Source organism: Variovorax sp. OV084 (assembly GCF_900111625.1).
GTDB lineage: Bacteria > Pseudomonadota > Gammaproteobacteria > Burkholderiales > Burkholderiaceae_C > Variovorax.
In genome coordinates, this window is the sequence record NZ_FOII01000030.1 from 1 (window position 1) to 53,992 (window position 53,992).

Genomic DNA, 53,992 nt, shown 5'->3' on the forward strand with positions numbered 1-53,992 from the left:
CGAGCACCGCAGGTTGCCCGAAGCGAAGCGTAGGGACGCAGACAGCAGGGTCGCCTTTTCTTTGCTTACTTTCTTTTGGCGAAGCAAAAGAAAGTAGCTCGCCCGCCGGGGCGAGACCCGGCCTCCGCCCTCCGCAAGGAGAGCCGCGATGAATCTCTCATTGCCTTTCGTCCGCCGCCCTATAGGCACAGTCCTGCTAACCATCGGTGTAGCACTGGCAGGCATTGCAGCATTCTTTGTGCTGCCAGTTTCGCCACTCCCCCAGGTCGACTACCCAGTAATCTCAGTACGCGCATCGATCCCGGGCGCGAGCCCTGAAACGATGGCAACCAGCGTAGCAACCCCGCTGGAGCGCCACCTGGGCACCATCGCAGGCGTCAACGAAATGACGTCCACCAGCTCGGTAGGCTCCGCCCGAGTCACCCTGCAATTCGACCTGAGCCGCAACATCGACGGCGCCGCCAGAGAAGTGCAGGCCGCCATCAACGCCAGCCGCGTCGATCTGCCCGCCACACTGAGAAGCAACCCGACCTACCGCAAGGCCAACCCCGCCGCCTCGCCGGTCATTATCCTGGCCCTCACGTCCAAGACCAAGACCCCGGGCCAGATCTACGACGCAGTCTCGAACATCGTCAGCCAGCGCCTGTCCCAGGTAGATGGCGTGGGCGACGTCGAAATCGGCGGTGGCTCGCTCCCAGCCGTGCGCATCGAACTGCTGCCGTTCGCGCTCAGCCGCTACGGCATCAGCACCGAAGACGTGCGCGCCGCCATCCAGGCCTCCAACGCCAACCGTCCCAAGGGCATGGTCCAGGGCGAGGGCCGCAAGTTGCAGATCTACACGCAGACACCGGCCCTGCGTGCCAGCGACTACGCCCCGATGGTCATCGCCTGGCGCAACGGCGCGGCCGTGCGCCTGCAGGACGTGGCCGAGGTGGTCGATGGCGTGGAAGACACGCGCACGCTCGGCCTGTTCAACGGCGAGCCCGCGATCATCGTGCTGATCACGCGGCAGCCCTCGGCCAACATCATCGAGACCGTCGACAGCGTGCGCGCGCTGCTGCCCGAACTGCAGGCTCAGCTGCCGCCCGACGTCACGCTGCAGGTGGCGTCGGACAGCACGAACTCCATCCGCGGCTCGCTGCGCGAGGTCGAGCTCACGCTGGTCATCTCCGTCATCCTGGTGGTGCTGGTGGTCAGCCTGTTCCTGCGCAGCGTGCGCGCGACCATCGTGCCCGCGGTGGCCACGGTGGCGGCGCTGCTGGGCACTTTCGGGGTCATGTACCTGCTGGGCTTCAGCCTGAACAACCTGAGCCTGATGGCGCTCACGGTGGCCACCGGCTTCGTGGTGGACGACGCGATCGTGGTGCTCGAAAACACCAGCCGGCACATCGAGTCGGGCATGACGCGCATGAAGGCGGCGCTGCTGGGCGCGAAGGAAGTGGGCTTCACCGTGCTGTCGATCAGCGTGTCGCTGGTGGCGGTGTTCATTCCGCTGCTGTTCATGGGCGGGCAGGTCGGCCGGCTGTTCCGCGAGTTCGCGGTGACGCTGTCGGCGGCGGTGATGATCTCGCTCGTCATCTCGCTGACCACCACGCCCATGATGTGCGCGTGGCTGCTCAAGCCCGGTGGCGAGCACGACAAGAGCAAGCCGCAAGGCCGCTTCGGGCGCATGGCGGCACGCAGCTACGACTGGGTGCTCAAGCGCTACGAGACCAGCCTCGACTGGGCGCTCGACAGCAAGGGGCTGGTCATGCTGATCCTGGTGGCGGTGGTCGGGCTCAATGTGTATCTCTTCAGCGCCGCGCCCAAGGGCTTCTTCCCGCAGCAGGACAGCGGGCAGCTCAACGGCGGCCTGCGTGCCGACCAGAGCATCTCGTCGCAGGCGCTGGCCGCCAAGCTGCGGCAGGTGGTCGACATCATCCGCAAGGACGAGGCGGTCGACACCGTGGTGGGCTTCACCGGCGCAGGCCGGGCAGGGGGCGGCTTCATGTTCGTCAACCTGAAGCCGGCCAACCAGCGCAAGGACAGCGGCCTGGCCGTGATCGCGCGGCTGCGGCCACAGCTCAACGAAGTGACCGGCCTGCGCGTGTTCCTGGGCACGGTGCAGGACGTGCGCTCGGGCGGCCGCGCCAGCAACTCCACCTACCAGTACACGCTCAAGAGCGATTCCCTCGCCGATCTGCGCACCTGGGCCCTGAAGTTGTCCGACGAACTGAAGATGCAGCCGGTGCTGACCGACATCGACACCGACCAGGACGAGAACGGCGTGGAGACGGTGGCCAAGGTCGACCCCGACAGCGCGCGCCGGCTGGGCCTTACGTCCACAGCCGTCGACAACGCGCTCTACAACGCCTTCGGGCAGCGGCAGGTGGCGACCATCTACACCGAGCTGAACCAGTACCACGTGGTGATGGAGTGGGCTCCACGCTACTCGCGCAGTCCCAATGCCTTGAGCGACGTTTACGTGCCGGCCACCAAGACGACGGTGGTGGCGGGGCAGACCGTGACCACGCAGGTGGCGGCGAGCACCACGACGTCGACGAGTTCAAGTTCGTCGTCGTCCTCGAGCACGGCCAGCAGCACCTCCGTGCCGGTGTCGGCCAACGCGGGCCTGCGCAGCGCATCGACCGGCAACGTGCTGAGCAACACGGCCACTGCGCTCGTGCCGCTGTCGGCGGTGGCGAAGTTCGAAGAGCAATCCGTCGCCACCTCGGTGAGCCACGAGGACGGCGAACTGGCGACCACCATCTCGTTCAACCTCGCCGAAGGCGCGAACCTCGGCGATGCGCGCGAGGCCATCGCCAAGGCCGAGGCCAACATCGCGATGCCCACCAACGTGCGCGGCGCCTTCGCCGGCACGGCGGCCAGCGCGCAGCAGTCGCAGGGCCAGCAGGCCATCTTGATCCTGGCCGCGCTGATCGTGATCTACATCGTGCTGGGCATCCTGTACGAGAGCCTGGTGCATCCGATCACCGTGCTGTCGACGCTGCCGTCGGCTGGCGTGGGCGCGGTGCTGGCGCTGCTGATGTTCCGCATGGAGTTCTCGATCATTGCGCTGATCGGCGTGTTCCTGCTGATCGGCATCGTGAAGAAGAATGCCATCCTGATCATCGACTTCGCACTGGAAGCCGAGCGCTCGCGCGGGCTCTCGCCGCTGGAGGCGGTGCGCGAGGCCTGCCTGCTGCGCTTCCGCCCGATCCTGATGACCACGCTGGCGGCCGCACTGGGCGCACTGCCGCTGGCCATCGGCTTCGGGGAGGGTGCCGAGCTGCGTCGGCCGCTGGGCGTGGCCATCATCGGCGGGCTGATCGCCAGCCAGCTGCTGACCCTGCTGACGACGCCGGTCGTCTATCTGCTGCTCGACAAATTGCGCCGCCGCGGCAAGAACGAACACGAACTGAGCCGGGTCGCGCCAGCTTGAGAACAACACCGCCATGAACGCACTGCTTTCCTTTTCCTCCTTCCGCGCGAGCCGCTTCCCGCTCTCGGCGCTCGCTCTGGCTGCTGTGCTCGCCGGCTGCTCCGTCGGCCCGCGCTACGAACAGCCCACCACCGCAGCTTCCGTCAACTGGAAGGAGCAGAAGACCGCCGAAGGCTGGCTGCCCGCCGCGCCGGCCGATGCGCTCGACCGCGGCGAATGGTGGAAGCTGTTCGGCGACGCCACGCTCGACGAACTGGCCGGCCGCGTGCAGGTGTCGAACCAGAACATCGCTGCGGCGGTGGCCAACTATTCGCAGGCCCAGGCGCTGGTGCGCGGCGAGCGGGCGGCGCTGTTCCCGTCGGTGTCGCTGGACGGCAGCGGCAAGCGCTCCGGCACGGTGGGCGGCAGCAGCACGTCGAGTCCGTCGAATGCCTTCTCGGCCACGCTGGGCGCCAGCTGGACGCCGGATGTGTGGGGCCGCCTGCGCGAAGCCGTGAGCAGCGCCCAGGCCAATGCCCAGGCGAGCGAGGCCGACTTGGCCGCGGCGCGCCTGTCGGCCATCGGCGACCTGGCCACCAACTACTTTTCGCTGCGCGAGGCCGACACGGAGATCGTGCTGCTCGACGAAACCATCCAGGGCTACCAGCGCGCCTTCGAGATCACGAGCAACCGCTATCAGGCCGGCATCGCCGCACAGACCGATGTGCTGCAGGCGCAGACGCAGCTTGTCAACGCCAAGGCCGAGCGCGTGGGCCTGCAGCGCACGCGCGCCACCTACGAGCACGCGATTGCCGCGTTGCTGGGCGTGGCGCCGGCCGACTTCAGCCTGCCGGCCGCGCAATGGACGCCCGTGGTGCCCGGCGTGCCGCTCGGCGTGCCCTCGACGCTGCTGCAGCGCCGGCCCGACATCGCGGCCGCCGAGCGCACCGTGGCGGCAGCCAATTCGCAGATCGGCATTGCGCGCGCAGCCTACTTTCCGAACATCGGCCTCACTGCCTCGGTCGGCAGCAGCGCCAGCCGCGTGAAGGACCTGTTCAGCTCGGCCAACTCGCTGTGGTCGCTGGGCTTCTCGGTGGCGCAGGTGGTGTTCGACGCGGGCGCCATCGCGGCTAACGTCGATTCGGCCAAGGCCTCCTACGAGTCGAGCGTGGCGCGCTATCGGCAGACCGTGCTCACGGCTTTCCAGGCCGTGGAAGACCAGCTCACCGCGAGCGCGACGCTCGCCGAGCAGGAGGGCTTTCGCCGCGAGGCCTCGGCTGCGGCAGACAAGACCGAGCAGCAGTTGCTGAACCGCTATCGCGCCGCGCAGGTGAGCTACACCGACGTGGTCACCGCACAGGCCGCCGCGCTGAGCGCGCGGCGCACGCTTGTGCAGCTGCAGGTCAGTCGCCAGACCACGGCCATCGCGCTGATCCAGGCGATGGGCGGAGGCTGGCAGGCTGGGTGGATGGGCGACGGCAACAACGCCAAAGCGGACGCGGCAGCACCGCAACCCGCCGCTTCGCGCACGCAGTAAGCGGCTGATCGATATGAAGGATGGGCACTGGGCCCATCCTCAGGCCCGGCGCTCAGGTCAATGTGCTGGACGGTCGCTGATGTTGCCCAGATAGTCCTTGTCGGTCACCAGCACCCAGAGCGCCAGCACGAGGATCACCGCGGCGACGAGCACCGCATTGACCATCGCCGTCTCGACGCCACGGAAGCCGACCACCCAGGGCGATATCGCGAGCCAGGCCGCCAGCGCGACCTCGGTCCATTCTTCCCACTGTCGGGGCACGAAGGTCGCACCGAGCGCCACCGCGCCGAGCACGATGCCGGTCGCCACCATCGTCCACATGGCGGGCGTCAGGTCCGAAAAGCCCAGGACCCAGGGCGAGACGATCAGCCAGGCGCCGGCGACGGCGTTGACGGGGTCTTGCCAATGCTTCACTTGCTTCATGGTCATTACCTCCTGTCGCGACAAGGCGCCGCGACAAGCGGTTTGACTTGCGCTGGCAGGGGAGGGTTCCGGGCCCTACTAGAGTGGCAACTCCAATGTTTCCCACTTGCGCAGCATGGTCACCTGCCGGCGGAGATAGTCGGTCGGTATGGTCTGGGAGCCCCAGACAGGAACCCGTCCTGCGCACTCTCCCAGCAGCCAGATCTGCCGCACCGCCATGAAGCGTGCGATGGCGGCGAGGTCGGCATCGGCGACAGGCCGGGCCTCGCGATAGGCGGATATGAAGTTCCGCCACTGCCCCGTTGCCTTGTCGCTCAGTACGCCATCGGGCGTGCGCGGATGCAGGCTCCACGGATAGACCGCCAGTTCATAGGCCAGGTAGCCGGGGCCCGCCTCGTCGAAGTCGAAGAACACCGCCTCGTGCTGCTCCTGCGCACCGCGCACGATGAAGTTGTTGCTGCCGTGCGCGTCGCCGTGGCACAGGACGCGGCTGAGCTCGCCCAATGCCAGGACGTCGCTGTGCAGCCGCTGGCCCAGCCTCTCGAATTGCGGGCGCAACTCGGCGGTCATGGTCGGAGCGTGCAACAGGCCCTGCAGCGGGCGCAGCAGCAGGTAGTCCAGGTCCAGGTGATAGCTGCTGGCCGGCCCCTGGTAGCTTTCGCCCGCAATGTGCAAGGCGGCCAGTCCGTGCGCAAAGGCTCCGATGTCATCGGCCGAGTCGCCGGTGAACTCTCCGTCCAGATACTCGAACAGCATCAGCGCCCGGGAGCCCTCGGGTAGCGACACGTGGATGGCGACTTCACCGTCCGCGGTGGGCAGGCAACGGGATACGGGGCATCCGGCCTGCGCCCAATGCTGCAGCGCGGCTGATTCGAACAGCATGTTGGGGCCGCCTCGGGGCCGCTCGGCGCAGAGCCGTGCCACGGCACGTCGCCCGCTGGCAAAGCTCAGCCGATAGACTTGATTGAAGCTGCGCCGCAGGAACTCGCTCTCGACCACTTCGCCCAGGCCGTAGTGCGCCTGAACGAGCTTCGCAATGCTTGCCGCCGTCGGCGTGGATTGCGCGATTTCCAGATTCATCTGGCGTCCCTAGGGAAAAAGGGCGCGATTATGCAGGTCGGCCGGCAAACGGACTCAAAGCTGTACCCCCAGGAGATCGTCGATGCGCAACATTGCCAGGTACTGGATCGCGGGCTTTCTCTTCCTGATCGCACTGGTTTCGCCAGCCCAGGCGCAGACCACGCAGAAGGTGGTCGACATTCCCACCCGGCCAGGCGTAACGCAGCGGATGCTCGTGCTGTCGTCGCCAGCGCCAAGGGCTGCTGTGATCCTGCTCGCAGGCGGGCACGGCGGGCTGCAGATCTTTCCCAATGGTTCGTTCAACTGGGGCGCCGGGAATTTTCTCGTTCGCACGCGGCAGCTGTTTGCGGACCAAGGGCTCATGGTCGCCGTCGTCGATGCTCCGTCCGACCGGCTGAGTCCGCCCTACCTCAGCGGTTTTCGCCAGAAGTCGGAGCATGCGGCCGACCTCAAGGCGGTCATTGCGTGGATGCGAGAGCAATCCAAGGTGCCTGTGTGGCTTGTGGGCACCAGCCGGGGTACGCAGTCCGCGGCATACGTCGCGACCGAGCTCGCGGGCGCTGAAGGGCCGGACGGCATCGTGCTGAGCTCGACCATCCTCACCGACGACAGGGGACGGCCCGTTCCGGCAATGCCGCTGGAAAAGATCCGGGTTCCCGTTCTCGTCGTCCATCACGAGCAGGATGGCTGCGCGCTCTGTGCGTTTGCCAACGTGCCTGTCCTCATGGGAAAGCTCGAGAACTCGCCGAGGAAGGCGCTGCTGAGCTTCAAGGGCGGGGAGAACAGGGGCGACCCGTGCGAGGCCATGGCGTATCACGGCTTCAACGGGCTCGATCGCGAAGTTGTCCCGCAGATCGCCGACTGGATCATTGCCAGATAGGCAGGCTGTCCGAAAGGGCTACCGGGGGCGGGTTAACGCGTACAGCTGAAGAGAAGTTTACAAAAGTTAATAAATTTGAAGTAATCATCGAAAAAGTCCCGGAATAAAATTTTTACGGAAATCGGGGATATGAAGCTTTTGTACGCGGCCGTACCATCCGCGCGACCCGCTTCCGGCGCCCCCTAGTTCCCGACTTTCGATGACCCCCCCAGACCCCTCTCGGACACGAGCGTTGTCCGTGGCCGACACGCTGCGCAATCGCATCTTCGATGGTGTGATCGCCCCTGGCTCCCATTTGATGGAGATTTCGCTCGCCAACGAGCTTGGCGTGTCGCGCACTCCTGTGCGCGGCGCCATGGCGCGGCTGGCCGACGAGGGGCTGCTGTTGTATCTGCCCAACAAGGGCTTCCAGGTGCGCCGCTTCAACGCCAAGGACGTGTTCGACGCCTTCAGCGTGCGCGCCACGCTGGAGGGCATGTGCTGCCGCCTGATCAGCGAGCGCGGTCTCGAAGGCGGAGCCCTGGCGCAATTGACGGCCATGCTCGACGAGCAGTACGAAGTGCTGCACGGCAGAGGCGAATGGACTGACGTTCGGGCCGAGTGCTGGCAGGACCTGAACCAGGCCTTTCACCGCAAGCTGCTGACACTGGCGGACAACCGCTGGCTGACCGAGGCGGTGCAGCGAGCCAGCCAGTTGCCGATCATCTTCGACAGCAAGCTGCGTCCGCACAACCGCGACGCGTCGATGCAGCTGTACCGCCACGAGCAGGCTCTGCAGGCGCTGGAAGAGCACTGCCGCATCGTCGAGGCGCTGGGCCGGCAGGAAGCCTCCGGCGCCGAAACCGCCATGCGCGACCACATCATCGCCAACCGCGACCTGCTGGTGCTTCACCTGAGCCAGCAGGCCGCCGGCCGCACCCGGGCGCTGATCTGAGCTCCTGGCCCTAGCTGCCGCGCGCCGCCGGCGGCGTGAGGTAGGCCCCCGATTCGAACAGCTGCGCCTCGGCCTGGTCGATGCGCCGGATCACCGGCTTGCCCGCGCGGCTGGCCAGCAGCTCGACCAGCGCTTCCGTCACAGCCACCCCGGCCGCGACCGACGGAAAGAACGAGGGGCTGTTGATCGTGAAGAGCAGCGTCTCGTCCGCCAGCAGCGACAGCGGCGAGGTCACGCTGTCGGTGATGGCGACGATGCGGCAACCCGCCGCCTTGGCCGCCTGCGCCACCTGCAGCGCCTCGCGCGAGTAGGGCACGAAGCTCGCCACCACCAGCGCGTCGCCCTTGGCGAAGGCTCGTTGCTGCATTTCCAGCGAGCCGCCCTGGCCATCGACAAGGTGTACGCTGGCGCGGAAGAGCCGGTACACGTAGACGAATGAAAAAGCGATCGGAAAGCACGCCCTGAACCCCGCGGCGTGCACTGCCGGGGCCTTCTCGATCAGCGCGCAGGCCTTTTGCAGCGCCTGCTCGCTCTGCTGGTGCGTGGCTTCGAGATTGCGGCGCTGCACCTCGAACATTTCGCCGGTCAGCGTCTGGTCCTTGGCGCGGCCGACGAGCTGCTTGGCGCGACCGCCGTAGGTTTCGGCGGAGCCCAGGCCCATGTCGGCGGCGAAGGCCTCCTTGAGCTGCGGCCAGCCTTCGAAGCCCAGATGCTGCGCGAAACGCACGAGGGTGGCGGGCGTGCTCTGCGAGCGCGTGCCGACGTTGCGCATCGAGCCCGTGACCACCTCGTTCGGATGGTCGAGCACGTAGCGCGCCACCTGCTGCAGGGCGGGGCTCAGTTCGTTGAAACGCTGGCGGATCTGCTCTCGGGCGCCCATGGCGGTGTCTCTCTTCGGCTGTCGTTGGAACAAATGTACCGGAGGGGTCGAATGGCGGCAGTTGACGGAACAAATGTTCCAAATAATAATCCGGCGGAAACGTTAGTTCCAACCTTCGAATCCAGTTGCCAGCCCCCATGACGCACGTCTTCCACCGCCACCTTCGCCAGACCCCGCCCGTTGCCGCCGGCTCCCACGGCATGTTCATCCGCGACGCCGAAGGCCGCGAATACCTCGACGCCTCTGGCGGTGCGGCGGTGTCGTCGCTCGGCCATGCGCACCCCGAGGTGCTGGCCGCCATGCACGCACAGATCGACAAGCTCGCCTATGCGCACACCAGCTTCTTCACGAGTGAAGTGGCCGAGCAACTGGCCGACGAAATGATCGGCTCCGCCCCCGAGGGCATGAGCCACGTGTACCTGGTGAGCGGTGGCTCGGAAGCGGTGGAGTCGGCGCTGAAGATGGCGCGGCAGTACTTCGTCGAAATCGGCCAGCCGCAGCGCACGCACTTCATTGCGCGCCGCCAGAGCTATCACGGCAACACGCTGGGCGCGCTGGCCGTGGGCGGCAACGCATGGCGTCGCGAGCCCTTCGCACCCATCCTCGTGCCGGCCACGCACGTGTCGCCCTGCTACCCGTACCGCGAGCAACGCGATGACGAAAGCGCCGGGCAGTACGGCCTGCGCCTGGCGGCAGAGCTCGAAGCGGCCATCCTCGCGCAGGGTGCTGACCGCGTGATCGCCTTCGTGGCAGAGACCGTCGGCGGCGCCACGGCCGGCGTGCTCACGCCGGTGCCGGGTTACTTCAAGGCAGTGCGCGCGGTGTGCGACAAGTACGGCGTGCTGCTGATCCTCGACGAGGTGATGTGCGGCATGGGTCGCACCGGCTCGCTGCACGCTTGCGAGCAGGAGGGCGTGGTGCCCGACCTCATGACCGTCGCCAAGGGCCTGGGCGGCGGCTACCAGCCGGTAGGCGCGGTGCTGGCGCAGCGCCGCATCGTCGAGGCCATGTCCAGCGGCAGCGGCTTCTTCCAGCACGGCCACACCTACCTCGGCCACCCGATGGCTTGCGCTGCTGCGCTCGCGGTGCAGCGGGTGATCCGGCGCGACGGGCTGGTCGCCAAGGTGCGCGAAGACGGCATTGCCTTCGGCGCGATGCTGGCCGATGCACTGGGCGCGCACCCGCACGTGGGCGACATCCGCGGCCGCGGCTTTTTCTGGGGCATCGAGCTGGTGGCCGACCGCGCGAGCAAGACGCCCTTCGACCCGGCGCTGAAGGTCAACGCCACCGTCAAGAAGGACGCCATGGCGCGCGGCCTGCTGTGCTACCCCTTCGGCGGCACGGTCGATGGCCGGCTGGGCGACCACGTGCTGCTCGCGCCGCCCTTCATTGCCACGCGGCAAGACCTGCAGGAGATCGCCGCGCGGCTCGCGGCCTCCATCGATGCGGTCACACGCGCCGCCGCGCGCTGAGCGCTACCACTTTCCCGTCCGCTTTTTCTTCAACCATCGTTCCGAGGAGCGTTCCATGCCCAAGCTTCGTCTGCCGTTTCCCTTTGGTGCCGCGCTCGCGGTGATTTTTGCAGCCTTCATGCCGCTCACGGCCGCGCAGGCCCAGGAAAGCGACACGCTCGCCAAGATCAAGGCCAGCGGCGCCATCACCTTCGGCTACCGTGAGTCGTCCTTCGGCTTCTCGTACCTCGACGGCAACCTCAAGCCCGTGGGCTACAGCATCGAGATCTGCAACCGCATCGTCGAGGCGGTGAAGAGCGAGCTGAAGATGCCGGCCATCGAGATCAAGTACCAGGCCGTTACCTCGGCCAACCGCATTCCGCTGGTGCAGAACGGCACGGTCGACATCGAATGCGGCTCCACCACCAACTTGGTCGAGCGGCAGAAGCAGGTGGCGTTTTCGCCGGACATCTTTCGCTACAACGTGCGCATGCTGGTGAAGGCCGATTCGGGCATCAAGAGCATTGCCGACCTGCAGGGCAAGACGGTGGCCACCACCAGCGGCACCACCTCGTTCCGCCTGCTGCGCGAGGCCGACCGCGGCCGCAGCCTCGAAGTGAACAACCTCGCGGGCAAGGACCACAGCGACTCCTTCCTGCTGGTGGAAAGCGGCCGCGCCCAGGCCTTCGTGCTCGACGACATCCTGCTGGCCGGGCAGATCGCGAATGCGCGCAACCCGAAGGACTTCATCATCACCGGCGAGAGCCTGCGCACCGAGAATCAGTCGCTGATGTTCCGCAAGGACGACCCGGCCTTCAAGGCGCTGGTCGACCGCGTGGTGTCGGGCATGATGAAGTCGGGCGAGATGGAAAAGCTCTATGCCAAGTGGTTCATGTCGCCGATTCCGCCGAAGGGCATCAACATCAACTACCCGCTGAATGCCGAGACGAAGGAAGCGTTCGCCAATCCTTCTTCGAAGGGCATCTGAGCTTTTGAAGAGCCTCTGAATTCATGACCCGCATTGCCCTGATCCACGCGCTCTCGCACTCCGTCGCGCCCATCAACGAAGCCTTCGCGCGCGACTGGCCCGAGGCCGTGCGCATGAACCTGCTCGACGACAGTCTCTCGGCCGACCTGGCGCGCAACGGCAAGGGGCTCGACGCCGCGATGCACGAGCGCTTCCAGCGCCTGGCGCAATACGCGGTCGATACGGGCGCGCAGGGCATTCTCTTCACCTGCTCGGCCTTCGGGCCGTGCATCGAGGCGGTGGCGCGGCGGCACGCCGGCATTCCGGTGCTCAAGCCCAACGAGGCCATGGTCGACGAGGCGGCGCAAGGGCAGGGGCGGTTGGGGCTGATCGCGACCTTCGCGCCCACGCTGGCTTCGATGCCGCCGGAGTTTCCGCAAGGCACAGCACTCGAACTCGCGCTGGCCGAGGGTGCACTCGACGCCCTGAATGCCGGCGATGTGCAGCGACACGATGCCTTGATCGCCGCGCAGGCTGTGGCGCTGCGAGAGCGCGGCTGCACGCGCATTGCACTGGCGCAGTTCAGCATGGCCAGGGCGCGTGCTGCCTGCGAAACCGCCAGCGGCTTGCCGGTGCTGACCACGGTCGACAGCGCGGTGCGCGCGCTGCGCCGGCGCACGGCTCAGTAGCGTGAGCGCGAGCCTTCGATGACCGAAAACAGCGCCGTGATCGCGATCTGGGCCGCGTCGCTGCGCCCCAGGTTGCGGGTAAGGCCGGTTTCGCGATCAGTCGCCTCCAGCCCCTGCGACAGGCGTCGGTAGATGTCCGCCGAGGGCATGCTCGCCGAGGTGCCCAGCGCGTCGCAGTAGGTGTCGGTGAGAACGCCCGCAAGCTGTTCGCTCTGCGCGTTCGACAGCTTCATCGGGTCGCCCGCGAACATGGCGGCGATGCAGTGCATCAGGTAGGCCTGTGTTTCGAGCGAGAACGACTGTTGCCGCACGTAGCATTCCACGGCCGCCCAGAAGAGCGGTTCCGAAGTGCGGCGCCAGGCCTCCAGCACCTTGCGCGCCTTGGCCACCAGGTCCGCGTGCGTGTCGCCGGGCTCGGTGGGGCGCAGCGCCAGGCCCTGCAGGGTGAGTGCGGCTTCGGAACCGGACACGCCGAGGATGAAGCTCCAGAACTTCCAGCGGGCGTACCACTTCTTGTCGTGCGCCGGGTCGAGCGGCTCGAGCAGCCAGAAGTCGATGCTCTGCGCGGCATCGCCGTGCTGTTCGGCCAGGTGGCCGTCGCCGAGGTCGAGTGCCTGCATGCCCGACTGCATGCGGTCGGCCGCGATGTGGCCCTGCGCGACGATGCCGGCGCTCGAGCCCGAGCGGTCGATGTCGAGCAGCCGCTGCATCAGCTGCTGCAGTTCGTGGGCCGACGCGCCGGTGGCCTCGGTAACGCGCCGCATCGAGGCGCACTGCTCGCGCTCGAGGTCCTGTGCATTCTTGCGACGGTCTTCGCCGTGGTCGTCGACGGTCGAGTTATGTTCTTCGTGCCCGTTGGCGGGCATTGGCGTTCGCATTTGGCGCAAGCTCCTTCGGACATCACACATGCCCGGTAATGCACTACTTTGTGTTAACGCACTGCATCTGAACATCACCGGAACTGGGGATCCTGAATTCCTCCTGACCGACCCATCGTGATAATGGCTGCTCTTAAAAGGAGTACGCGTGGATATTGTTTTGCTGGCCAAGGCCGCCGTCATGGGCATCGTCGAGGGGCTGACCGAATTCCTTCCGATCTCATCGACCGGCCATCTGATTCTTGCGGGCTCGCTGCTCGGCGGCTTCGGCGACAACCGGGGCAAGGTTTTCGAGATCGCCATCCAGACCGGCGCGATCTTCGCGGTGATCCTGGTCTATTGGCAGAAGATCAAATCGACCGTTGTCGCATTGCCGCGGCAACCGAAGGCACAGCGCCTGGCGCTGAACATCTTCATCGGCTTTCTTCCCGCGGTGGTGCTGGGCCTGCTGTTCGGCAAGGTCATCAAGGAGCACCTGTTCATTCCGACCGTGGTGGCAAGCACCTTCATCATCGGCGGCTTCATCATCTTGTGGGCAGAGAAGCGGCCGCCGGGCTCGGTGCGCGTCGAGCACGTGGACGACCTGACGCCGTGGGATGCGCTGAAGGTCGGCCTGGTGCAATGCTTCGCGATGATCCCGGGCACGAGCCGCAGCGGCTCGACCATCATCGGCGGCATGCTGCTGGGCCTGTCGCGCCAGGCGGCGACCGATTTCTCGTTCTTCCTTGCCATTCCGACGCTGATCGGCGCGGGGCTCTACAGCATCTACAAGGAGCGCGCGGCGCTGTCGATGGCCGACATCCCGCTGTTCGCCGTGGGGCTGGTGTTCTCGTTCATCAGCGCCTGGCTGTGCGTGCGTTGGCTGCTGAAGTTCATCAGCACCCACAACTTCATTCCGTTCGCCTGGTACCGCATTGCCTTCGGCATCCTGGTGCTGGCCACGGCGTGGACCGGCACGGTGGTCTGGGCCGACTGATCCAGTCCTGAAGCTTCAGGCTGCAGCGCCCAGCAGGGCGCTCGCGGCCCGGGCCTCCTGCCGCACCGCCGTGGCAATGGGCCCGTCGATGGCCGGATCGAAGCCCCCCGTGGCGCCCAGTGCGGTGATCACGGCGCACACCCGGCCCGCATAGTCGTACACCGGCGCCGCCACGGCGCTGATGCCGCGCAGGTAGGTGTCTTTCACGCTGGCGCAGTGCGCCTGCCGCACCTCGCGGCGCAGATGCCCGATCGGGTCTTTCGCGTCGAGCTGCGCCCGCATTTCGGGCGTGGCCTCGCCCAGCTCCTGCTCGGCCAGCGCCAGCACGCGCGATTCGTCGAGCAGACCCAGGAAGGCGCGGCCGGTGGCCGACCACAGCATCGACATCACCGAGCCGGCGCGCACGTTCACCGTCACCGGCAGGCCCGGCTCCTCGAAACGCACGATGGTCGGGCCCTTGTTGCCCATGACCGCGACGAAGCACGTCACCTCCAGCGACTCGCGCAGGCGGATCAGGCAGGGCTCGGCCGCGCGGATCGGGTCGGCCTGCCGCATGGCAGCCAGGCCGATCTGGATGGCTTCGGTGCCCAGGTAGTAGTGCTGCGAAGCGGCGTCCTGCAGCACGAGGCCCGCTTCCATCAGGCTGGCGAGGTAGCGGTGAACCTTGGCCGGGCTCTCGGCGACGTGCGTCGACAACGCCGTGAGGCTGCTGCGGCCGCCCAGGTGCGCCAGCCCCTTGAGCACGGCCATGCCGGTTTCGGCGGATTGCACGCGCTGGCGGCGCTCGCGGGCAGGGGGGGAGCTGGGTTCCGGAGATGAGGTCATGTCGCCTTCATGTTAGGTGCTCGGCCCGCATGGCCGGGTAAACCCGCGATTTTGTGATTACGCTATGCGTATGATAATTACGCAATACACAATATCCAATAAGGAGACACCCCCATGAAGAAGTGCATTGCCGTGATCCTTTCGCTGGCAGCTGCTGCCAGCGCAAACGCCCAGACATTTCCCGCCAAGCCGATCCGCTGGATCGTTCCGTACGCGGCCGGCGGCGGTTCCGACTTTCTCGCGCGCACGGTCGCCCAGACGCTGTCCACCCAGGTCGCGCAGCCGGTGCTGGTGGACAACAAGCCCGGCGGCAACACCGCGCTGGCCGCCGCCGAAACCGCGCGTGCCCCGGCCGACGGCTACACCATCCTCTCGGCCGACAACGGCACGCTGGTCTTCAACCCCGCGCTCTACAAGTCGCTGAGCTACAGCCCGACGAAAGACCTCGCGCCCGTCACGCTGATGGGCAAGTTCCCGATGATCCTGGTGGTCGGCGCGAACTCGGGCTTCGCCTCGGCCAAGGACTTCATCGCCCAGGCCAGGGCCAAGCCCGGCGGCATCAACTACGCCTCGGCCGGCGCGGGCAGCCCGCACCACCTCGCGATGGAGCTGCTGAAGGTGGAGGCGAAGCTCTTCATGGTCCACGTGCCGTACCGCGGCGCCGCGCCGGCGCTGGCCGACGTGGTCGGCGGGCAACTGCCGGCCATGATGGTCGATCTGGCCGCGGGCTCCGGCTTCATCAAGGGCGGCAAGGTGCGCGCGCTGGCCGTGGCCAACCCCACCCGCCTGCCGCAGTTGCCCGACGTGCCCACCTTCGCCGAGCTCGGCTACAAGAACGTCGAGGCTGCCGCGCTGGTCGGCGTGGTGGTGCCCTCGGCCACGTCGCCGGAGGTAGTGAACACGCTCAACCGCCAGATCGTCGCGGCCATCAACGAGCCCTCGGTGCGCACGCGCATGGTCGATTTCGGCGTGGAGCCGGTGGGCAACACGCCAGCCCAGTACACCGAGCTGCTGAAGAACGAAACCGTGCGCTGGCACAAGCTGATCCGCGACCTGAAGATCACCCTCGACTGAGTCTGCCGCCATGCCCGACACCGCCTTGCCACCACGCGCTTCCGGCTGTCCCGTCGCGCACGGGCCGCTGTCTTCCGAGCGCACGCCCACGGGCTGCCCAGTGAGCCAGCGCGCCGCCGGCTTCGACCCGTTCGAAGACGGCTACCAGCAGGACCCGCCCGAGTACGTGCGCTGGGCGCGCGAGCAGGAGCCCATCTTCTACAGCCCCAAGCTGGGCTACTGGGTGCTCACGCGCTATGCGGACATCAAGGCGGTGTTCCGCGACAACATCACCTTCAGCCCGTCGAACGCGCTGGAAAAGATCACGCCCACCGGCGAGGAAGCCAACGCGGTGCTCGCCTCGTACGGCTTCGCGCTGAACCGCACGCTGGTCAACGAGGACGAGCCCGCCCACATGCCGCGCCGCCGCGCGTTGATGGACCCGTTCACTCCCGAGGCGCTGAAGCACCACGAGCCGATGGTGCGCGAGCTGGCCCGCACGTATGTCGACCGCTTCATCGACGACGGCAAGGCCGATCTCGTCGACCAGATGCTGTGGGAAATTCCGCTCACCGTGGCGCTGCACTTCCTTGGCGTGCCCGAGGAAGACATGGACACGCTGCGCACATATTCCATCGCGCACACCGTCAACACCTGGGGCCGCCCGAAGCCCGAGGAGCAGGTGGCCGTGGCGCACGCGGTCGGCAGCTTCTGGCAGTACGCCGGCAAGGTGCTCGAGAAGATGCGGCAAGACCCCGACGCACCCGGCTGGATGCAGTACGGCATCCGCAAGCAGATGCTGCACCCCGAGGTGGTGACCGACTCGTACCTGCACTCGATGATGATGGCCGGCATCGTGGCCGCGCACGAGACCACCGCCAACGCCACGGCCAACGCGATGAAGTTGCTGCTGCAGTACCCCCACGTGTGGCGCGAACTGTGCGAAGACCCGGGGCTCATTCCCAACGCGGTGGAAGAGTGCCTGCGCCACAACGGCTCGGTGGCCGCATGGCGCCGGCTCGTCACGAAAGACACGCAGATCGACGGCGTCGACCTGCCGGCGGGCTCGCGCCTGCTGATCGTCACCTCGTCGGCCAACCACGACGAAGGGCACTTCGCCGATGCCGACCTGTTCGACATCCGCCGCGACAACGCCAGCGACCATCTGACCTTCGGCTACGGCTCGCATCAGTGCATGGGCAAGAACCTGGCGCGCATGGAAATGCAGATCTTCCTGGAGGAGTTCACGCGCCGGCTGCCGCACATGCGGCTGTCGGAGCAGCGCTTCACCTACGTGCCGAACACTTCGTTCCGCGGGCCCGAGCACCTGTGGGTGGAATGGGACCCGGCGGCCAACCCCGAGCGCGCGAACAAGGGCCTGCGCGATGTGCAGGTGCCCGTGCGCATCGGCGAACCTTCGGCGCATTCGATCGCGAGGCCCGTGGTGGTCGAGCGCGTGACGCCGGTGGCCGATGGCATCGTCAAGCTGCGCCTCGTCTCGCCCGACGGCAAGTCGCTGCCGCGCTGGACGCCTGGCTCGCACATCGACGTCGAATGCGGCACGCCCGAGCTGTCGCGCCAGTACTCGCTGTGCGGCGACGCCGACGAGGCGGGCGTGCTGGAAATCGCCGTGCTGCACGAGCCCGATGGGCGCGGGGGCTCGGCATGGGTGCATGCGAACGTGAAGCCGGGCGACCGGCTGCGCATTCGCGGTCCGCGCAACCACTTTCGCCTCGACGAGTCGCTGAAGAAGGCGATCTTCATTGCCGGCGGCATCGGCATCACGCCGGTCAGCGCGATGGCGCGGCGCGCGAAGGCGCTGGGCATGGACTACGAACTGCACTACAGCGGCCGCAGCCGCGCGAGCATGGCCTTCGTCGACGAGCTGGCCGCGCTGCATGGCGAACGCCTGCACGTGCACGCTGCCGACGAAGGGCGCCGCAACGATCTGAAGGCCCTGCTCGCGCAACCCGTGCCCGGCACACAGGTCTATGCCTGCGGCCCGCTGCGAATGCTCGAAGCGCTGGAAAGCTGCTGCGCCGCGTGGCCCGAAGGCGCGCTGCGCGTGGAGCATTTCGAGTCGACACTCGCCACGCTCGATCCGTCGAAGGAGCACGCCTTCGAGGTCGAGCTGAAGGACTCCGGCCTCGTCCTCACCGTGCCGCCCGACCAGACCCTGCTGACCGCGCTGCGCGCCGCGAACGTCGACGTGCAGAGCGATTGCGAAGAAGGCCTGTGTGGCTCGTGCGAAGTGCGCGTGCTCTCCGGCAAGGTCGATCACCGCGACGTGGTGCTCACGCGTACGGAGCGCGACGCCAACACGAAGATGATGGCCTGCTGCTCGCGTGCCTGCGAAGGGCGCCTGGTGCTCGAACTCTAGTCAGCTCGCGAGCGGCATTCGCAGTGCAACCTGCGTCTCGCCGGGGCGCGACTGCAACTGCAGCTCGGCGCCGAGGCGGCGCGCCCGCGTGCGCAGGCTGCGCAACCCCGCGCCGCCGGTTTCGCCAGTGCCTTCGACCGCAAAGCCGCGCCCGTCATCGCGCACGCTGAGCCGGAGCTCGGCGCCCGCGCGCGCCACGGTCACGTCCACGCGCCGGCTCGCGCTGTGCTTGAGCACATTGGTCAGCGCCTCCTGCAGGAAGCGCATCAGGTCGAGGCTCTGCGAAGGCGGCAGTTCGAGCGTGTCGATGCCCGACACCTGCCAGCGGCAGTCGATGCCGTTGGCGTCGAGCAGCTGCGCGCTGCGGTGGCGCAGCGGCGCCAGCAGCTCGCCCAGCGCGCGGGCGCCGTCGTCGCGGCCGGTGGCGTCGATGATCAGCCGCAGGTCGTCGCGCAGGCGCTTGAGCATGGCGAGCAGCTCGGGCGCGCTGAGGTTCTCGGGCGTGCGCTCCAGCGTGGCGATGCTGCCCACCAGCATGCCGCCGAGGCCGTCGTGCAGATCGCTCACCAGGTTCACGCGTTCGCCGATGCGCGCATGCGTCAGCTCCAGCGCGTGCTGCTGCGCCAGCGTGGCGGCGAGGTCGGCCTTGGCCGCGTTCACTTCCTCGATCAGCTCGGTGTTGAAGTTCTCGATGCGCTTGAGGCTCTTCACGAACTGCGCGGCCAGCGTCAGCGCCATGCCCAGCAGCAGGATGTACGAAGACATCGTCGTGTAGTAGGTGTTGCTGTCGATCACCTGCGTGAACACCAGCAGGTCGTGCGCGTCCGTCAGCGCCGACACCGCCATGAACGGCGCGAGCGAGCGCATCGGGCTGTTTCGGTGGCGCAGGGCGTGGACGATCGAGGTGCCGTTCACCGCGATGACGGTGAAGCCGCCCACCAGCGTCCAGATGGCGCGGTGCGCGATCAGGTCTGCGTGGGGCGCCAGCCACAGGTCGAGCACGCCGACCACCGCGACCAGCAGCGCCGCGCCCTCCAGCCGGGGCATGCGCCGCCCGCAGAAGCGCAGCGCGAAGACGACGTAGGAAACGCCGAAGACCAGCAGCGTCGAGATGTTCAGCGCCTGCCAGCTGTGGTTGCTGGCAAAAGGCCAGGGGCTGGTTGCGATCTGGTTGTAGCCGAACAGCAGCCACAGCACGGACATCAGCGCGAACCATCCGTAGGCCGTCTCGCGCCGACGCAGCAGCCACAGGGCGGCGAAGAAGGCCGAGGCCGCCGCGCTCACCGCGAGGCCCAGCACCTGCAGGTCGCGGCGCACGAGGCGCTCCTGCTCGAACTCTGCCTGCATCGCAGCCGGCGCGCCCAGGCTCACCGGCCCAAGTCCCGCCTGATAGGCGAACAGGCCCGATACGCGCACCAGCAGCGTGTTGGTGCCGGGCCTGAGCAGCGGCGGCGCCAGCAGCCAGTGGCGCGGTGTGTTCCAGGCGCGCGTGAGCGGCTCGACCAGGCTGTCGTCGCGCGAGATGGGCGTGCCATTGAGCGACACCTCGCCGGCCATGTTGAGGTAGTGCAGCAGCAGGCCGGTTTCGCGCACCTGTTCGGGCTGCTCCCAGCTAAGGCGGTACCAGACCACGCCGTCGAAGCCGGGCCAGCGCGTGGCCCAGCTGTCGGGCAGGGTGACGGGTGTCCAGCCTTCAGCGGGCGGGGCCGTGTCGTTCCAGCCGGTGCCGCGCACGGCTTCGACGTGCAGCGCGGGCGCGGCGGTTGCCTGGGCGAAGGCCGGGCTGGCCGCAAGAAGCAGGAGGAGCAGCGCGCCCGTCAGCGCAGCAAGCCATGTCTTCGCGCCTGAAAGACGGCTTCGGTGCGCGAATTGACGGCCAGCTTGCGGTAGATGTTCTTGGTGTGGCATTCCACGGTCAGTCTGGAGATCGACAGCGACTCGGCCATGTCGCGATTGCTCAGGCCTTGCGACACGAGCTCGAGGATCTTGCGCTCGCGGCGCGTCAGCGGGGCCAGTCCATCGGCGGCGGGTGCGGCGCCGGAGGCTTGCACCTGCGCGTCGGCCATCGGCTGGTGCGTTGCGAGCCACGCGAGGATGTGGCGCGCGATGCTGGGGTCGATGGGCGCACCGCCCTGTTCGATGCTGCGCAGCGCGATGCCGAGTTCGACGTCGTCACGCTCTTTCAGCAGATAGCCGATGGCGCCCGCGCGCAGTGCCGCGAAGATGATTTCCTCGGTGCGCCAGGCCGATATCACCACCGCCGGAATGCCCGGGTGGTGCGCCTGCAGCCAGCCGATGAGCTCCACGCCGCTGCCGTCGGGCAGGCCGATGTCCACCAGCACCACGCCGTAGCCATGCTCGCCGAGCAGTTGCTGCGCCCCGGCGACGCTGTCGGTCACCGCAATGCGCTCCTCGTCGCAGCCGAGCGTGGAGAGCACGTGGCGCAGGCGAGCCTGCATGGCGGGGTCGTCCTCGACGATGAGGGCGGGGCTCAGCGAGACGGGTTCGGCGTCTTCGATCGGGAGAGGGGACATGCGGCGGATTCTTCGGCCAGCGCGGCGCGACGGGTAACGGTATTTGCTTATTTTCCGTGGTTGTTGCGAAGTATGTCCGCGGCGGGCCGGCACATGATCGCGTACGCCGAGTTCGTGACCGGCTCCAGGTGTTCCGCCGCGCTGCGAAAGCCCAGCCGCTCGTAGAACGCCACGCTGCGCGGCGTGAAGGTTTCCAGGAAGCACGGCGCGCCTGCCGCGTCGGCTTCGACCAGCGTTGGCGCCAGCAGCTGCGCACCCAGCCCGCGCCCCTGTGCGGCGGGCGAGATGCCGAGGATCGACAGGTACCAGGCCCCCGCCGGCACCACGGCCGGCGCACGCGCGGCCATGAATTCGACGATGCGGTGGTAGTTGTCGTAGCCGCGCGGGCCCAGTGTGCTCGCGAAGAATTCGTTCTTTGCCGCCGACTCGGCTGCGTCGACGTCATTCGTGCGCGGCAGCAGCCAGGCCGCCGCGCCGAGCTTGCCGTCTTCCGTCGTCAGGAAGCGCCCGGTTCGCGCTGCCTCGCCCAGCGAGTAGGCGAAGTACCTGGCGAGCACCGCCTTGCGGGTCGGCATGTCGTGCTCGAAGTCGGCGGAGATTGCGAGATAGAACGGATCGACGATGAGTGCGTCGGCCAATGCGGGCGCTGACGGGAGTTCGAGAGACATGCGGAGGTCGGCAAGGTTCAGGATGACCCGCGCGATTCTAGGGAGCCGCCCTCAGTCCAGCGTGACGCCGCCGCTGAGGTTCAGCACCGCGCCTGTCATCGCGCCAGCGCCTTCCGATGCGGCGAACAGCGCGGCGGCTGCCATCTGGTCGAGCGAGGGAAGCCGCTTCACGAGCAGGCCGGCTGGCTTGTCCGCGAGCATCTGCTCGACCGTGATCCCCATGCTCTCCGCGGCCGGGCGGAACACTTCGTAGGAATGCGAGCCGCCGAACGCCGCTTCGGGAATGGCGTGCGAGCGGATGCACACCGTGCGGATGTTGAAGGCTGCCAGCTCGCCGGCCATGTGGCGCGACAACGCCTCCACGCCCGCGCAGGCCACCGCGTGGCCCAGATAGCCCGGGCCGGGCAGGCGCGAAGCCGGTGTCGACACTGAAAGGATTACGCCGCCGCCGCGCTTTGCCATGTGCGGCGCGACGGCCTTGGCCGTGAGAAAGGGGCTGCGGGTATAGGCATGCACGGGCACGAAGAAGTCTTCCAGCGACAGCGCCGACAGCGGCGTGCCCTGCACGTGCAGGATACCGATGGCGTTGAGCGCGATGTCGATGCCGCCGGCGCGTTCGGCCACCTCGCCGGCGTGGCGGACCATGGCCTGCTCGTCTAGTGCGTCGACCACCGCCGCCTCGGCGCGGCCGCCCTCGGCCACGATGGCCTGCACCGCCGCATCGAGCCTGGCGCGGTTGCGCCCCGTGATGAACACCCGGGCGCCTTCGCGGGCAAAGGCGCGGGCCACAGCGCCGCCGATGGCGCCGCTGCCGCCATGAATCACCAAGCACCGGTCGTTGAATGTCTGGGACATCGTCTTCTCCTTGGGTTGCCGCCCGCGACATGCGGGCGTTCCAGCCAAGGACGGACGGCGGCGGCGCGATCCGACAACGCCGCCAAAAAATCTTCCGCAGCTTCAGACCTGCGGAATCCTCGCCGGAATCACGCCCGGGTCGTACCAGGTGATCGGCCTGATCTCGAACACGCCGGTCTCGAAGGCCAACCGGTGCGCGGCATGCGTGGTCTCCTCGACGGTTTCGCACTCCACGATGTAGATGCCCATCAGCTGTTCCTTTGTCTCGGCAAAGGGGCCATCGGTGACCAGCGGGTGCATGTCGCCCGCGCGGCGCACTGTGGTAGCTACGTTCGGCATCAGCCGCAGCACCGTGCCGAGCCGGCCTTGTGCCTGCAGGTCGTCGCGCAGGTCGGTGTGGCGATCGAGCATCTCCTCTTCGACGCCGGGCTCCCAGGCGGCCACCGCGGATTCGGAACCGTAGATGAGGATGGAATAGAGCATGGTCTTCCTTTTTCTGGCTGTGGTTCGTGGTTCGGGAGGATCGATCAATGCGGCGCGCCGAGGCGGTCGAGCATCGTTCGGATGTGCGCCGCCTCCGCCGCCGTGCGGGCCAGGCCGAGGGCGCGCGCGAAGGCGGCATGGGCTTCCTCGCCGTGGCCGAGCTGCATCAGCAGCGTGCCCTGCAGGCCGTGGAAGTGGAAGTAGTCGGCCAGTGCACCGGCCAGCGGTTCCGTCAGCGCCAGCGCCACTTGCGGCCCGTGCAGCTTGTGCACGGCCACTGCGCGGTTCAGCGTGACGACCGGCGAGGGCTGAAGGGTTTCGAGCGCTACGTAGAGACGGTCAATCTCGGCCCAGTTCGTGTCTTCGGCGCGTGTGGCCTGCGCGTGGGTGGCTGCGATGGCCGCCTGCAGCTGGTAGGGGCCGGGCCGGCGTTGCCGCAGCGCGCCTTCGACCAGCGCAAGGCCCTCGCCGATCAGCGTGCGGTTCCAGCGCGCACGGTCCTGGTCTTCGAGCAGCACGACCATGCCGCCGGCATCGAGCCGCGCATCGGCGCGCGCATGCTGCAGCAGGAGCAGGGCAGCAAGGCCCATCAGCTCGGGCTCGTCGGGAAAGATCGCGAGCAGCAGCCGCGCGAGGCGTATCGCCTCTTCGCACAACGCTGCGCGCACGTGCTCGGTGCCGCCGCTGGCCGAGTAGCCTTCGTTGAACAGCAGGTAGACCGTGGTGCACACGGCGGCCAGCCGCCCGTCGCGCTCGCGCCGGCCCGGCGTGTCGAAGGGAATGCCGGCCGACGCCACGCGCTTCTTGGCGCGCGTGATGCGCTGCTCCATCGCGCTTTCGCCGACGAGGAAGGCACGCGCGATCTCCTGCACCGACAGGCCCGAGACGATGCGCAGTGCCAGCGCGATCTGCTGCGTGAGCGGCAGCTCGGGGTGGCAGCAGACGAACAGCAGGCGCAGCACGTCGTCGCGGTAGTGGGCGTGGTCAAGCTGTTCGACGAGCCGGGCCTCGGTGTCTTCGAGATCGGAGATGAGTGGGTCGTCCTCGGGCAGCGCGTCGTGCCGGTTGCGCCGGCGCACCTCGTCGAGCGCCGCATTGCGCCCGACGAAGATCAGCCAGGCCAGCGGATCGGCGGGAGGTCCGCTCGCGGGCCAGTGCTGCAGGGCGCGCAGGCTGGCTTCCTGGAAGGCTTCCTCGGCCGTGTCCAGCTCGCGGAAGTAGCGCAGCAGCGCCGCCACCGCGCGGGGGCGCGAAGCGGTCAGCGTGGTGGCGATCCAGGCGGTGTCGGTCATGCGATGCGCTCGTTGTCCCTCGTTCCTGCTCACCCAAGGACGAGCGAGTATGCGTCGCGCCGACACGCTCGGCAAAATCGGGCGCTCAGTCCTTGAAACGAAATCTCGAAAGAATGGAGCACCGCGGATGACGCTGGCAATGAGCTGGAACGAATGGGCCGATCACGACGGCATCGGGTTGGCGGAACGGGTCCGCAAGGGCGACGTGACGGCGGCGGAGCTGGCGGCCCAGGCCGCGGCGGGCATCGCGAAGCTCAACCCGCAACTCGATGCGGTGGTCGAGGTGTTCGACGACGTGGTGGCCGATCCGCTGAAGGACGGCATGAACCCCGATGGCGTGTTCGCGGGCCTGCCCTACCTGATGAAGGATCTCGGGCCGACGCTGAAGGGCCGGCTGCAGGAATTCGGCTCGATGATGATGCAGGGCCATCGCCCGGCGGCCGACAGCTTTCTCACGCAGCAGCTGCGCAAGGCAGGCCTCAACATCGTGGGCCGCAGCACGACGCCGGAGTTCGGCGTGTGCAGCTCGGCGGAAAACGCGCTGCACACCACGCGCAACCCCTGGGACCTCGAATACACCACCTGCGGCTCGTCGGCCGGTACGGCCGCCGCCGTTGCCGCCGGTGTGCTGCCGCTCTCGCATGCCACCGACGGCGGCGGCTCCATCCGCATTCCGGCGGGCGTGAACGGCAACATTGGCCTGAAGGTGTCGCGTGGCGTGTTCTCGCTGGCGCCGGGCCTGTCGGACCTCTCGGGGCTGGTGTCGATCCAGGGCTGCCACAGCCGCACTGTGCGCGATACGGCGGCCTTCGTCGACCACTGCCGCGGCGGCGCGCCCGGCGAGTTCATGCCCTTCTGGTCGCCAGCAGAGCCGTACAGCGAACTCATCCGGCGCGACCCGGGCCGCCTGCGCATCGCGCTGTCGCACGAGTGGGGCGACTTCCGTGCAACGCCGCATTTCGTGGCCGAGCTGGAGCGCGTCGGCAAGTTTCTCGAAGGGCTGGGCCATCACGTCGAATGGGTGCTGCCCGAGGTCGATTTCAAAGCCGCCTTTGCCGCGCAGACCACCTGCTACATCAGCAACTTCGCGCAGGTCATCGACGGCCACCTGCACCGGCTGGGGCTGGAGCGCCCGCCGGCCGAGCTGCTGGAGCCGATCAACATCAAGATCTGGGAAGCCGGGCTGCACACCTCGTACACCGAGCGCTCGAAGATGCAGGCGGTGTTCAACACCACCTCGCGCGCCTTCGGCGATTTCTTCCAGCGCTGGGACATCATCCTGACGCCGATCACCGCGCTGCCTACGCCCAAGGTCGGCACTAGCGAGTACCTGACGACGAGCACGAACCCGTCCGTCTACGACTGGTTCGCCAACCTCTGGAAGAACTTCGCGTACACGCCGCTGGCCAACCTGTGCGGCATGCCGGGCATCTCGCTGCCGATGGCCACGCAGGAAAACGGCATGCCACTGGGCATCCAGGCACAGGCGGCGCAGGCGAACGACGGGCTGCTGCTGCAGCTGGCCGCGCAGATCGAGCGGGCGCTCGACGGCAAGTGGAATGCGGGCCGGCGGCCCGGGGTGCACGTCACCCAGGGGTGACGGCGCGGTCGCTCAGAGCAGGTTGCGCAGCGCGGCCTCGATGGCCGCGGCTGTTGCCAGCGGCTTTTCCATCGGGAAGAGGTGCGTGCCGTCCATCATGGCGATGCGGCCCCTGGTGACCTGCTCGGTCATCGCCATGCCCACCCGCTTCATCTCGGCCGACTGGCGCCCGCCGATGAAGGCCGCCTTGCACTTGAGCGGGTGCGCGCGCAGAAGCGCTCCGAGGTTGTGGGGCAGGGTGTTGTAGATGGCGGTCTCGACGTCGCGGTCGAAGCTCAGTGAACGGCCGTCCTCGCCAGCTTTGTCGGCATCGAAGGTGCCGTGGTCGATGTAGTCGTGCAGCACCTGCTCGTCCCACTTCGCGAACGCCTTCTTGCTGCGGAAATGCTCGAACACCGCCTCGCGATGCTCCCAGCTGTTCTTGCGCTTGCGGCTGATGGCGCCGGGCGAAATGCTCTTCATGAGCGGTGTGCGCTTGACCACGTTGAGCGTGTTCGCGCGCCAGCCGCCGAGGATGGGCGAGTCGATCAGCACCACGCCGCGCGCCAGCTCCGGGTGCAGCGCCGCGCACATCAGGCTCAGGAACCCGCCAAGCGAATGGCCGATCAGGAACACCGGTCCGCCTGCGCGGTCGGCACGCAGCTTCGCAAAGTCGGCCAGCTGCTGCACCAGGTGCGGCCAGTTGTCGGTGACGGGGTACTTCGGGTCGTGCCCGAATTTCTCGATGGCATCGACCTCGAAGCCGCGGTTGCGCAGGCTGTCGAGGACGACGCGGTAGGTGCTCGCGGGAAAGCTGTTGCCGTGCGAGAAGACGACCGGGGGCACGGGGGTCAGATCAGCTTCTCGTCTGGCGTGGAAATCTTGCGCAGCGGGCTGTGGCGCGTTGCGGGCATCTTCAGCGGATGCTCGGTCTGGCTGTCGTCCCACACTGGGTCTTCGATGCTGTCGAACACCTCGCGCAGCTTCTGGCCCCAGCTGCTGTGCACCATGCGGTAGTAGGGGTTGTCGGCGTCGATGCAGATCACGCGGTCGGTTTCGAGCTTGTTGGCCTCGTACACCACCAGGTCGAGCGGCAGGCCGACCGACAGGTTCGACTTCATGGTCGAGTCCATCGACACCAGCGCGCACTTGGCTGCCTCGTCGAGCGGCGTCTCGGGCGTGAGCACGCGGTCGAGCACGGGCTTGCCGTACTTCGATTCGCCGACCTGGAAGTAGGGCGTCTCGGTGGTGGCTTCGATGAAGTTGCCGGCCGCGTAGACGAGGAAGAGGCGCATGCCTTCGCCCTTGACCTGCCCGCCGAAGATGAAGGACACGTTGAAGTCCAGCCCCGCATGCTTGAGCGCCTCGGCATCGCGGTCGTACACGTGGCGCACCGCCGAGCCGAGCACGCGCGCGGCATCGAACATGCTCTTCGCGTTCCAGATGGTGATGGGCTCGCCCTGCGTGCCGTCTTCGCGGGTTTCGCGCAGCTCCTCGATCTGGAGGATTTCTCGCACCGACTGCGAGATGCTCAGGTTGCCCGACGACAGCAGCACCATGACGCGGTCGCCCGGCTGCTCGTAGACGATCATCTTGCGGAAGGTGCTGATGTGGTCCACGCCCGCGTTGGTGCGCGAGTCGGAGAGAAACACCAGGCCGGCGTTGAGTTTGATGCCTACGCAGTAAGTCATGGGTTCGTCTGGCATGACCGGCGCCGGATCATGCGGCACCGAGTTCACGTTTATTCAGTTTTTGAAGGGCATACAAGGCATCGAGGGCCTCGCGCGGGCTCATGGTGTCGGGGTCGAGCGCGGCCAGCGCGGATTCTACGGCGCTGGCCAGCGGTGTCTCGGCCACCGGAGGCGGTGCAAACAGGTCGACCTGTGCACGAGTTTGCGCATGCTGCGATTCAAGCGCCTCCAGCGCCTGCCGCGCATGGTTGACCACCGCCGCGGGCATGCCCGCGAGCCGCGCCACCTGGATGCCGTAGCTCTTGCTGGCAGGGCCGGGCTGCATTTCGTGCAGGAACACGATGTCGCGGCCCGCCTCGGTCGCGCTCACGTGCATGTTCACGGCGCCGTGGTGTGTGGCCGGAAACTCGGTCAACTCGAAATAGTGCGTGGCGAACAGCGTGAAGGCCTTGCTGCGGTCGTGCAGCTGGGCCGCGATACCGGCGGCCAGCGCCAGCCCGTCGAAGGTGCTGGTGCCGCGGCCGATCTCGTCCATCAGCACCAGCGACTGCGCCGTGGCGCTGTGCAGGATTTGCGCGGCCTCGGTCATTTCGAGCATGAAGGTCGACTGCGCATTGGCCAGGTCGTCCGCCGCGCCGATGCGGGTGTGGATGGCGTCGATCGGCCCGAGCCGGCAGGCTGCCGCCGGCACGTGCGAGCCGATGGAGGCCAGCAGCACGATGATGGCCACCTGCCGCATGTACGTCGACTTACCGCCCATGTTGGGACCGGTGATGACCTGCATGCGCTGCTGCGGCCCGAGCTGCGTGTCGTTGGCGATGAAGCCGCCTGACGACTTCTCGGCCAGCCGCGCTTCCACCACCGGGTGGCGGCCCTGCTGGATCTCGATGCAGGGGTGCGCCACGAAGCTCGGTGCGCGCCAGTGCAGCGTGTGCGAGCGCTCGGCCAGCGCGCACAGCGCGTCGAGCGTGGCGATGCCGCCGGCCAGCTGCGTGAGCGCGGGCACCGAGGGCTGCAGCGCGTCGAGCAGCTGCTCGTACAGCCACTTCTCGCGGGCCAGCGCGCGGTCTTGCGCGCTCAGGGCCTTGTCCTCGAAGGCTTTCAGCTCGGGCGTGATGAAGCGCTCGGCGTTCTTCAGCGTCTGGCGGCGGCGGTAGTTGTCGGGCACCTTCGAGAGCGCGCTCTGCGTCACCTCGATGTAGAAACCGTGCACGCGGTTGAACTGCACCCGCAGGTTGCTGATGCCGGTGCGCTCGCGTTCGCTGATTTCGAGCTTCAGCAAAAAGTCGTCGCAGTTCTCGCTGATGGCGCGCAGTTCGTCGAGCTCGGCGTCGTGGCCGGTAGCGATCACGCCGCCGTCGCGCACCAGCGCGGACGGGTCGGGCTTGATGGCGCTGGTCAGCAGGTCGGCGCAGCCGGGCGGCGGGGCCAGGCGTTCGGTGATCTGGGCCAGGAGGTTTGCAGACGCAGGCAGCAAGGGCGCAAGCTGCTCCGCTTTCGATAGCGCCAGCCGCAGCGCCAGCAGTTCGCGCGGGCGCACCTGCCGCAGCGCGATGCGGGCTGCAATGCGCTCCACGTCACTCGTGTTCTTGAGCTGCTCACGCAGCGTGCGCCACGGTGCGGCAGTGCCACCGAGCACGGTCGACTGCAGGGCGCCGATGGCTTCGAGCCGGGCCTGCGCTTCGGAGCGGTCGCGCCGGGGCGAGAGCAGCCAGCGCTTCAGCAGGCGGCTGCCCATGCCCGTCATGCAGGTGTCGAGCAGCGAGAACATCGTGGGCGAGTCTTCGCCACGCAGCGTCTGCACCAGTTCGAGGTTGCGGCGCGTAGTGGGCGGCAGCTCGATCAGGTCGCCGTCGCGCTCGACCGACAGGCGCTGCACGTGCGAGAGCGCGCGGCCCTGGGTGTGCTCGGCATAGCCCAGCAGCGCGGCGGCTGCGGCATGCGCGTTGGTCAGCGATTCGGCGTTCCAGGCGGCGAGGCTGTTGCTGCCCATCTGCTCGGCCAGCTTGCGCTCGCCCAGGCCGCCGTCGAATTGCCACGCCGGGCGGATCGACAGCGTGAAGGGCGTGGCGCTGCGCGCGGCTTTCAGGCGTTGCTCGAAGGCAGGCGTTACTTCGGCGCTGTACAGCAGTTCGCTGGGCGCGATGCGGGCGATCCAGGCTTCGAGCGCGTCGGCCGGGCACTCGGCCAGCCGCAGTTCGGCGCCGGTCACGCTGAGCCATGCCAGCCCGCAGAAATTGCGCGAACCCGCGTGCACCGCGAGCAGCAGCGACTCGCTCTTGTCGTTGAGCAGTTCGGAGTCGGTCAGCGTGCCGGGCGTAACCACGCGAACCACCTTGCGTTCGACCGGGCCCTTGCTGGCGCCGACTTCGCCCACCTGCTCGCAGATGGCGACCGATTCGCCCAGCTTGATAAGGCGGCCCAGGTAGGTGTCGACCGCATGGAAGGGCACGCCGCACATCACCACCGGCTGGCCGGCCGACTGGCCGCGCTGGGTGAGCGTGATGTCGAGCAGGCGCGCGGCCTTTTCGGCGTCGGCCCAGAAGAGTTCGTAGAAATCGCCCATCCGGTAGAACAGCAGGGTGTCCGGATGGTCCGCCTTGAGGCCTAGATATTGGGCCATCATCGGGGTGTGCCCGAGCGTTGCTTCTGCCCCGCCAGGGGATGCCGTCGATTTATCCTTCGAATTCAATGATTTCGCCTTGTGTCTGTGTCGGGGTATCCGAGCGAGCCTTGGCTCGGATTATCTTGTATGGGACATCCGCAAGGCGCCGGCCGGGCCCGCACCCACCACTCTAAAATCCCCCGACGCGACCCCCGCGTGAAGAACAAACAAGGCGCCCATGGCCCAGCTGGATGATTTCAAAGGCCTTGAAGCGAACGCGGCTGCGCTGCCCGGCAGCGCCACCTTGCCCGCAGAGCTTGCCGCGCTGTATCTGTGCATAACACCGGCCCAGCTTGCGGAGCTGCGAAAGTCGAAACGGCCCGAGGGGCGCGCGGGCCATAGCCCGTCTGTCATCAGGCCGGTGGAAGGCGGCGCAGCGGGGCCCAAGGACCCGGTGCTCTACAACTTGGGTGCCTTGCGCGACTTTGCGAAAGCGCACGCCGCTCCATCCGCGTTCGACACCGCGGCCAGCACCGGCATGCTGGGTTGGGTGTCGGCGAAGCTGCCTTTCTTCGCGGAACTCGAACCCCGCATCAAGCGCGGCAAGCGCGTGATCATCGGCGGTGCCTGGGACCGGACCGACCCCCTGCGCGAGGCGCGCTTCGTCGATCTCGCGAAAGGCCGCATCCGATTCGCATCGCTGACATGCTCCGAAGCCGCGGCCAGCCTGTGGGCCGATGTTGCGAGCCATTCCGCGCTGGCTGAAAAGGGGCTCGCGCTGCTCAGGAGCGAAACGCAAGCCATCGAGGCTTCGCTGGCGGCCACCGCCCAACTGGCCGCAACTTCGAATTCCAACGCGACGACCTGATCGACGTCCAGATTGAACATGGAAGAGTACCGATGCTGATCAATTGCGTCGCTTATGAAAACGGCGCCAAGCTCGCCGACATCTCGGTCGAGGCCATCAGCGACTACATCAGCCGGCCGGGCTGCTTCGTCTGGGTGGCGCTGAGCGACGCCTCACCGGAAGAACTGAGCGTGATGCAGCACGAATTCGGCCTGCATCCACTCGCGGTGGAAGACGCCCGCAACGGCCACCAGCGGCCGAAGATGGAGGAATACGGCGACTCGCTCTTCGTCGTCATGCACATGGTCGAGCCATCGCCCGAGGGCGAGCACTGCACGAACGTGGGCGAGGTCGACGTGTTCGTCGGCAGCAACTACGTGCTGTCGGTGCGCAACCGCAGCAAGCAGGGCTTTCTTGGCGTGCGCGAGCGCTGCGAGCGCGAGCCGGACCTGCTGCGCAACGGCGCGGGCTTCGTGCTGTATGCGTTGATGGACGCGGTGGTCGACCGCTACTTTCCGGTGATCGACGCGCTGGAGGACGAGCTCGAAGCCATCGAGCAGCAGCTTTTCGGCCAGGGCGGCGCAGCGCGCGACAAGATCAAGCAGCTCTACGACCTGAAGCGGCGCAGCATGATCCTCAAGCGTGCGGTGGCGCCGCTGCTGGAGGCATCGGGCAAGATGCACGGAGGGCGCGTGCCGCAGATCTGCATGAGCTCGCAGGAGTACTTTCGTGACGTGGGCGACCACCTGGGGCGCATCAACGGCTCGATCGACGCGATGCGCGACACCATCGGCACGGCGATCCAGGTGAACCTGTCGATGGTCACCATCGAGGAAAGCGAAGTCACCAAGCGGCTCGCGGCCTGGGCCAGCATCTTCGCGGTGTGCACCGCCTTCGCCGGCATCTGGGGCATGAACTTCGAGAACATGCCGGAGCTGAAATTCCGCTATGGCTATGCGGTGGCGCTGGGGTTGATCGTCAGCACCTGCGGCTATCTCTACTACCGGTTCCGGCGCGCCGGCTGGCTTTGACTGTGAGTGTGTGAGTGCGAGGGGGCTTGCTAAGTCCCAACTAATAAACATGTAGATAATCAAGTCCCTTATGAAAAGGGACTTCACCCAGCGCTTCGGCTTCCTCGTCAAGAGCGTGGGCAAGCTCTACAGCGAAGAGTTCGACCGCCTCGCGCGCGAACGCATCGGCCTCACCAGCGCCCAGTGCCGCCTGCTCGGCGCACTGGCCATGCACGGCGATGAAGAGCCCCTCTCTCAGGCCGAACTCGCGCAGCGGCTCGACCTGACCCCGATGGCCGTGGCCGGCCTGTGCGACCGCATGGCTGCGGCCGGCTGGATCCGCCGCGAGCCCAGCGCCACGGACCGCCGCGTCAACAAGATTCATCTGGAGCCGAGCGCCGAGAAAGCGCTCGACAGCGCGCTCAGCCTCAGCGACGGGCTCAATGCCCGCGTGATGGCGGTGCTGTCGCAACCCGAGCGCGCGCAACTGCTGAGCCTGCTCGCCAAGGTGCAAGGCAGCCTCGTGGAAATCACCTCGGGCGAGGGCAAGAAGCCATGAGCGTCGCGCCCGGAACCAAGGTGCCGCACCGCGGCATGATCACCATATCGATCATGCTGGCGACCATCATGCAGGCGCTGGACACCACGATCGCCAACGTCGCACTGCCCCACATGCAGGGCAGCCTGCAGGCCTCGCAGGACCAGATCACCTGGGTGCTCACCTCGTACATCGTGGCCTCGGCCATCGCGCTGCCGCTGACCGGCTGGCTGTGCGGCCACTGGGGGCGGCGGCGCGTGTTCATCATCTCGGTGATCGGCTTCACGGTGGCCTCGGCGCTGTGCGGGCTTGCGACCTCGCTGGTCGGCATCGTGGCCGCGCGGCTGCTGCAGGGCATCTTCGGCGCGGCACTGGTGCCGCTGTCGCAGGCGGTGCTGCTCGACATCAACCCGCGCGAGAAGGTCGGCCAGGCAATGGCGATCTGGGGCGCGGGCATCATGGTCGGACCCATCCTCGGGCCGCTGCTGGGCGGTTGGCTCACCGAGAACTTCGACTGGCGCTGGGTGTTCTTCATCAACCTGCCGGTGGGCATCTTCGCCTTCTGGGGCATCGCGCGCTACCTGCCCGAGAGCCGGCCGCAGGGCGAGAAGCTCGACATCTTCGGCTTCGTGACGCTGAGCCTGGCCATCGGCATGCTGCAGCTGTTTCTCGACCGTGGCGAACAGCTCGACTGGTTCGATTCGTGGGAGATCAAGCTCGAAGCTGCCGCCGCGCTGGTGGCCTTCGGCTTCTTCGTGGTCCACACGTGGACGGTGCAGGGCGTGTCTTTCTTCGACCGCGACTTGCTGAAAGACCGCAACTTCGTCACCGGCCTGCTGTTCGCGTTCATCGTCGGCATGATTTTGTTCGCGACGATGGCGCTGCTGCCCAACTTCCTGCAGGGGCTGATGGGTTATCCGGTGGTCTACACGGGCGAGGTGACGGCGCCGCGCGGCGTCGGCACCATGATCGCGATGATCATCGTGGGCCGGCTGGTGCAGAAGGTGGATGTGCGCGCGATCATGGCCGTGGGCTTCGGCCTCACGGCGTTCTCGCTCTACCAGATGACGCGGCTCACGCTGCAGATGGACAGCACGCTGATCATCGTCTCGGGCTTCATTCAGGGCCTGGGCATCGGCTTCACCTTCGTGCCGCTGTCGACCGCCACCTTCGCCACGCTGGCGCCGCGGCTGCGCAACCAGGGCACACCCATCTTCAGCCTGCTGCGCAACATCGGCAGCAGCGTAGGCATCTCGATCGTGCAGGCGCTGCTGACCGAAGGCTCGAGCAAGGCGCATGCGCAGATCGCGTCGACCGTGGCGCCGGGCAACACCGCGCTGTCGACGCTGCCGCAGATGATGTCGCCCGACACGATGACGGGGCTGGCGCTGCTGAATGCGGAGGTGACGCGGCAGGGCGCGCTGATCGGCTACCTGGACGACTTCGCGATCATGATGATCATCACGGTGCTGGCGATTCCGCTGCTGTTGCTGATCAAAAGCCCGAGGCGCAGTGCGGCCGCCTCAGGCCCGGCCGAAGTGCCGCACTGAAAGACCCGCATCACTCGTCGTGCGTGTCGTGCGTTGCCACCGCACCGCGACGCCAGTAGCCCGAGGCCCGCGTCCACTTCGGGTTCGCGCCGCGCTCGCCCACCAGGTGCGCGCGCAGCGCTTTGGCGATGGCCGATTCGCAGCCTACCCACGCATGGAAATCGCCGGCCGGTAGCTGCATGGCCTTCAGCGCGTCGAGCAGCACGGGGCTCAGGCCCGGCTCGGTGCCGCGGCGGTGCACCCACTTCAACGTGAGTTCGGCCTGCGTGTCGAACGGAATCTCGTCGGCTTCGCTGTCGACTTCCGCCAGCACTACCGCGCGAGAGCCGGCCGGCAGTTCGGCCAGGCGACGCGAGATGGCGGGCAGGGCGGTGTCGTCGCCGATCAGCAGGTGCCAGTCGAACTCGGTCGGCACGATGAACGAGCCGCGCGGGCCGCCCACACCGACGACGTCGCCGGGCTTGGCCTGCTCGGCCCACTGCGTGGCGGGGCCGGCTTCGTGCAGCGCGAAGTCGATTTCGAGCGTGCCGGCCTTGGCGTCGTGGCGGCGCGGCGTGTAGTCGCGCATGGTGGGGCGGCCGCTTGCGGGCCACACCGGGCCTTCGGGTCCGGCCGTGGGCAGCGTGAGCTTGCCGGTGGTGGCATCGGGAAAGAAGATCTTCGCGTGGTCGTCGAAGCCGGGGCTGGTGAAGCCCGCGAGGTCGTCGCCCGTGAGGGTGATGCGAATCAGGTGCGGCGTCACGCGCTGCGCGGATTTCACCGTGAGCTGGCGAAAGCGCAGGTCGTGGCGCACCCGGCGCGGCGTGCGGTCGGGGGCGGTGGAAGCAGATGAAGTACTGAAGTCAGTCATTGCAGAAGTCCTGGGTGAGCAGGGCGGGTTGAGATGGGGTTCAGATCTTTTCGATCTGCTGCGCGGCGCTGTCGAGCACCGCGGCGAAGTCGTGGGCCTGCTGCTCGGTCAGCACGCCCGACAGGCGCATGCGCATTGCGAGCTTGAGGTTCTCGATGGCGCGCGTGACCTGCGGCGGGCGTCCGCCGCGCGGGCCGGCGCCGTCGACGCCGCCGCTCATGCGGGACATCATGGCGTCGGCCATCTCGCGATTGGCCGTGAGGAATTCCTGGCCGCTGGCCGTGATGCTGTAGCGCTTGCGGCCGCTGCCGTCGGCGGTTTCCACGCTGAGGTAGCCCATTTCCTCGAGCAGCGTGAGGGTTGGGTAGACCACGCCGGGGCTCGGCGCATAGCTGCCGCCGAGGCGGTCTTCGATGGCCTTGATCAGTTCGTAGCCGTGGGCCGGCTTGTCGGCGATGAGCTGCAGCAGCACGAAGCGCAGGCCGCCATGGCCGAACACGCGTCCGCCGCCGCGGCCGCCACGGTGTCCGCGACCGCCGGAAAGGCCGTCTTCATGTTCGCCGCGGGCGGTGTGGCAGTGGTGATGGTTGAGATGGAAATGTCTCATGGTGGGCATCCTTTGTGATGTGTATCGGAATTATTTTAGATATATCTAAAATAAAGTCAAATCGATACGCACCGGGATACCCGGCATGGGTGCCACGGGCCTTGTCGAGCGCGACGCAGCGCTCGATTTCTCCCTGAATTTCTCCCTGAAGCCCTTCTCTTTTTTATTTGCCGACTGCTGTCGCCGCCGGCACGGGCAGTCGCAGGCGCAGGCATGTATCTCCGGGCTGAGAGCGCACCGTGAGTGCGCCACCCAGCGCGGCGGCGCGCGTGTGCATGTTCGTCAGTCCCTTGCCCGCGAACTTGGCTTCTGCATCGAAGCCGCGGCCGTTGTCGCGCAACTCGATCTCGATGATTTCGCCGGTGCTGGCGGGCACCAGTCTCGCGCCGAGGCTGGCCCGCGTCGCCTGCGCGTGCGCCATCAGGTTGGCGAACGCCTCGAACAGCAGCATCTGCGTCTGATGAGACTCGCGCGCGCTCCAGCCCGTCATCAGCGGCAGGGGGCCCACGTCCCAGTGCAGTTCGATGCCGGCAGCCTGCAGGCGCGGCCCCAGGCGGTAGCGCACGCTGCCCAGGGCCGAGGCAACGTCGCCCTCGCAGCCATGCATGGCGTCCACCGTGAGCTTGAGCTGGTCCACCGCGTCGCGCAGGTGCAGCGCCACATCGCCGAGGGCCGTTCCTGGTTGCTGGGTCATCTGCAGCAGCCCGACCAGCTGCCCACCGAGACCATCGTGCAGGTCCTGCGTCAGGCGCTGGCGTTCTTCCAGCGCGCCGCGCGCTTTTTCTCCTTCCCGCTCGCGCGCGAAGGAAGCTTCCAGGGCAGCGTTGCGCTCTGCGAGTTCCGCTTCCAGCGAGGCGTTCATTGTCGCCATCGCCCGGGCGTCCTTGCGCATGCGCTCGGCGATGACCCATGCCAGCGTGATGGCGAAGCCAACCCAGGCGAAGCGGATCCACGGCACCATCGCGTAGGCCTCCGGCGATGTGCGCATCACCCAGACGTCGCGCGCGCCGCATAGCACCACCAGCACCACGGCCACGCCCAGCACGCGGTGTTCCAGCACGGCACTGCGCAGCGCTACGCGCACCACGACGACCATCATTGCCAGCGCGGCCAGCAGGCCCAGCGACCGCCACAGCGGCATCAGCCACAGCAAAGGCACCATGATGCCCAGCACGGCCGCAACCGGTGCCAGCCAGGCCATCAGGCCCAGCAGGCGTGCCAGGCGGGTGTTGTCGCGTCCCACCACGGCCAGGGCGAAGCGGCACAGCAGCGGCACCGCCGCCTGGAACGCAGCCAGCGGCAGCACACCCCACCAGGGCCAGGGCAGAGGCACATGCGTGAACAGCACGCGCGCCGTCTGCACGGACCACAACAACTCTCCCAGGCCGTAGTAGAGGTAGATCGGTTCGCGCTGTCGCAGCCACACCAGCAGCGACAGCGCTCCCAGCACGCCACTCACGATGGCAATGAAGCGTCCGCCGCTGACATGCCAGAACAGGGCGTCTTCGTATAACGGAAGAACCTCGGCCTTGCTGCCGACCACCACCGGCGACAGCCCTCCCTGCCTCGCAGCCTGTGCCGCGATGACGACTTCAACGCGATGCGGCGACGTCGAGCCCGAGGCCGGCAGCACGAAGTACTGCGGCGCAACGGAGGCATCGTCGTAGGGGCCCGGCGGGAAGGCGCCGAATCGGGCCAGTTCCTGGCCGTTCACCAGCACACGAAAACTGTTGCCCAGGCGCGGCACGAACAGCGCCAGCGGCGCGGCAGGGTCGGCCACCGGTATGTCGAACGCGAAACGTGCCTCGCCGTCGACTGCACCTTGCCGCTGATCCCAGTCATAAGGCAGTGCGACGGTCTGCGGCTGCGGTGCCTGGGCTGGAGCCTGACCGCGCAAGGCCAGCGTGAGCTGCGCCTGCTCGATGAGCGTGACTGCCCGCGAAGGAGCGCTCCATCCGGCTCCCAGCACCGCGAGCACCAGCAACAGCAGCGCCCTCATGCTTTCGCCCCGATGAGCGGATCCAGCTCCGCGCGCAGCCGCCTGATGGCCACTTCATGCCGCAGCGTTTGCGCTCCGCGCCCGTAGGTGCCGGCCTTGCGGATCAGCCGTAGTTGCTCGCGCTGCAGCTGCGTCTTCAGGCGCCTTGCTTTCCAGCCGAAGGTCCACCCCATCTCCCTGCGGACCTTGTAGCGCTGCATGGGCGCGCCCAGGCGAACCCATTCGTCGTCACGGATCAACTCGCGCTCCGGCACGAACCAGGCTGCGAGGGCATGCAGGTATGTGCCGTTCTCGCGAACGGCAACCCGCCAGAAGAGCCCTGCCGCGATGACAACGGGAATGCCCTTGACGATCAGCAGTACGGCCATCTCGCCGTATCCACCATCGAAGAGGTCTTCCAGAAACGGCGCGTTCCACACGAAGTGCATGGCCCACGCAAGGCCGAAGCACAGCAGCGCGCAGGCAATCCGCATCACCATCGGCCGCTCCGGGTGGAGCAGGAACCATGCAACGCCGAAGGACGCGATCGTCGTGTAGGCCGCGTGGCTCCACAGCCCGCTCAGCAGCCCGCGCGTCAGCAGGTTCAGAAGTACCGGATACACCTGGTTTTCGAGCGGAAAGTGCATGGACGAATTGACGGTGTAGCTCAGGTTCTCGATCACCTGAAAACCCAGCCCCGTCATCGCACCGACGATCAGCACCGAGAGATAAGTCTGAAACTGGTTGCGCGCGACCAGCACCAGCAGGATGACGCCGGCAAGCTTCAGGAATTCTTCCGTGATCGGCCCCGCAATCGCCGCCCCCCAGACCGCGACGAACTCCGGCGACACCAGCTTCGCGCACAGGCTCTGAATCGCGATGTTGGCCGGCGCGGCGAAGTAGACAGCGCCCATGCCGCCCCACGCAAAGGCCAGCACATAAGCCTCTGGCGGATGCTGCTCGAGCAAGTCCAGCGTGCGAAACGCCTGGAAGAAAGCCAGGGAGTAGAGCCCCCACACCAGCAGCCCCAGAAACGCGGTAACGGGCACCACGCGGAACCCCATCGAGAACATGCTGACCGTGTAGAACAGGCCGTTGACGATCAGCGCCGTCAGCACCCAGAACGCGGCGCGCTGCGGCTGGAAGAATGAATCGGTGCCAACCGGCCAGCCTGCGTCGCCCTGCTCGAAGGCGGGCGAACTCATTGCGGCGCCTCCAGGTCCATCGAGTCCAGCATGCGCCGCGCTTCCGTCAGCGCATCGTCCATGCCGTCGTTGGAGCCGTAGAAGTCGATCTGCACCAGCGACTTGCGCCGCAGGTCGACCACCTGCCAGAACCGGCCGGCCAGCTTTGAGCCGTAGTAAGCGAAAGTCTTGCCCTGCAGGCCCCAGGAGGTGACGAAGTCGGACACGTCGCCCTCGATGCTCAGGCGCTGGCCGCGCTCCATCAGCCGCTGCTGCCGTATCAGGGGGCCGTCGGGTCCGCCCACCCACCGGCCCGTGGTCACCAGGAACTTGTGGCCGCCCTTGAACAGCATCAGCGACTTGCCTGCCTTCGAGCGCGACACATCCATCTCCCATCCGTCGGCGGGAATGAACCGGGCCTGGCCGACATCTATCGTCTCCCCCACGGGCAACGGTCTGCTGCCCGAGGTATGGCGGTCCCAGAATGTCAGGCCGCCCACGTAGACGGCAATGGCGAGAAGCACCGCGAGCGCGCCCGGCCAGGTGCGATACGGTATTCGGCGTGAGGGCTCGTTCATCCTTTGATCCTGCCATACGATCGCGGCTGTCCCGGTGGGCGCGGCAAGCGATGCGGCATACTCCCACCCCCCTCAAACTCACCAGAATTCCACTGAATGGACAAGGAAGTCGAACCCCACGTACTCGCCGTCATCGACGAAATGCGGCTCAAAGGACCACGGCTCACGCCGGTCGAGATCGTCGCCAAGATGGGTGTGTTCGACGCGCGGGACAAGCCATTCGACCACGCTTGGCTGGCGACCGGCGACAACGTCATCGCCACCATCTGGGGCGAGTTCGTGAGTGTCGGTTCGGGCGGGCGCTGGTTCTGCATCGAGTCGCTCGATACGCAGCATCGCGTTGGCGGCGGCCCGCGCAACGCGCAGCAGGTGCAGCGTGCCAAGGACCGGCTTGCATTGCTCAAGCGCACCTTCGATGCAGGCCAGGGCTTCCGCGCCGTGCTGCAGACCAACCGCATCGCCATCGCCGAGCTGGAGAGCAACAAGGACGCCAAGGTTTCCACCCGCGTGCGTGACGACGACGAATGGCACGTCGCCACCTGGGAGCCCGAGAAAAAGCTTGCGGTGCTGGTGCGTGGCCCGCGCGGCTGGGTTCCGACCGAGGCCGACCTGCAAGCCGCGAAGGCGCGCGGCAGCGTGCCGAAGGTGGCCGAGCCCGCGGCAGCGGTCGCAACCGGCCAGGCTTCGCCCGAGGAAGTGCACGCAGCCGCCATCGAGTACGTGACGAAGCACTTCACCGGCTACGGCTACAAGGCCGAGAGCGTGATCGCCCAGAACATCGGCTTCGACCTCGAAGTCTCGAACGCCAAGGGGCAGACGCTCCTGCGCGTCGTGGTGAAGGGCACGGCGCCCGGGGTGCCCAGCTTCAAGCTCAGCAGCGAAGAGAGCGCGTGTTCGGTGCGCGAGCCGCTGTGGCGGCTGCTGGTGGTGACGGATGCGGGCAGCGGGGTAGCGCAGCACAAGATCTACAAGCCGACCGAGATCAGCTCGGCGCCGGGTTACGACCCGTCGTAAACAGCGAGCAAGACGGCCTCCTAGGGCGACGGGCCTTTGTTGCCCGCCGCTTCGCCCGCAAGCTGGTGCCACCACCAGCGGCCGGGCACATGCGGCTCGCCAGGGCCGGGAGCGGTGAAGGTGGCCGCATCCGCGCCTTCGAGCACCTTTTTCTCGTCAAGAAACCACACAGTCGTGCCGTCGGTCGCATAGCCGTGGCCCAGGTCGCGGAAGTTTTCCGGCCTGGCACTCTTCAGGCGGGTTCCGTAGAAATAGACAGCTTCACGATCACGAGCGATGTGGCTGATGTCATGCAGCTCATCGCGCGTACCGTCGCGGTAGTTGAGCCGTATCTCCGGCACGATCTCGAAGGCCTCCGGGCTCTTCGTGCGGATCGCCTTGGCGGTGATGTAGCAGGCGCGCTCCCGGTCGTGCGCGTAACGAAGGTTCAGGGCCTTGAAAGTCGCGTGATCCGCGTCTTCGACACGGTGCCGTCGCCTATTCGGAGATCAGATCGCTCGGTCACGGCATTTCCAAAACATGACTGCGTCATTTGCCGCTTGCTGATCCGAGCTTGGGCCGTAGCTGGTGCCCATCAGTTGCATGTTTTCCGACACGGGCTTTGCGGGTGCCGGCGGGGACAGCCCAAGCATGGCGAGAGGCATTGCCATGAGTCTCAAGAACAGGCGTTTCTTGCTGTCAGCCATCCTGCCTCCGTGGTGCTCAGGTCGACTGGTAGGTATCGCGCACACGATCGAACCGGCGTTGCGCGAGGTCTTCGTCGCGGATCATGAGGAAATGGTTGCCGTCGCCACTGGCTACGGAATCCGATCGGCGGGCGCCGGCATGGTATTCACCGCCGTACGAAAACAGGTGCCGCCATGGCGTCTGGCCGGGCACTGCGATGTGCCCGCCCGCCGGGTCCACGTCATCTTCGGCGTGGCCCTGGATGTCGTCGGGCCAGCCGCCTAGCCGATCGCCGAAGTTGCCGCCGTGCGCGGTGTCGCCTGGAGGCAGGTGGGGCGACAGCTGCAGCGGGTCTGCCCCCTGGAACCAGGCCCAGATCGCCTTGCTGCTGTGCTGCGGCAGGGCCGTCTTCCAGTGATGCGGCACGCTGAGGCCGGAATGCGGCAGCAGCCGGTCGGCCATCGGCAGACGGGACCAGGCTTCTTCGGGGCTTGCAGGATGGCCGTAGGAAGACCAGCGGTCGTTCCAGCGCTGGAGCTCGACGGGCCATTCGCGGCGCCGCAGCGCGGCCGGCCGTGCGTCGTGCCAGTACACGTGGTGAAGCGGCGTCTTGACATCGTCGTCGCGCATCGCGTCCATGAAGATGAAGAGCACGCCGCTGCGCGGCAGCTTCGGATCGAAGCCGGGGAGCGCGGACAGTTGGCCCAGGTCGAGCTGCGCGATGAAGGCTAGTGGAAATTCGGTCTGCAGTGCGGCCATGCGAGCCTGCAGCCACGCGATGCGGCTCGCATCGACCTTCGGGTCGCGCCGCTTGGTGCCTCGCAGTGCGTCGCGCATGAGCGCCAGGTCTTTCTCGGTGGCGCCGCTGGCGCGCATCGTTTGCAGCAGCCCTTCGACATCGCTTGCGGACATCGACGGCTTGGGGTGCCGGATGTCCTCGATCTGCTTGCGAAGCTGCGCCAGATGCCGCTCGGGCGCGGCCAGCGCGGGGCGCATGGGCCACGGCGCATCGGGTGGAAGGTCGGGGTTGCCGGCCATCTTGCTGGTGCCGACGGGCAGCGTGTCGTCCTTCTCCTGGCGGCGAACGAACATCACCACGGGCCGCACCGAGGCCCCGATGCGCCGGGCGTAGTCGCTCAGCCCGGCCTTGCGCAGCGATTCGCGCAGGGCCTGGGTATCAGCAAACACGGGCATGCATCAGGACTGCTCGGGCATGCTGGGCCACTTGCTGTACGCAAGCCGCCAGAGCACAGTGCTCCATCGAAAAACTACCCATCTTCATTCGCTCCTTGCGCGCTGGATCGCCAGTGCTGGCAGGAAGGCACCGCCAGTCTCAAAGACCGTTGGCCTCGCCACCGGGAAGATCGAAGGAGTCGGGTCCCGGGAATCTCTTGTCGGGCTTGGGAACTGCGCGCCTGTGAATGGATGCGAAACTTGCGCAGCAGGCCGCCCCGATCACAGGAATCAACCACACCAGAGCCAACTGAAGTCGTCGTTGCAGTGGCGAATAAAAGTCGCTGCGCAACACGACGACCGTTGCGGTCAGGTTGCCTGCGAGCACTGCGATGGCCATGAAGGCGAGTACGAAGTAGACATGTCTGGGCAACGTGGCCTCCCCAAGAGCTTTTGAGGGGAATGTAGCCATGGGCGAATGCAGGCGTCAACCGCTCGCATTGGTCTGATGCATCACCATGCAACGAGCGGTTGTCGAAGCGGTGCGATCCGATGAGCCCCCAGCGCTGCGACGCGTTTGCGTGCGATCGATTGACATCGCGCAAGGTCTCCGCAGCCTACCTCAGATACAAATAGAAGCCTTCATCGGAGCCGGGCGGGCATGGTTTCTTGACTAATGGTTGTTGGAGTGCATCAAAAGGTGTAAACAGACTGTTCGGAGCGTTTCATCAGTGTTACGTTTCCCGAAACTATCGAGGGTGATATGAACGAAGATGGCCAAAAAGCGCCGCGATCAAGGATTTATCTACCGGTATCGGGGAAATTCCTTATTGCATTGATTGGCGCAATTGCCTGGATGGGGTTTTCAATATGGGCCGCCGAACTCTGGCTGGCCGATTTGAAATACCACGTCGGCGCCGCGCTGGCCATTTTTCTGGTCTATGGCATTGCCATTATTCCGGGCTTCATGAATGCATTCATGGCCATAAGCCTGCTTTTGGACAAGAGGCCGTCGCATCCTTCTTTGTCCGCTTATCCTGCGATATCCATGCTGGTCGCCGCGTACAACGAGGAAGCCTCCATCGAGGAAACTCTTATCAGCATCGACCGGCAAAATTACCCTGGCCCGCTGCAGGTCATCGTGATCAATGACGGCTCCACCGACGGCACTTCTCTTGTTGTCCAGCGCGTCCAGAATCGATATCCATGGCTTACCTTCGTCGATCTGAAAAAGAACGGAGGCAAGGCCCGCGCCCTCAACATCGGGTTCAAGGAAGTTCTGCACAATCTGGTCGTCACAGTTGATGCCGATTCTTTCCTGTATCGAGGCGCGCTGGCCAGTATTGTCGAGCGCTATCTGGCTGACCCGCCCAATACGAGGGCCGTCGCGGGAAAAATCCTGGTTCGAAACTCGCGGCAGAACTGGATTACCCGTTGCCAGGAGTGGGACTATTTCCACGGCATTGCTGCAATCAAGCGGGTGCAATCGCTGTTCCAGGGCACCTTGGTTGCGCAAGGTGCATTTTCTGTCTACGACCGGGCCGCGCTGGTGGAGGTTGGCGGGTGGCCTGAGTGCGTGGGAGAAGACATCGTGCTCACGTGGGCCCTGCTGAAAGCCGGCTATAGGGTTGGCCACTGCGAGGACGCGTGCCTGTTCACCAATGTGCCCAGCACCCTCAAGCAACTGGTCAAGCAACGCCAGCGATGGGCGCGCGGCATGACGGAAGCCTTTATCAAGCACCCGGGAATTCTCCTGAAGCCCCGCTTGTCGACATTCTTCATTTACTGGAACCTGCTCTTTCCGTGGCTGGACCTGGCGTTCACCATCGGATTCATACCAGGGCTGGCAATGGCCCTTTTCGGCTACTACTGGATTGTGGGTCCGATGACTCTCGCGCTGATACCGGCTGCATTTGCATTGAGCCTCCTGATGTTCTTGATCGAGCGCCGGACGTTCAAGAAAACGGGGCTGGTCGTGCGCAAGAATGTTCAGGGTTTCTTTTTCTACGTATTGCTATATAGCCTGTTGCTGCAGCCGGCCAGTGTTCTCGGATATCTGGATGAACTGTTCAGAAGGCCTAAATCCTGGGGGACAAAATGATCGACGCGCTGAAATATTTTGCCGCCGTTGCTTCGGGATTTGTTTTTCTGGCTTCCTCCTGCGAAGGGGCGGAGGAAAAAATCCCGGAGAAAACAACCGACATGGCTTTCGGCTCAGAGTTCTATTTGACCAACGACAGCGATAACTTTCAATCGCGGCGAGTGTCGGTCGAGTTTTTTCCTGCTTTTGAAAATGCCGATCGCTTCCTCGGATTTCGGCTTGGCGATTATCAATACCGGCAAAATAACTGGCAAAGAGCCGGAAAGAAAATCTCATTTCTGGCCCGCTCGATCGAAACCAGAACCGGCGATGGAGGGGCAATGGAGGCTGGCCTGTTCGAGCAGGGAGGGCACACGCTGCTGACGCTCGACGGCAGCTACCGCATGTCGCCGACAAAGAGCACGGCAGTGGAGTTTCTTGTGACGCGTGACTGGGTGGAAACCCCGAAATCCCTGGACCGCGGGATCGATTTTTCATTTGTCGGGGTTGCCGTGGATCAAGGGCTTGGAAGCCATGTGACCCTGGTGGGGCTGCTGGGACAGCAGTTTTTTTCCGACAGCAATCGACGCGACCACGCCCGCCTGCGGCTGATTTATCAACCGTCGCTCGATCTGGGGCTGACCTTGCAAGCGCGCTATCGAACGTACCGGAGCAGTCATGAGGACGTGGACAGGGCCTATTTCAATCCGAAGAACTACAGCGAGTCGATGCTGGCGGTCGGCTGGCGGCATCGTTTCCAGGGATGGACTGCCGCTCTGACGGCAGGGCTTGGCAACGAGACGATCAATCACGACTTGAATCAGCCAACAAGACTGCTGGACCTGAGTCTGCAAAGCCCAGTCAGAGGATCGCAGGTCTTTCGCTTTGGCGCCGGCTACAGCCGCAGCACCACCTTCTCGGGCCCCAGCTACACGTATCGGTATCTGCGCGGCGAGTGGGTGATACTTTTCTGAGGTCAAGGCGCCCGCAGGCAAGCGGACACCCCCGCAGCCTCACGCCTTCGACAGGCGCCTCCGAGCCTTCACCGCCGAAGCCAGCCCCTCGAGCACCGGTACCGTCTGGGCAAAGCCGATGCAGGCATCGGTGATCGACACGCCGTGCTTCAGCGCAACGCCAGGCTTCAGGTCCTGCCGTCCTTCCTCGAGATGGCTCTCGATCATGATGCCCGTGATGCGCCGCTCGCCGGCCGCGATTTGCGCCGCCACGTCTTCAGCGACCACGATCTGCCGCTGATGCTGCTTGCTGCTGTTGCCGTGCGAGACGTCGATCATGACCTGCGGCCGCAGGCCGTTCGCCAGCAATGCTTCGCAGCTGGACGCGACATCCGCGGCCGAATAGTTGGGAGCCTTGCCGCCGCGCAGGATCACGTGGCAGTCGTCGTTGCCGCGCGTCTCGAAGATCGCGGCCATGCCCATCTTGGTCATGCCCATGAAGGCGTGCGGCGCGCGCGCCGCAAGAATGGCGTCGGCCGCGACCTTCACGCTGCCGTCCGTGCCGTTCTTGAAGCCGACCGGGCAGCTCAGGCCTGACGCCAGTTGCCGATGGCTCTGGCTCTCGGTGGTGCGCGCTCCAATGGCACCCCAGGCGATCAGGTCGGCAATGAACTGCGGGCTCAACAGGTCGAGAAACTCGGTGCCGGTCGGCAGGCCCAGGGTCGTCAGTTCGAGCAGCAGGCGCCGCGCGCGCTCCAGCCCTTCGTTGATTGCGAAACTGCCGTCCAGGTGCGGGTCGTTGATGTAGCCCTTCCAGCCCACGGTAGTGCGCGGCTTTTCGAAATAGGCACGCATCACGATCAGCAGGTCGTCCTGCAGTGAGTCAGCGACCTTCTTCAAACGCTGTGCGTATTCGATGGCCTGGTCGTGGTCATGAATGGAGCATGGGCCGACCACCACCACCAGCCGGTCGTCGCGATCGTGCAGCACGTCGGCGATGGCCTTGCGGCTGCCTTCGACCAGCGCCAGCGTGTTGTCGCGCACGGGCACGCGCTCCTGCAGCAGGGCAGGGGTGATGAGCGGACGAACTGCGCCGATGCGCACGTCGTCGATCCGGGTGGTGTCGAGCGTGCTGTCGCGGGAGCCGATTTCGGCGTCGTGGAGGGGGTCGTCGAGGCGGGGCATGGTGTGGCTGTGAAGTCGAATTGAGCTTCTTCGATTGTCTGCTCGATCAGGAACCCCGCTAGTCCCTCAACACGGCTGCTCCCGTGCGGGGATTCGTCAAGGTGACGTTCTCGAGCGCCTTGATTCGCCACTCGCCAGCCTGCCGCGTCAGCACGGCAAGGATCAGCGTGTCGACAGCGTGCGGGCCCGCCGGGTGAGCCGCACCGGCCGTGAGGCGGCTCCAGAAGTGAATGATTGCCGCGCCGTCGCTGATGGCGACCACGTCGATCAGCTCGTTCTCGAGCGTGGAATCGCTGTAGATGGTTGCGTGAATGGGCGCATGCAGCTTGACAATTTCCTCGACGCCGCGCACGTAGTGCCCGAACCGATTCACGAATGTCGCATCCTCATGGAACAGCGCTCCGAGGGACTCCATGTCGTGGTTGTTCCAGGCGGTTTGAAACGCCTGGGGCGCGTCTTCGGGTTGTCTCATTTGAATCATGTGAATTCTCACAAGTGTCTATGCGGGGCACCCGGCGTTTGCCTTGGGCGTCTACTGCCAGGCGGCCAGGGCAAATTCTGCCCACCGCGGGGTTGCCGCTCATGCGCGCCCGGATACCGATTGCGTGAGACAGGGCTTCGTTGCGTGCGAAGCTCGCCACGAATAGCAGGTGGTCAGATCGGAGATGAGCTCTGCATCGAGGAGGCCAGAATCGAAGTGCACTTAACGTCGAACACATTGCACCTATCTGGTTCTGGCTGCAAGTTCGTCTAGCCAGGCCAGCACGCGCAGCATGCCCAGCACCCCGACATTTTCTTCGCACCCCAACGGGACCAAAGTGGGCAGGCTTCCGCGGGTGCTTCCGGCGGCGTAGCGGCCGCGTGAACTTGAGAGGTCGAGAGGATCTGCGCCGAGGCAGCACATGCGCTGAAGCGCCGCAGGATGACCAGAACGCCGCCCCTCATCCCGAGACGGGCAATGGCCCGCTTTGCGAACTGCGAACACGAAGCTCCGCCCGTCAGCACCCGATGAGCGCAACTGAAGCCCTTGTATGGCGATATGAACCGTTGGTATCCGTCAATCGCAGCCAGGGCAATGCGTTTCATGGTGGCTCGTTGAGGTTGTGCGCCAGGTGTCTGGTCGTGTTCGTCGGAGACTCACAGAAATTCCGTTACTGAACCGGAGGTCCGATGGTTCTTGTGCTGCCCCGATAGTCATCCACCCCCAAACTTCTGTCGCGAAGGTGATGGGAAAGGGGCCTTCAGCCATTGCAGTGAACGGCTCTTTCCCCTTGTGCCTGACAACGATCTCTCCATTGCGCCATGCATTGAAACCATGGAGAAACATGAAGGCTCCGGTGAAGAGAGCACCTGCGACGCAAAGGAACAGCTTGAGAAATCGCACAAACATACTTCTTCTGGCCGGCAAGATGAATGTTGGGTATTGGCCGATTGGCACTACCAGAACAGGCTCAAGAATTTGATCGTCTTTTCGAAGAGGGCATCCGAAAGCACGGCGCTCACGGCAATACACGCGCAGCCGGCCAGCCCAAGTGTCCAGAGGCCGGCCGGCTCGCCCCAATGCCACATCAAGCCACCGACGATGGCCAGGACTGCGCCAAACGAAAAGAAGAAAATTCGACCTTGCCGGGTAGTCATTCGTGGCGGAATTCTGCTTGTTCCGCTTGATCTCCACCAGAGGCTTCAACTTTACTCGGCTGTGGCCGGGTCGATGACGCTGTACACCCGGTCCACCCGATTGGCCGGAAAGCCGCCGAGCTCGGCATGCCGGCGCACGAGGTCCTCGTCGGTCGCCTGGTAGACGCAATAGATCCGATCGCCCGTCACGTAGCTGTGGATCCATTGGATGTCGGTGCCCATGCTGCTTAGGACGCCGCAGGACTTTTGCGAGATGGCCTTCAGGTCGGATGGCGTGAGTTTGCCGGCGCCGGGGATGTCTCTTTCGATTACGAACTTGGGCATATTAATACTCCTGTTTGTAGAATCGGCCAAAAGCGACCAGGCCCCATGGTGCCGAACCGATAGGCCCGTGGTTTGACCGCCCCTCCGGAGTTATTGACCGAAACCCCGGCCTTGCTGCTCGAGAGGTGACTATGGACGTGCTGTCGGACGTGCTGCGGACCATCCGGCTGGAGGGCGCCCTGTTCCTGAACGGAGACATGCGCGCGCCCTGGTGCTTCAACGTCCCCAAGAGCGCGGACTTGGCCCAGGTGCTCAAGCCCGGCGCTCCACGCCTTGCCATCTGCCATCTGGTGCTGCAGGGGCAGTGCTGGGCGCAACTCCAGGGGGCAGAGCCGATTCGCGTGAACGCCGGCGAAGTCATCGCCGTGCCGCACGGCGATCCGCATGTCCTGGGGAGCCACCTGCGCCACGCAGCCGTGGACGTCGAACATGTCGTGCGCCCGCAGGTGCCCGCGGTACAACGCATTCGCTACGGCGGCGATGGCGATCGCACGGTGCTCGTGTGCAGTTGGCTCACGTACGAAGGCGATGCGCCCAACCCCGTCATGTCCAACCTTCCGGGCCTCTTCATCACGGCGCTGCGCAGCAGGCCGGCGGGGCCGTGGATCGAGCAATCCGTCAGTTTTGTGCTGGGCGACGCAGCCGCGCGAGCGCCCGGCTCGGAGTTGCTGGTCGCCAAGGTGGCCGAGTTGCTGTTTGCGGAAGTGGTGCGGGGCTATATCGAGTCCATGCCCGCCAACAACCCCGGCTGGCTGGCCGGCCTGCGCGACCCCCACGTGGGCCGCTGCCTGGCGCTGATGCACGGCGAGCCCGCACGCGCGTGGACGGTGGAGGCACTTGCGCAGGAATCCCACATCTCGCGCAGCGTGCTGGCGGACCGTTTCACAGAGCTGGTGGGCGCGCCGCCCATGCACTACCTGGCGCACTGGCGCATGATCCTGGCCGCAGGCATGTTGCGCAGAGATCAGGTCAACCTTGCGCGCATCGCCGAGGGCGTCGGCTACGAGTCGGAAGCGGCCTTCAACCGTGCCTTCAAGCGAGAGTACGGCGTGTCACCAGGGGTTTGGCGGCACAACGGTTAGCCCGCCGTATCGCCGCCTGCTTTTGCAGTTGTTGATCGTCCGTCGCCTTGATCTTTGATGTCGTCGAGGTCTCGATCCAATCTTTGGAAACGATTTGGCGGTCATTCCAGCGACCGCCCGCAAGGCCACCCATCGTCTCGCGCGCCTGGAGCACCGCAGCCATTGGGCGGGTCGGCGAACGCTGGTAACCCAACGAGCGAAGCAAGTGCCGTTCCGCCGAGAAATGAAGCAACCTGGCGCCGTCTCATATCCCATCCTTTGCTTCAGCGACCGAACTTGCTCACCACTGCCGCCCAAAGACGAGCAGGCTCGTCGCTCTGATCGATCGAGCTATCGACACCGGTCTGCACCATGATCAGCTTGGCAGTCGGGTCGATGAAGATGCGGTGGCCGTACCCGCCAAGAAGAACAAACTGGCGCCCCGAACCGGGAAGCAGCCACATCAAGTAGCCATAGCCAAGGGCTTGAGGGCCAGATACTCCGGGGGAAAGGTAGCGATCCGACGGGCGCGTTGTCGTTGCCTCGATCATCCATTGGGCCGGAATGATCTGTCTGCCTTCCCACTTTCCGTCATGCGCGAGCAGCCGTCCCAGACGTGCATAGTCCCGCAGAGCCGCGCCGAAGAACGTCCAGGCGACTTCGCTGCCTTGCGCGTTCACGAGCCAGGCGCCGTCGGCCTCGGTGCCTATCTGAGACCAGACTTTCTCGTGCAGGTAGTCAGACAGGGTGCGACCGGTCGCACGCTCCACGACGAGGCCGAGCACCGCGGGCTCCATGCTGGAGTAGTGGAATTCAGTCCCGGCCGGGGCAATGCGCTGGGTGAAGGCAGAGATCGTGGCGATGGTGCTGCGCTGTGCTCCTCCACGGCCGAGCAGCCTGTCGATCCAGGAGCGGTGGCCGAGAACCATCCCACCCCACAATCGATCAAGATCCTGGTCGCCGTTGGCCTGTTCGCCGAACTTCACGCCAGAGGACATGTGCAGGAGGTCACGCAGAGCAGTCTTGCCGTACTCCGTGCCCTGGAGTTCCGGAACATAGCCCTGCACCGCGTCGTCTGCCGACCTGATCGACCCATCCGCGACAGCAAGGCCAACCAGCAGGCCAGTGATGCTCTTTGCCATCGAACCCGAGAACAGGCGATCGCGGTCCGACCGGCCGTACTGATAGCGCTCCTGCAGGATCGTTTGGTCCTTGGCGATCAGCAGACCGGTGACCGGGTGCCGCGCCAGATAGTCCTCGATGGTTTGGTCGGCACCCTTGCAGCGATAGCGAACATCGGTGACCGCATAGGCAAAGCACCATGGGGCTGCTGCGCGAGCAACCCGGCGAGTGCGGTACTGGTCATCGAAGTGACTGAAGGCACCGACGCGGTACTTCATGTCCAGAGGTTCGCCTGGCTGACCACGCAACAAGGGATCAGCGACGGGGAAACCTTCTTTGATACCGAATGCTTCCGCACGAGGCCCCGTCGGCGAGAAGGTGGGGCCGTTGTCTCTGGCAGGCTCGTCACAGAGCGAACGGGCACTGCTTGTCGTCGGCCGCAGTGCCGAGCACGCGGCTAAACCAAGCAGTACCGCGCGGCGCGATGGACCGTATTGCGTCATGAAAGCACTGCTTTGCGCGATGGTGTGGGCATCCAGCTTCAATGGCAGAGGCGGCGATCCAGCGCTTTGCGGCAGCTGGCAATGGTCCGCACTTTCTACCTGAACGTCTGCCCAAGGGCAATTCGCCCGACTCGCTCAAATTCGAGGTCTGCGCTGAGGGGCACCCCGAGTATTCTTGCGCCGTCAAAAGCACAGCGGAGACAGCGCACATGTACACAGAACAAGGCGGCGAAGGCCCAGATCTCCTCCTCATGCTGCACGGCATGGGCGCAACAGGCGCCGTGTGGTCGCCCATGTGCGCAGAGGCCAGTGCCCGCGGGCCCGGCCGCTGGCTCGCTCTTGACCTGCCCGGCCACGGCCAATCTGATAGGCAAGACTCCTACGCCATCGGCCAATACGCAGCAAGCGTCGGACGCGCATTGCTGCCGCACATCCACCCAGAGGGTCGCCTCGTCGTTCTCGGGCACTCGCTCGGCGGAGTGATAGGCCTCGCCCTGGCAACGGGCTGGTTCGGCGTTACACCGCACCGCGTCTTCGCAGCCGGCATCAAGATCGCGTGGAGCGACGAAGAGCTCCGCCGCATGGAGACGCTGGCATCCCAGCCTGCCAAGAGCTTCCCCACGGAAGCAGAAGCATGGGACAGATACCTGAAGGTCTCCGGCCTCGCGGGAATCGCCACCACAGCATCACCCGTCGTCGCACGCGGCATCGCACACAACGACAACAACGACGGCTGGCGCCTCGCAATGGACCCCAGAGCCAACGCCGTAGGCAAGCCACCGCTGTCCGAACTGATAACCCTCGCGCGCTGCCCCATCCATCTGGCCCGCGGAGGCAACGACGCGCTGGTAACGCTGGAGCAGACCCGTTCCCTCGACCCCAACGCCCGCGACCTCGGCCCGCATGGCCACAACGTGATGGTCGAGGCTCCCGGGCAGGTCTGGGATTGGGTGGCCTCCCTCACTTGAGATGAGGGCGCAGGCCGCCTTCAACGAGAGTCTTCAGCCCTTCGATGAAGCGTTACCCGCACTTCGGCTGCACGCGCCCTCAGCTGACCGCAGCCACCGTCGACATCCTGCCCGGCTGAATTGCGCAGCTTCGTCAGAATGCCCCGCTGGTGCAGCGTGCGCGCAATCTCTTCGCAGCGCTCCCATGACGGGCGGCTGAACGCCACGCCATCCACCGCGTTGAACGGAATCATGTTCAGCACGCCGTACTTGCCGGAGAGCAGCTTCACGATGCCGTCGATTTCATCCTGCCCGTCGTTCACGCCTTCCAGCAGCGTCCACTGGTACTGAATGGGGTAGCCGGTGGCTCGCGCATAGCGTTCGCCTGCATCGACCACTTCCTCGGGCGTCAGGTTTGGCGCGCGCGGAAGCAGCTTCTTGCGCAACTCGGCCTTGGTCGTGTGCAGCGAAAGCGCCAGCGCAGGCCTTACGCGTTGCTGCAGCAGCCTCTCGAACGCGCGGGGGTCGCCCACGGTGGAGAACACGATGTTCTTGTGGCCGATGTTGCCCACCGTGCCGAGCAGGTCGATGGCCTCCATCACGTTGTCCAGGTTGTGGGCCGGTTCGCCCATGCCCATGAACACCACTTTGCGCACCGGACGGCGCATGCGCGCGAGGGCGACCTGGGCAATGATCTCGGCGCTTCCTACCTGGCGCAGCAAGCCGTCGCGGCCCGTCATGCAGAACTGGCACCCCACGGCACACCCGACCTGCGAAGACACGCACAGGCCATCGCGAGGCAGCAACACGCTCTCCACCGTCTGGCCGTCCGCGAGGGCCACGAGCAGCCGCTCCGAACCATCCGCGCCGGGGTGCACCGCGTGAATGCGCGCCAGCCCCGCAAGCTCGGCCTCGATGGCGGGCAGGGCCTCCAGCAGCGACGACGGAAAGAAGGTGCCCGGCAGGCGCCTGCCGCTGTTGCGGGGCAGCGCATGCGACCACAGCCGCAAGATGCGCTGCTCGTGGCTGGGGCCCGCGCCGGCTTCGCGGAGTCGTTGTTTCAGTTCGTGGATTCGCATGCACTGCCGCCTGGGGCAAATGGACTCTTGCGCACGTCAGCGGCCCAGCCGTGCTGGCGCCTGAATGTGCAGAGTGATGGTCGACATGCCGCAGATTGTGCCCGGCACGAAAAGCACGCTGCCTTTGCGCCGTGCCGAGCCGCTTTGGCGAGCGACAGCCGCCCGACTGTCATTGCTTTGTGTCTCGCCGCTGCGCCCCGGTAGATATCTCTTCGATTCGAGAAATCCTCGACGAAATCTTTTCCCTTGCGCGGCTTCGCTTCTCTACAGTGAATGCCCCATCGACAAGTCGCCCCTCCCTGTGGGCGACGAACATCCACCGCAAAAGGAACACCCCAAGACGACCGATTGAATGAGTGAATGAACCGCCTTGCCTCACGGCGGGTTGCCGATGCCCTGGTGCATTGGTGCGAACGTGAGGCACAAATGGCGACGGCCAGGGTGCGTGAACACCCTGGCCGTCTGACCACATGACGTGCCAATCTTCTACAAGGAGCACACCAAATGGCTGAGCGAATTATGGCCGGGCGTTCTACGCCCCAATCTTCCCGTCGCCGCACACGCGGCTCGTCGAAACCCGCCACGCGGACAAGCGACGAAGCAAGGGCACTCCTCGAAATCAAACTGGCGCAGCTGAACTCGCTGCTGTGGTGTTGCTATGGCGACGGCAATGGGTGGTTCGAGGAAGCAGGAGAGATGCACCGGGACCGCATGCTCTGGATCGCCGCGGATCTGGCGCGGGAGGCGGAGATGTTGTTGCAGGAGAGTGGGCTGGGGTAGAGGGCGTGGGGATGGGCCGCTGCTGTGTTTTTGGCGAGTGGTTGCCTATCCTGCACGCCTCAGTGTGATCGGAGCGCCAGTGACGACTTGGTAACTAGAGTGCCAGCGTCTGCCCCCGATTGCGCAGCATCAAGTACCGCGCTTGCTGAGTGCGAGGCTGCCTTGCAGTGTGAATCGCCCCGGCTTTCATGGAGGCCGGTTGGTTTAAGTCATGCCGCCATCGTGGCGGTTTGACTGGCGAGTTGCCGGTAATAGTTTGCCTCAG

The 53,992-nt window shown here is 66.0% G+C and carries 50 protein-coding genes and 1 pseudogene; 21 read left to right on the forward strand and 30 right to left on the reverse strand.

The annotated features are described in order from the left end of the window. The first annotated feature begins 148 nt into the window (after window positions 1-148). Window positions 149-3,421 (forward strand): efflux RND transporter permease subunit, encoded by a 3,273-nt coding sequence (locus tag BMW87_RS32740; protein WP_093082351.1) that lies wholly within the window; start codon window positions 149-151, stop codon window positions 3,419-3,421. A gap of 13 nt (window positions 3,422-3,434) precedes the next feature. Then, window positions 3,435-4,937: an efflux transporter outer membrane subunit gene (locus BMW87_RS32745; RefSeq protein WP_093082355.1), complete on the forward strand. Its 1,503-nt coding sequence runs from the start codon at window positions 3,435-3,437 to the stop codon at window positions 4,935-4,937. A 57-nt stretch (window positions 4,938-4,994) separates the two neighbouring features. Here the strand turns inward: BMW87_RS32745 and BMW87_RS32750 are convergent, their stop codons facing one another. Then, window positions 4,995-5,360: an SPW repeat protein gene (locus tag BMW87_RS32750; RefSeq protein WP_093059100.1), complete on the reverse strand. Its 366-nt coding sequence runs from the start codon at window positions 5,358-5,360 to the stop codon at window positions 4,995-4,997. Window positions 5,361-5,438: 78 nt separating this feature from the next. Further along, on the reverse strand, window positions 5,439-6,440 hold the full coding sequence (locus tag BMW87_RS32755) for a phosphotransferase enzyme family protein (protein ID WP_093082357.1): 1,002 nt from the start codon (window positions 6,438-6,440) through the stop codon (window positions 5,439-5,441). 82 nt (window positions 6,441-6,522) lie between these two features. Between BMW87_RS32755 and BMW87_RS32760 the strand changes: the two genes are divergently transcribed. Beyond that, window positions 6,523-7,320, forward strand: coding sequence for an alpha/beta hydrolase (locus BMW87_RS32760; RefSeq protein WP_093082360.1), 798 nt, complete (start codon window positions 6,523-6,525; stop codon window positions 7,318-7,320). Between the two features lie 238 nt (window positions 7,321-7,558). Next, window positions 7,559-8,254, forward strand: a complete 696-nt coding sequence (locus tag BMW87_RS32765) for a GntR family transcriptional regulator (RefSeq protein WP_177192905.1) — start codon at window positions 7,559-7,561, stop codon at window positions 8,252-8,254. Between the two features lie 10 nt (window positions 8,255-8,264). Here BMW87_RS32765 and BMW87_RS32770 read toward each other — a convergent pair whose 3' ends face one another. Then, window positions 8,265-9,134 carry a MurR/RpiR family transcriptional regulator gene (locus BMW87_RS32770; protein ID WP_093082365.1) on the reverse strand — a complete coding sequence of 290 codons (870 nt, stop codon included), beginning with the start codon at window positions 9,132-9,134 and terminating at the stop codon, window positions 8,265-8,267. 137 nt (window positions 9,135-9,271) lie between these two features. Between BMW87_RS32770 and BMW87_RS32775 the strand changes: the two genes are divergently transcribed. The 3 genes from BMW87_RS32775 to BMW87_RS32785 are packed head-to-tail and all read left to right on the forward strand — an operon-like array spanning window position 9,272 to window position 12,241. Then, window positions 9,272-10,606 (forward strand): aspartate aminotransferase family protein, encoded by a 1,335-nt coding sequence (locus BMW87_RS32775; protein ID WP_093082368.1) that lies wholly within the window; start codon window positions 9,272-9,274, stop codon window positions 10,604-10,606. A gap of 55 nt (window positions 10,607-10,661) precedes the next feature. Continuing rightward, window positions 10,662-11,573 (forward strand): transporter substrate-binding domain-containing protein, encoded by a 912-nt coding sequence (locus BMW87_RS32780; RefSeq protein WP_093082453.1) that lies wholly within the window; start codon window positions 10,662-10,664, stop codon window positions 11,571-11,573. Between the two features lie 23 nt (window positions 11,574-11,596). Then, window positions 11,597-12,241, forward strand: a complete 645-nt coding sequence (locus BMW87_RS32785; RefSeq protein ID WP_093082370.1) for an aspartate/glutamate racemase family protein — start codon at window positions 11,597-11,599, stop codon at window positions 12,239-12,241. Here BMW87_RS32785 and BMW87_RS32790 read toward each other — a convergent pair. Then, window positions 12,235-13,119, reverse strand: a complete 885-nt coding sequence (locus BMW87_RS32790; protein WP_093059046.1) for a hypothetical protein — start codon at window positions 13,117-13,119, stop codon at window positions 12,235-12,237. The two genes, BMW87_RS32785 and BMW87_RS32790, sit on opposite strands and share 7 nt — an antisense overlap. 148 nt (window positions 13,120-13,267) lie before the next feature. Between BMW87_RS32790 and BMW87_RS32795 the strand changes: the two genes are divergently transcribed. Then, window positions 13,268-14,095, forward strand: a complete 828-nt coding sequence (locus BMW87_RS32795) for an undecaprenyl-diphosphate phosphatase (RefSeq protein WP_093059047.1) — start codon at window positions 13,268-13,270, stop codon at window positions 14,093-14,095. Between the two features lie 15 nt (window positions 14,096-14,110). Here the strand turns inward: BMW87_RS32795 and BMW87_RS32800 are convergent, their stop codons facing one another. After that, window positions 14,111-14,920 (reverse strand): IclR family transcriptional regulator, encoded by an 810-nt coding sequence (locus BMW87_RS32800; protein WP_093082373.1) that lies wholly within the window; start codon window positions 14,918-14,920, stop codon window positions 14,111-14,113. A gap of 114 nt (window positions 14,921-15,034) precedes the next feature. Here BMW87_RS32800 and BMW87_RS32805 point away from each other — a divergent pair, with 114 nt between their 5' ends. Next, on the forward strand, window positions 15,035-15,994 hold the full coding sequence (locus BMW87_RS32805; protein ID WP_093082375.1) for a Bug family tripartite tricarboxylate transporter substrate binding protein: 960 nt from the start codon (window positions 15,035-15,037) through the stop codon (window positions 15,992-15,994). Between the two features lie 10 nt (window positions 15,995-16,004). Continuing rightward, on the forward strand, window positions 16,005-18,353 hold the full coding sequence (locus tag BMW87_RS32810) for a cytochrome P450/oxidoreductase (RefSeq protein ID WP_093082378.1): 2,349 nt from the start codon (window positions 16,005-16,007) through the stop codon (window positions 18,351-18,353). Here BMW87_RS32810 and BMW87_RS32815 read toward each other — a convergent pair whose 3' ends face one another. From BMW87_RS32815 to BMW87_RS32840, 6 genes are all read right to left on the reverse strand, one after another. Further along, the gene (locus BMW87_RS32815) at window positions 18,354-20,261 is read right to left on the reverse strand and encodes a sensor histidine kinase (RefSeq protein ID WP_093082380.1); all 1,908 of its coding nucleotides are present in this window, start codon (window positions 20,259-20,261) and stop codon (window positions 18,354-18,356) included. Then, window positions 20,171-20,887 carry a response regulator transcription factor gene (locus BMW87_RS32820; RefSeq protein ID WP_093082383.1) on the reverse strand — a complete coding sequence of 239 codons (717 nt, stop codon included), beginning with the start codon at window positions 20,885-20,887 and terminating at the stop codon, window positions 20,171-20,173. The genes BMW87_RS32815 and BMW87_RS32820 overlap by 91 nt, the downstream gene beginning before the upstream one ends. 47 nt (window positions 20,888-20,934) lie before the next feature. Then, window positions 20,935-21,555, reverse strand: coding sequence for a GNAT family N-acetyltransferase (locus BMW87_RS32825; protein ID WP_093082385.1), 621 nt, complete (start codon window positions 21,553-21,555; stop codon window positions 20,935-20,937). Between the two features lie 51 nt (window positions 21,556-21,606). Then, window positions 21,607-22,410, reverse strand: coding sequence for an SDR family NAD(P)-dependent oxidoreductase (locus tag BMW87_RS32830; RefSeq protein WP_093082388.1), 804 nt, complete (start codon window positions 22,408-22,410; stop codon window positions 21,607-21,609). Between the two features lie 102 nt (window positions 22,411-22,512). After that, window positions 22,513-22,893 (reverse strand): YciI family protein, encoded by a 381-nt coding sequence (locus BMW87_RS32835; protein ID WP_093082391.1) that lies wholly within the window; start codon window positions 22,891-22,893, stop codon window positions 22,513-22,515. Between the two features lie 44 nt (window positions 22,894-22,937). Next, the gene (locus BMW87_RS32840) at window positions 22,938-24,185 is read right to left on the reverse strand and encodes an RNA polymerase sigma factor (RefSeq protein ID WP_093082393.1); all 1,248 of its coding nucleotides are present in this window, start codon (window positions 24,183-24,185) and stop codon (window positions 22,938-22,940) included. 127 nt (window positions 24,186-24,312) lie between these two features. On the opposite strand from BMW87_RS32840, the gene BMW87_RS32845 reads away from it, so the two are divergent. Then, window positions 24,313-25,785 carry an amidase gene (locus BMW87_RS32845; RefSeq protein ID WP_093082395.1) on the forward strand — a complete coding sequence of 491 codons (1,473 nt, stop codon included), beginning with the start codon at window positions 24,313-24,315 and terminating at the stop codon, window positions 25,783-25,785. Window positions 25,786-25,797: 12 nt separating this feature from the next. On the opposite strand, the gene BMW87_RS32850 is transcribed toward BMW87_RS32845, so the two are convergent. Genes BMW87_RS32850 through mutS form a run of 3 tightly spaced genes read right to left on the reverse strand, consistent with a single transcriptional unit; the run spans window position 25,798 to window position 30,081 of the window. Continuing rightward, window positions 25,798-26,610 carry an alpha/beta fold hydrolase gene (locus BMW87_RS32850; protein ID WP_093082398.1) on the reverse strand — a complete coding sequence of 271 codons (813 nt, stop codon included), beginning with the start codon at window positions 26,608-26,610 and terminating at the stop codon, window positions 25,798-25,800. A gap of 5 nt (window positions 26,611-26,615) precedes the next feature. Beyond that, a complete protein-coding gene (locus BMW87_RS32855; RefSeq protein ID WP_093059103.1) occupies window positions 26,616-27,455 on the reverse strand; it encodes a proteasome-type protease in 840 nt (279 codons plus the stop codon). A gap of 28 nt (window positions 27,456-27,483) precedes the next feature. Continuing rightward, window positions 27,484-30,081 carry a DNA mismatch repair protein MutS gene (gene mutS / locus BMW87_RS32860; protein ID WP_093082400.1) on the reverse strand — a complete coding sequence of 866 codons (2,598 nt, stop codon included), beginning with the start codon at window positions 30,079-30,081 and terminating at the stop codon, window positions 27,484-27,486. A gap of 217 nt (window positions 30,082-30,298) precedes the next feature. On the opposite strand from mutS, the gene BMW87_RS32865 reads away from it, so the two are divergent. The 4 genes from BMW87_RS32865 to BMW87_RS32880 all read left to right on the forward strand — a co-directional run bounded on the left by BMW87_RS32865 (window position 30,299) and on the right by BMW87_RS32880 (window position 34,005). Next, window positions 30,299-30,928 carry a hypothetical protein gene (locus tag BMW87_RS32865; protein WP_093082402.1) on the forward strand — a complete coding sequence of 210 codons (630 nt, stop codon included), beginning with the start codon at window positions 30,299-30,301 and terminating at the stop codon, window positions 30,926-30,928. Between the two features lie 32 nt (window positions 30,929-30,960). Beyond that, window positions 30,961-31,938 (forward strand): magnesium and cobalt transport protein CorA, encoded by a 978-nt coding sequence (locus tag BMW87_RS32870; RefSeq protein ID WP_093082404.1) that lies wholly within the window; start codon window positions 30,961-30,963, stop codon window positions 31,936-31,938. A 70-nt stretch (window positions 31,939-32,008) separates the two neighbouring features. Next, window positions 32,009-32,476, forward strand: a complete 468-nt coding sequence (locus BMW87_RS32875; protein WP_093082406.1) for a MarR family winged helix-turn-helix transcriptional regulator — start codon at window positions 32,009-32,011, stop codon at window positions 32,474-32,476. Continuing rightward, window positions 32,473-34,005 carry a DHA2 family efflux MFS transporter permease subunit gene (locus BMW87_RS32880; protein WP_093059063.1) on the forward strand — a complete coding sequence of 511 codons (1,533 nt, stop codon included), beginning with the start codon at window positions 32,473-32,475 and terminating at the stop codon, window positions 34,003-34,005. Before BMW87_RS32875 ends, BMW87_RS32880 begins: the two co-directional genes overlap by 4 nt. Before the next feature lie 10 nt (window positions 34,006-34,015). On the opposite strand, the gene BMW87_RS32885 is transcribed toward BMW87_RS32880, so the two are convergent. The 5 genes from BMW87_RS32885 to BMW87_RS32905 all read right to left on the reverse strand — a co-directional run bounded on the left by BMW87_RS32885 (window position 34,016) and on the right by BMW87_RS32905 (window position 39,202). Then, window positions 34,016-34,855: a siderophore-interacting protein gene (locus tag BMW87_RS32885; RefSeq protein WP_093082408.1), complete on the reverse strand. Its 840-nt coding sequence runs from the start codon at window positions 34,853-34,855 to the stop codon at window positions 34,016-34,018. Window positions 34,856-34,895: 40 nt separating this feature from the next. After that, window positions 34,896-35,462, reverse strand: a complete 567-nt coding sequence (locus BMW87_RS32890; protein WP_093059065.1) for a PadR family transcriptional regulator — start codon at window positions 35,460-35,462, stop codon at window positions 34,896-34,898. A gap of 163 nt (window positions 35,463-35,625) precedes the next feature. Next, a complete protein-coding gene (locus tag BMW87_RS32895; protein ID WP_093082410.1) occupies window positions 35,626-37,461 on the reverse strand; it encodes a sensor histidine kinase in 1,836 nt (611 codons plus the stop codon). Continuing rightward, window positions 37,458-38,645 carry a PrsW family intramembrane metalloprotease gene (locus BMW87_RS32900; protein WP_093082413.1) on the reverse strand — a complete coding sequence of 396 codons (1,188 nt, stop codon included), beginning with the start codon at window positions 38,643-38,645 and terminating at the stop codon, window positions 37,458-37,460. The genes BMW87_RS32895 and BMW87_RS32900 overlap by 4 nt, the downstream gene beginning before the upstream one ends. Further along, on the reverse strand, window positions 38,642-39,202 hold the full coding sequence (locus BMW87_RS32905) for a hypothetical protein (RefSeq protein WP_093082416.1): 561 nt from the start codon (window positions 39,200-39,202) through the stop codon (window positions 38,642-38,644). The genes BMW87_RS32900 and BMW87_RS32905 overlap by 4 nt, the downstream gene beginning before the upstream one ends. A gap of 96 nt (window positions 39,203-39,298) precedes the next feature. On the opposite strand from BMW87_RS32905, the gene BMW87_RS32910 reads away from it, so the two are divergent. Further along, window positions 39,299-40,216 (forward strand): DUF3883 domain-containing protein, encoded by a 918-nt coding sequence (locus BMW87_RS32910; protein ID WP_093082420.1) that lies wholly within the window; start codon window positions 39,299-39,301, stop codon window positions 40,214-40,216. A 20-nt stretch (window positions 40,217-40,236) separates the two neighbouring features. Here the strand turns inward: BMW87_RS32910 and BMW87_RS32915 are convergent. The 4 genes and pseudogenes from BMW87_RS32915 to BMW87_RS34905 form a co-directional block, all read right to left on the reverse strand. Next, window positions 40,237-40,674: pseudogene (locus BMW87_RS32915) on the reverse strand (DKNYY domain-containing protein); the annotation flags it as partial. A 30-nt stretch (window positions 40,675-40,704) separates the two neighbouring features. Continuing rightward, a complete protein-coding gene (locus tag BMW87_RS35410; protein ID WP_093082425.1) occupies window positions 40,705-40,902 on the reverse strand; it encodes a hypothetical protein in 198 nt (65 codons plus the stop codon). Between the two features lie 16 nt (window positions 40,903-40,918). Next, on the reverse strand, window positions 40,919-42,076 hold the full coding sequence (locus BMW87_RS32925) for a DUF1963 domain-containing protein (protein ID WP_093082427.1): 1,158 nt from the start codon (window positions 42,074-42,076) through the stop codon (window positions 40,919-40,921). A gap of 139 nt (window positions 42,077-42,215) precedes the next feature. After that, a complete protein-coding gene (locus tag BMW87_RS34905) occupies window positions 42,216-42,527 on the reverse strand; it encodes a hypothetical protein (RefSeq protein WP_143047771.1) in 312 nt (103 codons plus the stop codon). 291 nt (window positions 42,528-42,818) lie between these two features. Here BMW87_RS34905 and BMW87_RS32930 point away from each other — a divergent pair, with 291 nt between their 5' ends. Both BMW87_RS32930 and BMW87_RS32935 read left to right on the forward strand, forming a co-directional pair. Next, window positions 42,819-44,156: a glycosyltransferase family 2 protein gene (locus tag BMW87_RS32930; RefSeq protein ID WP_093082430.1), complete on the forward strand. Its 1,338-nt coding sequence runs from the start codon at window positions 42,819-42,821 to the stop codon at window positions 44,154-44,156. After that, the gene (locus BMW87_RS32935; RefSeq protein ID WP_093082433.1) at window positions 44,153-45,109 is read left to right on the forward strand and encodes a porin family protein; all 957 of its coding nucleotides are present in this window, start codon (window positions 44,153-44,155) and stop codon (window positions 45,107-45,109) included. The genes BMW87_RS32930 and BMW87_RS32935 overlap by 4 nt, the downstream gene beginning before the upstream one ends. Window positions 45,110-45,148: 39 nt before the next feature. Here BMW87_RS32935 and BMW87_RS32940 read toward each other — a convergent pair whose 3' ends face one another. The 5 genes from BMW87_RS32940 to BMW87_RS32960 form a co-directional block, all read right to left on the reverse strand. Beyond that, on the reverse strand, window positions 45,149-46,273 hold the full coding sequence (locus BMW87_RS32940) for a 3-deoxy-7-phosphoheptulonate synthase (protein ID WP_093059079.1): 1,125 nt from the start codon (window positions 46,271-46,273) through the stop codon (window positions 45,149-45,151). A gap of 58 nt (window positions 46,274-46,331) precedes the next feature. Beyond that, on the reverse strand, window positions 46,332-46,745 hold the full coding sequence (locus BMW87_RS32945) for an SgcJ/EcaC family oxidoreductase (RefSeq protein WP_256217012.1): 414 nt from the start codon (window positions 46,743-46,745) through the stop codon (window positions 46,332-46,334). A 278-nt stretch (window positions 46,746-47,023) separates the two neighbouring features. Further along, window positions 47,024-47,359, reverse strand: coding sequence for a membrane protein insertion efficiency factor YidD (gene yidD / locus BMW87_RS35765; protein ID WP_093082435.1), 336 nt, complete (start codon window positions 47,357-47,359; stop codon window positions 47,024-47,026). A gap of 351 nt (window positions 47,360-47,710) precedes the next feature. Beyond that, window positions 47,711-47,911, reverse strand: a complete 201-nt coding sequence (locus BMW87_RS32955) for a hypothetical protein (protein ID WP_093082438.1) — start codon at window positions 47,909-47,911, stop codon at window positions 47,711-47,713. Between the two features lie 51 nt (window positions 47,912-47,962). Next, window positions 47,963-48,235 carry a DUF4242 domain-containing protein gene (locus BMW87_RS32960; RefSeq protein WP_093059083.1) on the reverse strand — a complete coding sequence of 91 codons (273 nt, stop codon included), beginning with the start codon at window positions 48,233-48,235 and terminating at the stop codon, window positions 47,963-47,965. Window positions 48,236-48,366: 131 nt separating this feature from the next. Between BMW87_RS32960 and BMW87_RS32965 the strand changes: the two genes are divergently transcribed. Further along, window positions 48,367-49,317: an AraC family transcriptional regulator gene (locus BMW87_RS32965; RefSeq protein WP_093082440.1), complete on the forward strand. Its 951-nt coding sequence runs from the start codon at window positions 48,367-48,369 to the stop codon at window positions 49,315-49,317. A 263-nt stretch (window positions 49,318-49,580) separates the two neighbouring features. Here BMW87_RS32965 and BMW87_RS32975 read toward each other — a convergent pair whose 3' ends face one another. Continuing rightward, window positions 49,581-50,963: a serine hydrolase domain-containing protein gene (locus tag BMW87_RS32975; RefSeq protein WP_093082445.1), complete on the reverse strand. Its 1,383-nt coding sequence runs from the start codon at window positions 50,961-50,963 to the stop codon at window positions 49,581-49,583. A 167-nt stretch (window positions 50,964-51,130) separates the two neighbouring features. Here BMW87_RS32975 and BMW87_RS32980 point away from each other — a divergent pair, with 167 nt between their 5' ends. After that, window positions 51,131-51,889, forward strand: a complete 759-nt coding sequence (locus tag BMW87_RS32980; RefSeq protein ID WP_093082458.1) for an alpha/beta fold hydrolase — start codon at window positions 51,131-51,133, stop codon at window positions 51,887-51,889. A 20-nt stretch (window positions 51,890-51,909) separates the two neighbouring features. On the opposite strand, the gene BMW87_RS32985 is transcribed toward BMW87_RS32980, so the two are convergent. Then, window positions 51,910-52,947, reverse strand: coding sequence for an RNA methyltransferase (locus BMW87_RS32985; RefSeq protein WP_093082447.1), 1,038 nt, complete (start codon window positions 52,945-52,947; stop codon window positions 51,910-51,912). 504 nt (window positions 52,948-53,451) lie between these two features. Between BMW87_RS32985 and BMW87_RS32990 the strand changes: the two genes are divergently transcribed. Next, window positions 53,452-53,727, forward strand: coding sequence for a hypothetical protein (locus BMW87_RS32990; protein WP_093082450.1), 276 nt, complete (start codon window positions 53,452-53,454; stop codon window positions 53,725-53,727). Window positions 53,728-53,992 lie beyond the last annotated feature (265 nt).

Coding starts and splice junctions, on each gene's coding strand:
- BMW87_RS32845 (WP_093082395.1), top strand. CDS start 24,313: ATGACGCTGGCAATGAGCTGGAACGAATGGGCCGATCACGACGGCATC.
- BMW87_RS32760 (WP_093082360.1), top strand. CDS start 6,523: ATGCGCAACATTGCCAGGTACTGGATCGCGGGCTTTCTCTTCCTGATC.
- BMW87_RS32800 (WP_093082373.1), bottom strand. CDS start 14,920: ATGACCTCATCTCCGGAACCCAGCTCCCCCCCTGCCCGCGAGCGCCGC.
- BMW87_RS32910 (WP_093082420.1), top strand. CDS start 39,299: ATGGACAAGGAAGTCGAACCCCACGTACTCGCCGTCATCGACGAAATG.
- BMW87_RS32935 (WP_093082433.1), top strand. CDS start 44,153: ATGATCGACGCGCTGAAATATTTTGCCGCCGTTGCTTCGGGATTTGTT.
- BMW87_RS32880 (WP_093059063.1), top strand. CDS start 32,473: ATGAGCGTCGCGCCCGGAACCAAGGTGCCGCACCGCGGCATGATCACC.
- BMW87_RS32775 (WP_093082368.1), top strand. CDS start 9,272: ATGACGCACGTCTTCCACCGCCACCTTCGCCAGACCCCGCCCGTTGCC.
- BMW87_RS32890 (WP_093059065.1), bottom strand. CDS start 35,462: ATGAGACATTTCCATCTCAACCATCACCACTGCCACACCGCCCGCGGC.
- BMW87_RS32990 (WP_093082450.1), top strand. CDS start 53,452: ATGGCTGAGCGAATTATGGCCGGGCGTTCTACGCCCCAATCTTCCCGT.
- BMW87_RS32780 (WP_093082453.1), top strand. CDS start 10,662: ATGCCCAAGCTTCGTCTGCCGTTTCCCTTTGGTGCCGCGCTCGCGGTG.
- BMW87_RS32835 (WP_093082391.1), bottom strand. CDS start 22,893: ATGCTCTATTCCATCCTCATCTACGGTTCCGAATCCGCGGTGGCCGCC.
- BMW87_RS32945 (WP_256217012.1), bottom strand. CDS start 46,745: ATGAGACAACCCGAAGACGCGCCCCAGGCGTTTCAAACCGCCTGGAAC.
- BMW87_RS32785 (WP_093082370.1), top strand. CDS start 11,597: ATGACCCGCATTGCCCTGATCCACGCGCTCTCGCACTCCGTCGCGCCC.
- BMW87_RS32940 (WP_093059079.1), bottom strand. CDS start 46,273: ATGCCCCGCCTCGACGACCCCCTCCACGACGCCGAAATCGGCTCCCGC.
- BMW87_RS32840 (WP_093082393.1), bottom strand. CDS start 24,185: ATGACCGACACCGCCTGGATCGCCACCACGCTGACCGCTTCGCGCCCC.
- yidD (WP_093082435.1), bottom strand. CDS start 47,359: ATGAAACGCATTGCCCTGGCTGCGATTGACGGATACCAACGGTTCATA.
- BMW87_RS32805 (WP_093082375.1), top strand. CDS start 15,035: ATGAAGAAGTGCATTGCCGTGATCCTTTCGCTGGCAGCTGCTGCCAGC.
- BMW87_RS32885 (WP_093082408.1), bottom strand. CDS start 34,855: ATGACTGACTTCAGTACTTCATCTGCTTCCACCGCCCCCGACCGCACG.
- mutS (WP_093082400.1), bottom strand. CDS start 30,081: ATGATGGCCCAATATCTAGGCCTCAAGGCGGACCATCCGGACACCCTG.
- BMW87_RS32825 (WP_093082385.1), bottom strand. CDS start 21,555: ATGTCTCTCGAACTCCCGTCAGCGCCCGCATTGGCCGACGCACTCATC.
- BMW87_RS32830 (WP_093082388.1), bottom strand. CDS start 22,410: ATGTCCCAGACATTCAACGACCGGTGCTTGGTGATTCATGGCGGCAGC.
- BMW87_RS32925 (WP_093082427.1), bottom strand. CDS start 42,076: ATGCCCGTGTTTGCTGATACCCAGGCCCTGCGCGAATCGCTGCGCAAG.
- BMW87_RS32895 (WP_093082410.1), bottom strand. CDS start 37,461: ATGAGGGCGCTGCTGTTGCTGGTGCTCGCGGTGCTGGGAGCCGGATGG.
- BMW87_RS32865 (WP_093082402.1), top strand. CDS start 30,299: ATGGCCCAGCTGGATGATTTCAAAGGCCTTGAAGCGAACGCGGCTGCG.
- BMW87_RS32980 (WP_093082458.1), top strand. CDS start 51,131: ATGTACACAGAACAAGGCGGCGAAGGCCCAGATCTCCTCCTCATGCTG.
- BMW87_RS32820 (WP_093082383.1), bottom strand. CDS start 20,887: ATGTCCCCTCTCCCGATCGAAGACGCCGAACCCGTCTCGCTGAGCCCC.
- BMW87_RS32900 (WP_093082413.1), bottom strand. CDS start 38,645: ATGAGTTCGCCCGCCTTCGAGCAGGGCGACGCAGGCTGGCCGGTTGGC.
- BMW87_RS32810 (WP_093082378.1), top strand. CDS start 16,005: ATGCCCGACACCGCCTTGCCACCACGCGCTTCCGGCTGTCCCGTCGCG.
- BMW87_RS32930 (WP_093082430.1), top strand. CDS start 42,819: ATGAACGAAGATGGCCAAAAAGCGCCGCGATCAAGGATTTATCTACCG.
- BMW87_RS32875 (WP_093082406.1), top strand. CDS start 32,009: ATGAAAAGGGACTTCACCCAGCGCTTCGGCTTCCTCGTCAAGAGCGTG.
- BMW87_RS32755 (WP_093082357.1), bottom strand. CDS start 6,440: ATGAATCTGGAAATCGCGCAATCCACGCCGACGGCGGCAAGCATTGCG.
- BMW87_RS32770 (WP_093082365.1), bottom strand. CDS start 9,134: ATGGGCGCCCGAGAGCAGATCCGCCAGCGTTTCAACGAACTGAGCCCC.
- BMW87_RS32750 (WP_093059100.1), bottom strand. CDS start 5,360: ATGAAGCAAGTGAAGCATTGGCAAGACCCCGTCAACGCCGTCGCCGGC.
- BMW87_RS32905 (WP_093082416.1), bottom strand. CDS start 39,202: ATGAACGAGCCCTCACGCCGAATACCGTATCGCACCTGGCCGGGCGCG.
- BMW87_RS32955 (WP_093082438.1), bottom strand. CDS start 47,911: ATGACTACCCGGCAAGGTCGAATTTTCTTCTTTTCGTTTGGCGCAGTC.
- BMW87_RS32870 (WP_093082404.1), top strand. CDS start 30,961: ATGCTGATCAATTGCGTCGCTTATGAAAACGGCGCCAAGCTCGCCGAC.
- BMW87_RS32790 (WP_093059046.1), bottom strand. CDS start 13,119: ATGCGAACGCCAATGCCCGCCAACGGGCACGAAGAACATAACTCGACC.
- BMW87_RS35410 (WP_093082425.1), bottom strand. CDS start 40,902: ATGGCTGACAGCAAGAAACGCCTGTTCTTGAGACTCATGGCAATGCCT.
- BMW87_RS32740 (WP_093082351.1), top strand. CDS start 149: ATGAATCTCTCATTGCCTTTCGTCCGCCGCCCTATAGGCACAGTCCTG.
- BMW87_RS32965 (WP_093082440.1), top strand. CDS start 48,367: ATGGACGTGCTGTCGGACGTGCTGCGGACCATCCGGCTGGAGGGCGCC.
- BMW87_RS32815 (WP_093082380.1), bottom strand. CDS start 20,261: ATGCCACACCAAGAACATCTACCGCAAGCTGGCCGTCAATTCGCGCAC.
- BMW87_RS32960 (WP_093059083.1), bottom strand. CDS start 48,235: ATGCCCAAGTTCGTAATCGAAAGAGACATCCCCGGCGCCGGCAAACTC.
- BMW87_RS32985 (WP_093082447.1), bottom strand. CDS start 52,947: ATGCGAATCCACGAACTGAAACAACGACTCCGCGAAGCCGGCGCGGGC.
- BMW87_RS32855 (WP_093059103.1), bottom strand. CDS start 27,455: ATGACTTACTGCGTAGGCATCAAACTCAACGCCGGCCTGGTGTTTCTC.
- BMW87_RS32745 (WP_093082355.1), top strand. CDS start 3,435: ATGAACGCACTGCTTTCCTTTTCCTCCTTCCGCGCGAGCCGCTTCCCG.
- BMW87_RS34905 (WP_143047771.1), bottom strand. CDS start 42,527: ATGGCTACATTCCCCTCAAAAGCTCTTGGGGAGGCCACGTTGCCCAGA.